Source organism: Paenibacillus sp. FSL F4-0097, from assembly GCF_038593125.1.
Taxonomy (GTDB): Bacteria; Bacillota; Bacilli; order Paenibacillales; family Paenibacillaceae; genus Paenibacillus_AQ; species Paenibacillus_AQ odorifer.
On sequence record NZ_CP151965.1, the window covers coordinates 4,094,674 to 4,152,344 of the forward strand.

A 57,671-nucleotide genomic window follows, 5' to 3' on the forward strand; every position below is an offset into this window, starting at 1 on the left:
CGGCCAAATTTGGCATACGGTGAATTCTCCTGCCTCCAATCGGCAAGACGAGATGTGGATGCAGGAGTTGTCTATCACGCTCTATAGACTGCTCTTAATGCTGCGCCCTGCCAAGAGTTCACAAAGCTCCGCTAATCGTCTAGCCTTCGAGTCTGTCCGAAATGAAGCCCTAACTACAGCCGTCGGGCTGATCAACGAGCATTACACAGAACCGCTTCTGATCTCCAATCTTGCAGCAGCAGTCGGCTACTCCGTGCAGCATTTCCAGCGTTTATTCGTGCAGGAATACGGGGTCACTCCGCATAAGTATTTGCAGAATCTGCGGCTGGAGCGGGCGCTGCAATTAATGACGGAGGATGTGGAGATCCCCGTTCAAGATATTGCGCTTCAGCTGGGCATGGAGACTAATTATTTTATACGTGTCTTCCGAAAAAACTACGGCTGTACACCAGGAGTAATGAAAATACGTTTGCTACTAGGCGAGCAAATGAAGTAACGCTTCCAAGCCTAATGAAGATATTGTAAAATTAAGCAGATGATAGCTTGTGAATTGGGGGCACCACAGATGGCCTAACAGCTTGGAGTGGCACACCTCACGGCTTCGATGTATATATCAGCTCAGATCTTCAGGAATGGTCCGAACCCATTGCTGCCTTTCGTCCAGATCCTAATTTTTGGGCTGATCATCATTTCTGGGCACCAGAGGTTCACCGCTACAACGGAAAATATTATATGTTCGCTTCTTTTAAAAGACATGGGGTTCCACGGGGGACACAAATATTAAGCGCGGAAACACCTGAGGGTCCTTATCTCCCTATCAGCAATCATCCGATTACCCCTGCTTCTTGGGAGTGCCTTGACGGAACGTTATATGTAGATAAAGAAGACAAACCTTGGATGATCTTTTGCCGTGAATGGATTGAAGTGACGGATGGAGAAATGTATGCCGTTCGGCTGAAGGAGGATTTAAGCGCTAGTATTGGTGAACCCGTGCTGCTTTTCCAGGCTTCACAAGCTCCTTGGACGGTAGGTGGCAAAGAAGGGCAGTACGTAACTGACGGTCCTTTTATGCATCAGACTAGCAGTGGTGAGCTGCTTATGTTGTGGTCTAGCAGTGGAGCCGGTGGTTATGCCATGGGTTTAGCCCGATCCATCAGCGGTGACATTAGTGGACCTTGGCAACATGATCCTGAGCCTCTTTATGCCAAAGATGGCGGACCTGGGATGTTGTTTCGTGATTTGACGGGCAGACTTATGCTGGCTATTCATGCCCCAAATCTCAACCCACAAGAACGGCCGCTGCTTATTGAGATCCAGGAAAGCTCCAGAACGATTTCGATAAAATCATTGTAATGTAGAATGGAGTAGAACCCTTGGAACAAAAGATTAAGTCCTTATTTAATGACCAGATTGTAAGTGCCGCCTGTACGAAATATGGTATCCCCATAGATGAGCTAACGTTCATTGGCGGATTTCAAAATTTTGTTTATGAATACCAACTTAGCAACCATCAATATATTCTAAGATTTACTCATAGCTCGCTACGCAGTAAGGATTTGTTGGCGGCTGAACTTGAATGGATTCTATACATAGCAGATCATGGCGTTTCAGTATCAAGACCCGTAGGTTCTCTTCAGGGTAATTTAGTTGAGCAAATAGAGATCGGTGATTCGTGCTTTAGGGTATCTTCCTTTGAAAAAGCACAAGGGAAACGAATAGGTTACCCAGACTGCCTGAAAGATGTAGAGCTCTATGAGCAGTGTGGCATGATCACTGGACAAATGCACAGATTAGCAAAATCTTATAAACCACACACCAAAAGACATGCGTGGCATCAGAACTACTACCTGCAGAATGTAACCAGGTTTATTCCTTCATCCCAAAGTGGCGTTTTAGAAAGCTGTAAGGCGCTTATGGATCGGCTAAAGCATCTCGACGCTGATATAAATACCTATGGTCTCATCCATGGGGATATCAATGTAGGCAACTTTTTGGTCGACAATGGTAAGCTGACCTTGTTTGATTTTGATGAAGCTCAGTACAGCTGGTTTGTAGAAGATATCGCCATTCAACTGTATTATCTAGTCTACGTTTACGGGGATGATAGTATGGAGGACAGGCAGCTTCAATGTCAGCGTTTTATGGAGCACTTTCTAAAAGGCTACGTTAAAGAGAACAGTATTTCAGAAAATGAGCTGAAGCTAATTCCTCTTTTTCTTCGATTAAGAGAGATTATTGTTTATACAGGGATGTACCGGAGTTTTGATATGTCTAACCTAGATGATTGGACCAAAGATTATTTAACGCAGAGTAAGGCGAGAATTGAGAATGGTATTTCCATCATTGAGTCTTATTTCTGAACAAACATCCAAAGCGTTTCATATGATGTGTCTCTCTTACAAAACCCACAGCTATCACTGTGGGTTTTGTGTTCTCTAAACAAGTCCATTTTGCTTTTAAGAGGTTGATATGCCGTGACTCTATCCTAACTTGGACATATCGTATAAATGAGACTTTTCCCAAAAATGCATATGAGGGGTTGGTTATATGAGTGCTGTACCTCACTACAAGGCGAACCAACAAGGTATTTCCATTATTACCTGTACCAATCGCCATAATTATTTAAACAACCTATTTCAAAATTACAGCAGACAAAAATATGCAAATAAAGAACTTATCATTATTATCAATAATAATAAAATTCCACTATCCCCCTACCTAACCTTAGCTAAAAAACACAAAAATATTAAGATATTTCGTAAACCTGAACATCAATCTCTCGGTTCATGCTTAAACTATGCCGTAACAAAATGCAAATATCATACCATCGCCAAATTTGATGACGACGATTATTATGCCCCTCATTATTTGACGGAAAGTAATCTGACCTTACAAAGAACTAAAGCTGATATCCTTGGAAAACGGGCTCACTATATGTATTTACTAGGTTCAAAGACTTTGATTCTTCGTTTTGCAAATGATGAACACCGGACGGTTACCCATCTCCCTGGCGCTACGCTCGTCTTCAAACGAAAAGTATTCGATCATGTGAAATTTCCTAATAAAAACGTAGGTGAGGATGATCTCTTTTGCAGCAGAAGCAGAAAGAAAGGTTATAAGGTTTATTCTGCGAGTAAAAATAACTTCGTTGCCATACGTAGAAAAAACTCTTCAAAACATACATGGATTATCAGTGATAGTACGTTAATAGCTAACCATAAGATCATCCGGAATATTAAAAACTACAGGAATTTTGTTGGACGCAGTCCAAAGATTCCGTTATGAAGTTAACTGCTGAATCTACTTCATCTGCTGTGTCTATTCTAACTTGTACGAAACGACTTGATTGTATTAAAACCATGTTTGATAACTATCAACGACAGAATTTCAAATCTAAAGAACTTATCGTGATCATAAATAATGATAGCTTGAGAATTGAAGATTATATACATGCTGCAAAAAAACATAAAAACGTACGGATCTATAAACTACCAGAATATCGTTCACTCGGGTTTTGTCTGAATTTTGGTGTGCACTTAGCGAATTATAGTTGTATCGCTAAATTTGATGACGACGATTATTACTCTGCCAACTATTTAACGGATAGTATGAAAATCCTCCATAAAACTAAAGCTGATATCTTTGGAAAACGAGCTCACTATATGTATTTAAATGATAAGAAGCTACTCTTGCTTCGTTATCTTAATATGGAAAATAAACAGGTAACCAATGTTCAGGGTGCCACCCTACTCGTAAAACGAAATGTCTTCCAGCAGATTTCTTTTCCAGATTGGAATAAAGGTGAATGTGTTAAGTTTTGTGCGGATTGCGCTGCACAGGGCTTTAAGATTTATGCAGGAAATAAGTATAACTTCGCTGCGGTTCGTAGAAAAAACTCCAAAGATCACACATGGATCGTTAGTGACAAGAAACTTCTAGCTCAAAATGTTAAAGTTCTAAAGGTAAAAAACTTCAAAAAATACGTAACTCGAGGCTGATTTAATCAAACTCATTCTAGCAGTTGCGACTTAGTAACCCAATAAAAAGACTGGACAGCAATTAGCTAAGCGGCTATTCGCATCCAGTCTTTCATATTTTTAAAAAGTGTAATCGAAAAATTTCTCTGCATTCCTTAAACTAGCCCATATATCAGAGCTTTCTCCGCCTATATACCAATAAGCTACTCCAGCTAGTTTTTTAGTAACCGCTAAGTTGTATTTAGTTATTAATGAACGCCCATCCTCAATCCAAATCGTATGTTTTATAGCTTGTTTCGAGTAGCTCGCGACATATTGTCCCAGAGTAGAATTCCACACAGGTTTCGATGCATAGCTGCTGATGATCTGATTTTGCTCCGGAAGCGTAATATATTCAGAGGATAAAACCGTTCCCTTCTGGTTCAGTGTCCAATCCCGATTATATAAGGGCAATGCCAATATAACTTTTTGACTAGGTACAACTTTTAGGATTGTATTCACAGCCTTTTGATCATAAGAAAGCGAAGCATTGGACCCCGGAACTTGACTCCCGTCATAATGCTCATCATACCCCATCATCACCATGTAATTCACTTGCTTGCCTAGGGCAGCATAGTCAAAAGCTTCTGTCCAATCCGTTCCAAGATCAGGGGATACATCCATCGACAGAATAACATTGAGCGAATGCATTTTCTCGGCCAATAAAGTAATAAACGAAGTCAAATACACACGATCTTCGGCCGCTACATTTTCAAAATCTATATTTAGTCCATCTAATCCATATTTACTCACTAAAGCAGCTAATTGTTTGACTGCCGTATTCCTTGCGGTTGTACTCAACAGCATTTGATGCGTCGCTTCTTGATCCGATCGATTGCCAACCATCGCCCAGACTTGCCTTTTATTCTTTTTTGCCCAAGTTACCAGCGAGACATCTGTCGAATCCGTTACTGTCCCTGTTTTTCCAACATAATACCAACGTGGTGAGAGTGTGTTGACGTTCGATTGCAAAACATGATTCTCAAATTGTGACGTCGTGAGACCATACTGCCAGCCTATAACAATACGTTTGTCCGGATCACTTTCCAGCTCTGCCGCCCAGCTTGTATGTTGCAGCACCCGATCCATCAGCACTGCCGTCTCTTGCCTGGTTATCGGGTCCGTGGGTCGAAAATTTCCGCTATTATCGCCCTTCATTAATCCGCGATCATTAACCTTGGCTACAGCAGCACTTGCCCAGCTAGCAATTTGTTGCCGATCTTTAAAATTGGTTTGTGCGGTAGTTGCAGTGTTTGTTTGCTTTAGCGCTTTGGCTATCCACACAGCCGCTTCCTGCCGAGTAACTGCTTTTGCGGGTGCAAAAGTAGTTGCCGAAGTGCCGTTCGCCAGTTCAAGCTGAATTGCTGCCTGTATCCAGCCGTAATACCAAGCGCTTTTGGCTACGTCGGTATAAGGAGATACCGGACTCAACGCTGGATCAAGCTTCAACAGACGATCAAGAACTGTAATAAATTCAGCTCTAGTAATCGATTGAGTAGGTGAAAATTTAGTATTCGAGGTGCCAGTTAATATATTCCGGTTATATAAATCTATGATTTCTTTTTTTGCATAACTAGTGTTTATATCCTCAAAAGGAACCCCGTTATCGGCCGATATATGCTGAATAAATACTCCGGCGTATAGCACGACAGCGAGGGTCATTATAGTAAATCTAGCAAATATATTCTTCACGGGTTAAGAGATTCCCCCTTGGTTATCAATCTTTGAATTATACCAAGGATACAATCCATAAACATCGCTAAAATATTGGTAGAGTACGATAGGATCAGCTCTTCGGATTATGCAAAAAGAGACTAAGAACCACACCACACAGCACCAAGCCCAATGAAACTAGGAACGTGTCGTGGAATCCTGCAACCATAGCCTCTAAAGGTAGCTTCTGATTTCCTTGACTCATTTGAGTAGCTATATTCGAAGTCAATAAGCCCGACATTATAGCGACAGCAAAGGAACCCACAATTTGTTGTGCAGAGGCAGTAAGTGGGGTCACACGGCTGATCAAATCCTTCGGAGCGGCCTTAAGCACATGTGTACCGAGCTGCATAGTAGTTAATCCTTGGCCAAGTCCCATAATGGCAAAATAACTGATCATAACGTATACACTTGTATCATTTTGTAAACGTGACAAAAGAAAGAGTCCGGTGGACAGCAGCACAAGTCCAGAGAACACAACGGGCCGAGCTCCATACTTATCAAATAATTTTCCTCCAATAATCATGCCAGCAAAGGATATTAAAGCTTGAGGAATAACTAAAAGTCCCGATTCAAAGGAAGAAAAACCTCTGACCTGCTGCAAAAAAATTGGAATTAACAGAATCGAACCAAATAAGGCGAACTGATTAATCCAGGTCAAAATCATACCTTTACTAAATTCTAGAGATCGAAAAGAGCGAAGTTCCAATAACGGTTCTTTTTGGCGCAATTCCACGAAAATAAACAAGGCTAAAGCAATGAAGCTGAACGCAAGAGATATAATCGTTATACGATCCCCCCAGCCGTCCACTCCCCCTCTATGCACCCCAAATACCAAGCTGGAGAAAGCGAGTGGTGATAAAATCACACCCCAAATATCCAATTTAGCTTTATTCCCCTTCTCTATTACCGGAAGAAATTTCACTCCAACAATCATTGCAATAATACCAATGGGGACATTAATCAGAAAAATCCAGTGCCAGCTTGCATATTCCAACAGCCATCCTGACAGTACAGGACCAAGAACAGGCGCAATTAACATCGGTAGGCCAAGCAATCCCATGATTGAACCTCTTTTATCGGGAGGTGCGATTTTGAATGACATAGCCATACCAATTGGAGCAATCATCCCTCCGCCTAATCCCTGCAAAATACGAAAGATTATCAGCTCTGTTGTGGATTGTGCCATTGAGCATAATAAAGAACCTATGGTAAACAATACGATCGAAGCTAAAAAAACACGTTTGGCAGTAAACTTATCCGAGAACCATCCGGCCAATGGGATAATTACGGATAAAGCCAGCGTATAACCCGTGATGGCCCACTGTATTGTTTTTAGGCTGGCATCAAAGGTTTTTTCAAGCTGCGGGATCGCTACATTCATAATTGTACTGTCGAGCATAACCAGCAACATTCCTGTTATAAGTGCCAGTATTACGGGAAGTATTGCTTTTATAGAAAATTCTTTGGTGACTGGTTGGGATTGTTCCACTTGTAGATTACTCATGGGTCTATACACATCCTTTTTAATTTTTACTAATAAAATAGCTAACCGCTGCCTCCTTTTTAAAAAATCGCACCGTTAAACTAACAGTGTAAGATTAATATAGCACCCGTTTATTTGCTTGTAAATAAAAATATCTAACAGTGTAAGATAAACCGGTAATCTAACGATGGTAGACCAGCCATCCATCTTCGCTTATGATAAAAGAAGACAGTAACAGGAGGTCGTTTCGATGAGAATCAAAAATCTGCAAATCACTGAACAAGATATAATAAAAGCTTCTTGGGAGCTGCTAGATGATATCGGCATAGAGGCATTTAGTATGCGTAAATTAGCAGAACTATTAAATATACAAGCCGCCTCTCTCTATTGGCATTTTAAGAGTAAACAGAGTATTTTCCAGACACTGGCTAATGAGATCGCCAAAGAAGCCCTCGAAACTGCGAATCTCGAAGGTGATTGGCAAGAACAGCTTTTTCATTTTGCAGATCGAATCCGCGGGGTTTTACATAAGTATCCTTGCTCGGCTCAGCTGATGATGAGAACCTTGCCTTCTGAACCTAATTATCTATCTTTACTGAATACTTTGCTTCAGATCGTGGATCATCTTCCTTTAAGCGATAGTGACAAATTCTCCTTAATTGCTTGCGTGTTAAACTATGTAATCTCTTTCGAATTGGACAAATATGAGCAGGATCGAATTGACTTAGCCATGAAAAATGAACCTAATGGAGATGCTAGAGAGGTATTTAAACAATCGCTTGAGCACTTATCAGGGGATGGACCTAATGTTATAAAACGAATGTACGAAAACAATATCTTTAATGAAATTGGCTCCGATAAGATGTTCTATACAGGTCTAAAAATAATGGTGAGCGGAATTGAACAGTTAGCTAATGAGCGACAAGAGCGAGAAGAGCAAGAAGAATAACAAGAGCGACAGTAGAGCTTAGGGGATTTTTCACGACAATAAATCTTGGCACAAATAAAGGGCATCCCAGCAGCCGATTTCGGCTTTTGGAATGCCCTTTTTTAAAGAGCCCGAAATAAAAGTTCTCCTTTGGACTGAATGTATCTATACATCACTCCACATGCCACAAATATCACCACACCAATACCTAACATAACGAGATTACCATTTAGATCGGATAAAAGAAAACTCAAACCAAATGGAATCAGCAAGCTGATAAATCCTATAATCATCGCTACAAGGACCGAAGCACTTTGTTTAATTACAGAGACTTCATTGGTCCACTCCAGTTTAGGAAGCTTCAAGTTAACGATCACACCTACCATTGCGGTAAGACAAGCGTATAGGACGGGGATTATTAGCAATAACAAGCTCTCCATCCAGCCTGTGCCCAGAGAAATCATAAGAAGCACACTACTAACAATCACAATCGGTACTGTAATGGTGAGATTCACTGCGATTTTACTTAATAATATGGTTTTTGTCGGAACGGGGGCGCTTTTTAAAATCCAAATATGGTTACCTTCAAGCGAAATCGAACTCGATGTCGTGCAGCTTAATGCTACAAAGAGGGAAACAAATAGTGGCGCCAATCTGCTTAGATAGTTAGAGAGTTCAGGTATCTCAATAATTTGTCCTAATTGCTCTGAGCTAACAAACAGTAAGGTAATCGCCATGACAAGTAACATAACCATACCGATACTCGTATTTAGCACATATATAGAAGAACTGAAATAGCGGCGCAGCTCTTTTTTATACAATGTGTAAAGCGGTGAAGAGACTGCAAGTGACCTCATTTGATACTTATTCTTTGAGTAAGAAGTCGTAAGGCCTGTGTGTATTGCTTTATATTTGCTGCCAAGAATAAGGGTAAACGACATAAAAGAAAGTAACGAAATCCCTATAAATAATAGCAAAGGAGCTACCTGATACGAGCAGACAGCATCTACATACATAACCGTCAAAGGATATAAGTTGAAGATTTGATCGGCAATTTGTGTGCTCATATCCGCAAGTAACTGCGGGTCATTCCCATTCATTTGGCCTGAACCCAAAATAATAACAATGATTACGGCAAAAGTCAGAATGAGACTTATTAAACGACTTCCTTTAAAACGTGAGGAAATCCAACTAATCAATGCCCCTATAATTGTTGCAGCAATGATTGGCACTAATGGGATAAATAGCAGCGTTATCATGAAAAATAAATAATATACTACTGCCGGATTTACCTTTATAGCATAAACTACACCTGCTGGCACCATCACCATCAATGAGAACAGTATATTCAGCACATAGAGCTGAACTACACGGCTTGCTACGATATGGCTCGTTTTGATAGGCAACGACATTACGAGATCGTAATCTTTGGAGCCAAATAATACCCCACTCGCCTTATAGATCGTTGTAAAAAATCCAATCAAGCAAGTAACAGCCATCATAATCGCAAGCAGCAGCTCTGGCCGGCCTATCTGTTCAAGGGTCTCTGCTATCATGAAGCTATATCCAAATGAAACTACTGCCATCATGACAATCCCTATTAAGATACCGATGCTCAGCAAAAGCATTTTTCGTCTTTCTTTCATATCCCTTGTATGCAAAGCTTTATTTAACCCAAACGATGAGATCAGCTGAATTTTCGTCAATCGCCAGATATTAATCATGTTTAATCAACTCCAAAAACACATCTTCAAGGCTACTGTCACCTTTCACCTCTTCTGTTTTCCCATGAGTGATCAATTCACCCGCTTTGATAATGGCAATCTTATTACAGAGCTTCTCGGCCACATCCAGTACATGCGTCGAAAAAAAGATCGCACTGCCCTGGCTGCAAATCTCCGCCATGATTTTCTTGAGCGTGTGTGCCGCTTTTGGATCAAGTCCCACAAAGGGTTCATCCAGAACGAGTAGCTTCGGTTTATGAATAAGCGCGGAGATAATCGCGAGTTTCTGTTTCATACCATGAGAATATGCGGAGATTAAATCCCCCAGATTAGAGGTAATCTCAAATTCATCGCTATACTTCTTTATCAATAACTCCCGATCCGCTTTCGATACACTAAAAAGATCACCAATAAAATTCAAGTACTGAATGCCCGTCAGATGATCGTATAGATCCGGATTATCTGGAATATACGCAGTAATCGCTTTGCAGGCTAAGGGATCTTTTTTAATGGAGTACCCACCAATCTCGATATCTCCCTCCTCAAAATCTAAAACTCCGACCACTGCTCGGATAGTTGTTGTTTTCCCCGCACCGTTATGACCGATAAAGCCATAGATGTCACCTTTTTCGACCACCAAATTCAGATCATTTACCGCCTTCTTGCCACCCTTGTAGCTCTTGGTAAAATGTTTGATTGTCAACATCTTGCCACTCCCCTTCCAATCTCATAACACTCTCGAGAAGTCATATTTACTATAGCTTCGTCGTCTTCAATATACGTTTCTTATAATACGTTTAGCCCGTCCAGATAGTTCATTCGTTCACAAATATTTTTATCGGAAATTCCCACCCTATAGCGCGCGAGGTGAATAGTAACCGGGTCCGTAAGGGTAAGCAATTTACTTTTGAACGCTAAACAATCGACTTCGTTGGTGCCACGGTGTATAGGACCGAGGCGCCCTTATTTCACAAAATCATGCCTTTTTCCACTCCGTTCGGACTCAGATGCAGCTATTGTGCCATTTCTGCTCCTTTTTGCTGCAAAATCAGCCGAATAAGTGCTATGCAGTCCGTTACTTTGAAATAAGGCGCCAAAAACACTATTTAGCTGCAATACGGTCCGCAAGGGTAAACAAACTACTTTGCTGACGATGTGATAGCTACTTTGGAACGCTAAGCAAATTACTTTGGGGACGGTGAGATAACTAACTTTGGAACGCTATCCAAACTACTTTGGGGACGATGAGTTAGCTCCTTTGGAACGTTAAGCAAATTACTTTGGAGACGCTAAGCTAACTACTTTGGAACGCTAGGCAATCGAATTTCTAAGCATTCTACTCCGGAACAGAAGCAATCTACCTTTGGCGATGGCTGCCATTGCAACGTATTGGACCGAGGCGCCCTTATTTCGCAAAATCCCACCCTTTTCCACTCCGTTCGGACTCAGATGCAGCTATTGTGCCATATCCGCTCCTTTTTGCTGCAAAATCAGCCGAATAAGTGCTATGCAGTCCGTTACTTTGGGGAACGGCGCCAAAAACACTATTTAGCTGCAATACGGTCCGCAACAGTAAGGTAAGGTAAGGTAAGGTAAGCTAAGCTAAGCTTAGCCAAACTAACTATCCACCCGACAAAAAGAGCATTCACCCCCAAATTCGGGATTGAATGCTCTTTTTTCTAAATGCAAAGTCTACGCTGATGCGAACTGACTGTTATATAATCTGGCGTAATATCCACCGCTGGCTAGGAGTTGGTCATGCGTACCACTCTCCACAATGTCTCCGTCCTTCATGAAAAGAATGAGATCCGATTCTCGAATCGTTGACAAACGGTGGGCAATTACAAAGCTGGTCCGGCCTGCGATCATTTTTAGAAAAGCCTTCTGAATCCGTACCTCAGTCAGCGTATCAATACTGCTGGTGGCTTCATCCAAAATGAGCATAGGTGGATCTACGAGCATCACTCGTGCTATGGTTAGCAGCTGCTTTTGTCCTTGCGACAAATTATCTCCTGAGCCACTGATCTTCGTATCATATCCCTCAGGCAGGCGTTTAATGAAGCTATGAGCATTAGCAGCCTTTGCAGCAGCGATGACCTCTTCTTCGGTAGCCTCAGGTTTGCCGTAGGCAATATTTTCTCTAATTGTGCCGCCAAACAGCCAAGTGTCCTGCAACACCATCCCGAAATTACGCCGCAGACTGTCCCGGGTAATCGTCTTGATATCCACGCCGTCAATCTTGATGGAACCCCTATCCACATCATAAAAACGCATAAGCAGATTAACCAGTGTCGTCTTCCCCGCTCCCGTCTGCCCTACAATTGCAACCCGGGTACCTGGTTTCACTTCCAGACTGAAATCATTAATCAGAGGACGTTCAGGATTATAAGCAAAGGATACTTTTTCAAAAGTAATCGTTCCTTGACTTGTATTCATAATTTTGGCGTCTGTTGCATCAGCTGGTTCTGGCGATAGGTCTAGAATGGCGAAAATTCGCTGCGCTGATGCTGTTGCCGATTGAAGCTGCGTAATCACACCTGTAATTTCATTAAACGGCTTAGCAAACAAGTTGGAGAAGATCAAAAAGCTGGACAAATCCCCTACCGTCACAAACCCGCGAATCACCATAACACTTCCGATCATCGCGATAACAGAGAAGGTAATATTATTTACTAACCGTGTTGTCGGATTGGACAAGGAACCGTAAAATTGTGATTTCACACCAGTCTGGTACAAAGTCTCGTTTCGTTCTTCAAACTGGGTCAGTGCACGGTCTTCATAATGATAAGCTGTGACCACTTTTTGTCCGCCAATCATTTCCTCCACATATCCGTTGAGACCGCCCAGAATTTTAGCCTGCTCCTTAAACATCTTCTGGGAGCGCATCGTAATGAATCTTGCCACAAAAAATGTAACGGGTGCTGACAGAAGAACAACTAAGGTCATTAAAGGACTAATGTACAACATGAGTACAATCGCCCCCACGATGGTGATGATCCCCGTGAGCAGTGTTGAGAAGCCTTGCAGCAGTCCATCAGAGACCGCATCCATGTCATTAACAAACCGGCTGATGCTGTCCCCTTGCGGGTGGTTATCATGAAATTTCAGCGGCAAAACATTTAATTTATCAAAAAGCTCCCGCCGTAAGTCATATACAGTCCGGTAGGCAATTCGATTAGTCAGGTAGGTAAGAAGCCATCCGAAAAAGCTGCCGACGATATACACCCCTGCCAGAATCAAAAGCAGTCTAAGTACGGCGTCAAAATCAACCTCTCCCGGCCCGATCATAAAATCGATGGCGCTGCCGATAAGCAACGGGCCAATTAGACTGGCAATCACACTGAGTATTGCGCAGATTACTGCGCCTATAGCTATTTTTTTATAATGCCCTGTGTATACAATAAGTCTTTTCCAAATGTTGTTTTTGTTCATTGGCCCGACTCCTCACTTGATAGCTGGGACAGGCAGATTTCTTTATACTCTTCACAACCCCGCATCAGCTCCTCATGGGTTCCGACACCGGCGATCCGCCCTTCCTCAAATACCATTATTTTATCCGCTTGTCTTACAGTGCTTACCCTCTGCGAGACAAGGAGCACGGTCATTTCCTGGCTGCTCTCTTTAAGAGCCTTTCGAAGTGCCGCATCTGTGGAGAAATCCAGCGCACTGGAGGAGTCATCCAAAATAAGAATCGATGGCTTACCTACTACTGCACGAGCTATGGTTAAGCGCTGCTTTTGTCCACCGGATAAATTTAATCCACCACGAGATACTTGCGTATTCAAGCCTTCGGGTAATTTACGTATAAACTCCTCCGCTTGAGCGATAGAGGCTGCCTGCATGATTTCTTCCTCAGTTGCATCTTCCTTACCCCAACGTATATTCTCAGCGATTGTTCCTGTAAACAGCACAGCTTTTTGCGGTACAATCCCTATTTTCTCACGAAGCTGGTGCAGCTTGTAATCTCTGACATCCACACCATCCACTTTCACTTCACCTTGCACCACATCATAAAAACGAGGGATCAAATTCACAAAAGTAGACTTACCTGAACCCGTACTGCCAATCAGGCCCACGGTCTCTCCGCGATTAATTACTAAAGATATATCCTCTAATGCCGATTCACCTGTCGTATTATACCCAAAGGATACGTGATCGAATTGTATAGCAGGGGCAGCAGGGGCAGGTTCTGCAATCAATGCATTTCCTTCCTCGGACACGGATACCTTAACACCAAGCACTTCATTCACACGATTCGCTGAGGATGAGGCTTTTGTAAAAATAATAACCAAGTTGGAGACCACTATCAGCGCCAGCAAGATCTGAGTGATGTAATTGATGAAGGCAATGATCTCCCCTTGAGACAATCGGCCCCCATCGATATGAATTCCGCCTACCCACAAAATAGCTATGATCGCCGCATTTACTACAAGTGTAGTCATCGGCCCAAGCAAAGCAGAAATCCGCGAAACCCGGATCGCCGTAGTAGTCAAATCATCAGATGAGGCATCAAAACGTTCTTTTTCTGTACGTCTTTTGGCAAAAGCACGAATCACTCGAATCCCCGATAAATTCTCACTCAGTACGAGCGCAAGGGCATCCAGCTTCTGCTGGTATTTTCGGTACAAAGGAGCACTGCGGGTGATAATAAAATATAAAATAATGCCAAAAACCGGTGTTGCCGCTATTAGAATCAGCGATAATCTAAAATCCAAAATCATGGACATTAGGATAGCCCCGATGCAGATAAACGGTGCACGAATAACTAGACGAATCAGCATGGCCACAGCAATTTGCAGCTGGTTTACGTCATTGGTAATCCGATTAATCAGTGTAGGCGTACCTAAGGTATCCAGTTCAGCATACGACAAGGATGTAATATGTCTAAACATCTTATTGCGTAGTGTCGTACCGAATCCCTGTGAAGCCCGGGCTGCATAGTATTGGCATACCATGGAGCAGCCGAAGCCAAGCAGTGACATCAGAACCATTAGGCCACCCATGCGGTAAACATAGGCGCTGTCATGATTGCCAACCCCGTTGTTGATGATCAATGCGACAATGGTAGGCAAAATCAGCTCCAGAATCGCTTCCATCAGTTTGAAGATCGGTCCAATGATCGCTTCTTTTTTGTACGGCTTTAAATATACTGCAATTTTGAACAAATTTATCCACACCCAACATAAGAAGTATTTAACCACTTGAAATATGTATAAGAACAGTTATGATTATGGCATATCTACTCACATATTAATAATATTGGATTCGTATCGCTCCCATACGATTAGCATATCTCAAGTTCGGAGGATTTTTATATGGATATTAGACAGCTTAAATATTTTATGGCGATAGCTGAGGAAGGACAGATCACATCTGCAGCCAAAAAACTGCAAATGGCCCAGCCTCCACTGAGCCAGCAGCTAAAGCTCCTGGAGGAAGAACTCGGTGTAAAGCTAGTGGAACGAGGTCCACGCAGCGTGCAGCTCACTGAAGCTGGAGCCATTTTGCGGGACCGTGCCCAACAAATTCTGGAGCTGGCAGATTCCACTGCCCGTGAGCTCACTGATTTTGTCAAAGGTTTAAAAGGAACCCTAGCCATTGGTACAGTTTCTTCCTCTGGAGCTACGTTGCTTCAAGATCGGCTATGTGAATTTCACAAAACCTATAAAGGTGTGAAGTTTGAGATTCATGAAGGAAATACCTTTAGAATCATTGACCTCTTGAATAAAGGCATTGTCGAAGTCGGGATTGTTAGGACACCCTTTAATGGTACAAATTTAGAATGTCTTTACACACAAGCTGAACCTATGATTGCCGTAATGACACCTGAGTATGACTGGAAAACGGATGAAAACTTTATTGAGATCGGTGAGCTAAAGGATAAGCCGCTTATTATCTACCGCCGTTTTGAGCAGCTTATCCGGGAAACATGTCTTGAGAACGGCTTTGATCCGCTGATTTTCTGTATGAATGATGATGCTAGAACAACACTGCTCTGGGCAAACGCTGGTCTTGGCATCGGAATCATCCCCAAATCCGCTTTCGAATTAACGAGTAATAGTAATTTGATCTATAAAGAAATTAGTAGTGAATCACTACGCACGCGGGTCGCCGCCGTCTGGATTAAGGATAAATACTTGTCATCATTGGCTTCAAAGTTTATTGAGAGTTTCAAGAATGGATAATACCAGCTCTATTTATTCACTTGCTGTTGAACGAGCCTATCCTCTTCTTCTTTAATACGGTTAATATCAATTCGTTCAAACAATAATTGTAAATCAGTAACCTGTTGGTAAGGGGGTACCGAGCAAGGCTGCCAATTCGGTAGTTCTAACGACAGGAACCCCCTGATCTTGTCACAAGAGAACGGCAGAAACGGATGTAACAAATTCGCTAGGTTCGCAATAATCTGCACACATGTGTATATTGCAGAATCACAAGAAACCTGATCCTCTTTTATCTGTATCCATGGTTTTTGCAGGTCGAAATACTGGTTTGCCTTGCGCACATAAGAAAAAATATACTCCAGCGCATCTTTTAGATTCCCAGCCTCAATAAGCCGCCCTGATTCGAGATACAAGAGGTCAATGTTGTCATTCCACCCCTTATCCAATTGCCCATTCGGCACTTTCCCTTCATAAAACTTATCTACAAAAGCCAATGAACGGTTCACAAAGTTACCAAATGCTCCAAGCAGCTCTCCATTATGGCTATAAATAAACTCTCTCCAGGAAAAATCCGTGTCCCGCTTCTCGGGTCCATTAGCAATTAAGAAATAACGAATAGAATCTGGCTGATACCGCTCTAAAATATCAGGTACCCAGACCGCCCAGTTTCGGCTAGTGGAGAACTTCTGCCCTTCAAGGGTTAAATATTCGCTAGATATAATCCTGTCCGGTAAATGCAGACCTCCAGCTCCTAATAACACAGCCGGCCATATTAAAGTGTGAAAAGGAATATTGTCTTTACCATGCACATAATAAGCAGTAATCTCCCCTTTTTCCTCTAACCAAAAATCCTCCCAGCTTCCTCCGGACTGTGCAGCCCACTGCTTACTGGCTGATAAATAACCACTTACCGCCTCAATCCAAACATAAATCTTTTTATCTTCAAATCCAGCCACAGGAACATCTACACCCCAAGACAAGTCTCTTGTTACCGCGCGGTCCTGCAGCTCTTCTTGTAAATAACGTTTGGTCAGTTTTATAGCGTTATCTCTCCAAAATTGTGCTTCCTCTACATATTCCGTTAATTCAGACTGAAAATTAGATAAGCTAAGATAATAATGTTCTGTCGGCCTTTCTGATGGTGTATTACCACATAATTTGCAGACTCTGTCTAACAAATCGGCAGGATCTAGAATCGTAGAACAATAATCACATTGATCCCCTCGCGCCCGCTGGCCACATACCGGACAAGTCCCTTCCACATATCTGTCTGGCAAAAAGCGCTGATCCACCTCGCAGTAACATTGCGCAATGGTTTTTTTATGTAAATGACCATTCTCTAGTAGCTTTGTAAACAACTCTTGCACGACCTTATGATGCTGCGGTTGATCCGTTCGAGTATATAGATCATAACTAAATCCCAGCTGTTTAAAACACTTCAGAAACTCCTCATGATATCTGCTTGCAAAAGCTCCGGGTGTAATCCCTTCATTCGCAGCCTGAACCGCTACGGGTGTGCCATGGCAATCACTGCCTGATACATATAATACGTTATCCCCTTTGGAGCGAAAATATCGTGCCAGCACATCCCCAGGCAACACACTTGATAATCTCCCAAGATGTAAAGATCCATTCGCATACGGCCAAGCACCACCTATAAACACATTACTCATTAACCTTCTCCTCCTTTTTTTGACAACAAAAAAACTCCCATCCACAAAGGACGAGAGTTCTACTCACGTGTTACCACCTAATTTTATAAATGCCTCATGACATTTACCTCTTCAGGTACGACGTTAATTAACGTTTATACCCTAGCACTGTAACGGATGCAGGTTCCGGCGCAGCCTACAACCCATAAGGTTTCGATGCGCAGCTCTGAGACCATATTCCCAAGGGTTTTCTTTACTCCTTTTCAGCGACCGGAGCTCTCTGTTGAAAGAATTGCCGTGGTACTCTTTCTCTTCTTTGCTTTTACATATTCAAGTTAGAGAAAATAATAATCAATTTGTTGTTTATTGTCAATGTGAAAAATCAAGCTCACTGTAACTTTTCCAGTTAATCTCCGTCTTTTATATAAATACGTTACAAGGAGGTCCCTCAGTGAAAAAGGTAAATTTGCTTACACTCTCTGTTCTTTTACTAGCAGGGGTATGGGGTTGCTCCGATAATCAAGTCAATTCTGTACCTAAAAGTGAGCCCTATACTTCCAAAGAAGCCATCAGTAGAGGGGATATTGTTTCTTGGGAAAAAGTGTACAACCTCGATAAATTCGAGCAATTTATAACGAATCTCTCCAGCAAAAAAGCAGACAATATACGCGTTACAAGTTACACAGATGAAGGCGATCCTATATTTAAGGATTTGAAATTTGACGGTAACGTGATTAATTATAGCTATGATACCTCTAATGATGCATTCGGTGGAAGCAACACAGGAGTCAGAACCGATACCTGCTCCGAAGTGACGAGTAAAAAAAGCACACAAGGTGAAATTATCTATTCGATCAGCGGTTGCACAAATAATGACTCTGAAATTGATTACTACCTTTTTCGCACAACAAAATGAAATGCTGAAATAAAAAAGACCACCCAATCATAATACAATTGGATGGTCTCTGTACTTCATATTATTTCATGATTTTGCAAATATCATTGGTGAATTGAACAGGATCACTAACCTGTAGACCTTCGATCAACAGCGCTTGGTTGTACAGCAGGTTCGTGTATAAACCGAGCTTTTCTTTGTCGTTCTCTGCTGCCGCCTTCAAGGACTGGAATACTTCGTGATGGATGTTGATTTCAAGTACCTTATCCGCTTGCACCTCTTGGCCATTCGGCATCGATTTCAGAATTTTCTCCATCTCGATCGTCAGCTCACCTTCTGCAGAGAGACATACCGGATGAGTCTTTAAACGTTTGGAAGCTTTAACATTTTTCACTTTGCCGGACAGGATGTCCTTCATCGCTTCAAAAAGCTCCTTGTTTTCGTTCTCTTCCGCTTCCGTTGGCTTGTCCGCTTCGTCGGCTTCGATCCCCAGATCTCCGCTGGATACGGATTTAAATTCTTTTTCCTTATAAGACTGAATCATCTTGATCGCAAATTCATCAATATCATCAGTGAAGTAGAGAATTTCATACCCTTTATCCGATACAAGCTCGGTTTGCGGGAGCTTCTCGATTCTGTCGATCGACTCTCCGGAAGCATAGTAGATATACTTCTGATCTTCTGGCATTCTTGAGACGTATTCGTCCAGCGTAACCAGCTTCTTCTCCTTGGAGGAGTAGAACATCAGTAAATCTTGGAGGGTGTCTTTGTGCATCCCATAATCGTTATAAACACCAAACTTAAGCTGTCTGCCAAAAGCATTATAGAACTGCTCATATTTCTCTCTTTCATCCTTCAGCAGGCTTTGCAGTTGGCTTTTCACTTTATTCTTAATATTCTTAGCGATCAAAGTCAGCTGACGGTCATGCTGGAGCATCTCTCTGGAAATGTTCAAGGAAAGATCCTCTGAGTCCACCATACCTTTTACAAAACTGAAGTAATCAGGCAGCAGATCCGCACATTTGTTCATGATCAACACACCGTTGGAATAGAGCTCAAGACCTTTTTCATATTCCTTTGTGTAATAGTCAAACGGTGTATTTTCTGGGATGAACAAAATCGCATTGTACACTACAGCACCATCAGCACTGATATGAATATGTTTAAGCGGCTTATCGAAGCCGTAACGTTTCTCTGCATAGAAGTTATCGTAATCTTCTGTAGTCAGCTCGCTTTTGTTCTTGCGCCAGATTGGCACCATGCTGTTTACGGTTTGTTCTTGAACAACTTCTTCGAACTCATTCTCCGTGCCTTCTTTTGGCTTTTGTTCCTTCAAGTCCATTTTGATTGGGAAACGGATGAAGTCGGAGTATTTTTTAATGATGGATTTCAGGCGATATTCTTCCAAATATTCATCATATTGATCTTCTTCAGTATTCTCTTTAATCTTCAAAATCACATCAGTGCCGACAGAATCCTTCTCAACAGTCTCGATGGTATAGCCGTCAGCGCCCTTAGACTCCCATTTAAAGGCCTCGTCGCTTCCTAATGCCTTACTGATCACTATAACGTCATCAGCCACCATAAACGCAGCGTAGAAGCCCACCCCGAACTGTCCGATGATGTTGTGGCCATCTTTAGCTTCGTTCTCTTTCTTAAAAGCAAGAGATCCACTCTTCGCGATAATTCCTAAGTTATTCTCCAGCTCTTCTTGTGTCATCCCGATACCTGTATCGGAAATCGTCAAGGTTCTGTTCGCCTTATCGGCGGTCACTTTAATATAATAATCCTCTTTATTGAAGACCAGGCCTTCATCAGCTAAGGCTTTGTAATAGATCTTATCAATCGCATCACTTGCATTGGAAATCAGTTCACGCAGGAAAATTTCCCGTTGAGTATAAATGGAGTTAATCATCATTTCCAGCAATCTTTTCGATTCGGCTTTAAACTCTTTTTTGGCCATGAATAAATAAATCTCCTTTCAAAATAACCTTATTATTCATCATTCCGTGATTAGCACTCTTCTTAGATGAGTGCTAATTCTTCTTTTTATATAACATAAACTGATTTTCAATGTCAAATTTTTTGGCTACTTTCATATGAAAATATAACCATTTACAATTCCCTTGCAATCCTATTGATTGTATGATTTAAATAGATTAGATACATAATTTCCAAATAAAGGTTTATACATTTCGGATTTGGGAGGTCTTTAAATGAATGAACAAGCAATGTCCGCTTTAAATTCCACAATAAAAAGCCCCGTAAAGAACTTAATTGGCAGTGTATTCATTCCCGTACATGATATTGAAAAATCCCGTCGCTGGTATTGCCAAGTCCTGGGGCTTCCAGAGACAGATTGTAAGATCATGAACGGTCATTTATGCCCGCTGCCTATGCAGGGAAACACTGGAATCATCCTGGATACCATGCCGTTGTGGGGCGGCTTAGAACCTGAAGGAACACCGCCCATTACAACACCAGCTTTTTTGTTACTGACCGATGATTTGCAAGCCTCTTTCAATTATGTGAAGGCTCTCGGTGTAGAGCTAGTAACTGAAATTCAAGATGAGCATTGGTTTGTTGTGAAAGATCCTGATGGGAATAAATTAATGATTTGCAAGCAACATTTGGATTAAAAATTGCAGCGGTTGTGATTTCCACTTCTTAGGGTGCATCAGAAGCTGCAGATCAAAGTGAATTTCGGGATGAATAAAGGACAGCTCCGCCAAGCTTCCTCGTTCAATTTCTTCCTCTGCCACGATTTTTGGTAACAAAGCAATTCCAAGACCATTCATTACACAACGTTTGATGGCCTCCAGATTCGAAAGCTCAAAACCTATGCGGAATATGATCCCGTGCTCTTTTAACAAATTCTCGAACAGACTGCGGTAAATACAGCTTTCCTCCGAGACTATTAGCTCACAGTTATTCAGATCGTTTAGGGTTACCGTATCCATCTGGGCAAGCGGATGATGAATGGGGGCTATCAATACAAGCGGCTCATCTCTGACGATCGTACGCTCAAGGATGGAATCCGCAGTGGTGCGATCCAACATTAAGCCTAGATCTACTTCGCCATCTTTTATTTTGGCAAGAAGATTAGCTTCCTGCATCGTTTGCAGATGAATATCCAGCTTCGGAAATTTAGTCCTTAGCTGCTGCAGGTAAGGAGGTAAATAAAAGGCCGCTAAAGAATCTATCGTCCCAATAGTTATCGTTCCTCCGATTTGCTGGGCGATGGTTTCTTTTGAACGATCATACAAATCCAAAATCTCCACGAACAGCTTCAATAACTCTTCTCCTGGCGGGGTAAGCCGCAGCTGACGGCCATGCCTCTCTATTAAAGGTACTCCATATTCCTTCTCTATCTTCTGTATCTGCATCGTCACACTTGATTGTGCATATCCCAATTCTTCAGCAGCTCGCGTAAAGCTCTGACGTTTAGCCACCTCGCGGAAGGTTCGTAAATAGGTTAAATCCATTACCTCACCCTAACATCAATATTTTTGATGATCCATATCATTTATTATAGCTAACGACGATGCTACTTTCCATGGTAAAGTGTATGTAGAGGAATTAAAATATTTTGGAGGCCGATAATTTATGCTTACAGAACAACAGATTTATGGAGTTTATGTCCCCGTGGTCACCCCGTTCAATGCTGCTGGTGAAGTTGATTTGGATTCGTATCAGCGTTATGTAAAGAACATTATTAACAACAGCATACAAGGTCTGGTCGTTAATGGAACCACCGGAGAATCGCCCACTGTAACCGTAAATGAAATGCAGCTTCTAGTAAACACTTCCCGTGAGCTTCTACAATCCACATCAATCCCCTTAGTAGTTGGTACAGGTACCAATGATACAGCCTCTACGGTTGCACGCACGGAAATTGCTGCAAACCTTGGTGCTGATTGTGCACTAGTAGTCGTACCTTATTATAGTCGTCCTTCACAAGAGGGTATCATTGCCCATTTCCGCAAAGCTGCAGAAGTAGGCATACCAATCATGGCTTATGATATTCCAAGTCGTACAGGTACCGCCATGACGGTAGATACTGCACGTACAATCCTAGAAATGAATAATGTTGTCGGTTTAAAAGACTGCTCAGGCAGTACAAAAATGGTTACAGAGTTAGTCCGTACAGGTGCCAAACCTGTGCTTGGCGGCGATGATTCCCTCTTTTATGAAATGCTTAGCTGCGGAGCAGCTGGGGGTATGCTCGCTACTGCCAACGTTTATCCGGCAGAATGCCTTCGTATCTTTGAAGCCTTTACATCTGGTCAAGTGGACTTCGCTAAAGAAAGCTTTGAACAACTACTGCCGATCATCCGCCTATTGTTCAAGGAATCGAATCCCGCTCCAATTAAATGGATGCTTAACCAAAACGGCCTACTATCCTCGGATACGCTTCGCCTCCCTATGACTTCCATCAGCACAGGACTTCAGCAAGAACTGAGCCCCTATGTTCAGGACAATACAATTGAAGCAACCGCATAAATGAAATAACAACAGCCGTTGTACAGTGAGGAACTGTTTAGCGGCTGTTTTTTGTTGTAAATCATCAGGACATAAAACATAAAAAACTGCACCTCCAAATGTTAGTTGTGCTAACAATTGGGGTGCAGTTCAATTTACTCTGACGTTTTTTTATTTTGCTATAGAAACGATACGCATTCAAACTTACTTATCTGCTGCTCGTTTTTTGTCTTCCTTTTGTGAACCACTCGGACTTTGGCTTCAATGGAGGGTTAGACTTAGGTTTTGCTTTAGCTGGTTTGGATGCCGCTGATTTTGTTGCTGCCGGTTTTGTTGCCGCAGGTTTAGCAGTTGCTGGTTTGGAATTCGACGGTCTGGAAGACGATGGTCTCGAAGCTGCTGCTTTCGAACCTGACGGTTTCGCCGAACGATCTGTCTTCATTTGCGTTTTACGAGACATCGGATAAGGATGATCCTTAACTTCCGGAATCGATTTTCCAATCAATTTTTCAATATCTTTAAGGAAAGGAAGCTCTTCAGCTTCGCAAAAAGAAATTGCCGTTCCGCTCAATCCCGCTCTGCCTGTACGACCGATCCGGTGCACATAGGTTTCCGGAATGTTCGGTAAGTTGAAGTTAATTACGTGAGACAGCTCATCAATATCAATTCCCCGGGCAGCTATATCCGTAGCTACGAGAACACGAGTCGCACCGCTTTTAAAATTCCGCAAGGCGTTCTGGCGATCATTTTGTGATTTATTGCCGTGTATGGCTTGAGCAGAAATGTTCACTTTAGCCAGATCGCGGGTAACACGGTCCGCACCACGTTTGGTACGAGTAAACACCAAAGCTGAGACGATGGATTTATCCTGTAACAGCAGGTTCAATTGGTTTTGCTTATTTCCGTTCTCTAATAAATAGATCGATTGATTGATTCTATCCGCAGTAGATGACACGGGTGTGATCTCTACCTTCACTGGATTCACAAGCAATGTTTTGATCAATTTGGAGATTTCAGTTGGCATCGTTGCCGAGAAAAACAGAGTTTGCTTCTTCGTAGGCATTTTGGCGATGATTCGTTTCACATCATGGATAAAGCCCATATCCAGCATCCGGTCAGCTTCATCTAGAACTAAAATTTGTACATATTGCAGATCTACACGTTTCTGATTGATCAGGTCGATAAGTCTACCAGGGGTAGCAATAAGAATATCGGCACCTTGATTCAGTGCGCGCTCTTGCACTTTCTGTGACACACCGCCAACAATGGCAGCAGAGCGGATATCTGTATATTGGCTATACGCTTTTATGTTATCAGCAATTTGAATCGCTAGTTCTCTTGTCGGTGTTAAAATCAACGAGCGAATGCGTCGCACATTATTGGATTTGTTTGGGTTGGATTGTTCGCTTAACAATTGAATAATAGGCACGGAAAATGCAGCTGTTTTTCCTGTTCCCGTTTGCGCGCATCCAAGTAAATCTCTACCCGCTAATACAGCTGGAATCGACTGCTCCTGTATTGGTGTAGGTGATGTATAGTTTTCTTTGCTTAAAGCCTTCAAAATTGCAGGCACAATATTCAGTTCATTAAATGTCATTGGGTCTCCTTAATTTCTAATACATATATTCTTAACAATAAATCCTTTTGTCACGTCATAAACCATAATCATAACACAATAAGTTACATAATAATAGATTTTCTTTATCATTACACCAATTTTCATTAAAAATCCATTTCAGGATACTATTCGTTCTGCTCGTACAGAAATATTTTGCTAACCGTAAAATACTCCTCCTCAATTTATCCTGGGGCGTATCTTTTGTTGATCCTGTTGATCCTGTTGAGCAATCGGACTCAGACGCCCTTATTTTGAAGATTCATGGTTTTTGGCGATGCTATCGGACTCAGATGCAGTTATTCACACCTTCGAAGCCCAGTTCAGGACAAATATAAGGCAATAAGAGCTATGCGGTCCGATACCTTGGCAAAATAGATCAAAATGCTGAAATAGCTGCGATACAGTCCGATATGTACAAGCGGTCGGGTAAACCACGCAAACTTTACAGCACGCGGATCAGACACACAATCCTTACAGCACGCGGATCAGACACACAATCCTTACAGCACGCAGATCAGACACGCAATCCTTACAGCACGCGGATCAGACACGCAATCCTTACAGCACGCGGATCAGACACGCACAAAAAAGCGGAGGATTTCTCCCCCGCTTCTTATCTTTGCTATAACTATGATGACTATTCTACGATTTCAGCAGTATCGCCGTTGTTGGCACCTGCAGCGTTAGCTTCGTCAGTGTCAATATGCATATCCAGTTTAAAGCTGTCTGATACGCGTGCAATTACGTTCTCCAATACGAGACCACGATCGCCTCCGAGACGAACTTTAAGCAATTGCTTATCAGCAATGCCCCAAGCTTCAGCTTCAGAAGTATGGAAGTGAATGTGACGAGCGGCGATGATAACGCCTTGTTCCAATTCTACTTCGCCAGCAGGTCCTTTAAGCGTAATGCCAGGTGTTCCATCAATATTTCCAGATTCGCGAACTGGAGCTTTCACGCCAAGTGCGAAGGAGTCAGTACGGGAAATTTCTAATTGGGAAGCCGGACGAGCAGGTCCCAAAATTCTTACTTTGTCAAATTTACCTTTGCTGCCGATAACTGCTACTTGCTCATTTGCTGCAAACTGTCCTGGTTGAGAGAGGGGTTTGAACTCCGTTAGTTGATATCCTGGGCCAAACAAAGCCTCCACATGCTCTTGCGTAAGGTGAATATGTCTAGCCGACACACCTACGGGTACAGTCTTACTCATAGTAAAGTCACTCCTTGTATTTTCTCTAGTATCTGTACAAGCCATTAACCATTATACATCTTCTTAACCAAAAATAAAAAGCCCCACATCATAACGAGGGCCTTTTTTTCGACAATTCATACTTTTAGAACAGGATTGTCATGATTTAGACACCTGTGAAGGTAAGTTTGTACGCAAGTAGGAGACCGCATTCTCATATAACCAACCTTTAACGGAAGCTTCTGGATAGTAACGAAGCAGGTGCTCGGCAAGCTCAGGGTATTTTCCCGGATGCTCCATGTTCTCTACCCAAGTGTCAATGCCGTCAAAGTCCGAACCAAACATCATATGTTTCTCGCCACCCAGACTACATACATGATCAATATGCTTTAATAAATCATCCATACGAGCTTTTCCATCATCACATACAAACCACGGATAAAAGGTCAGGCCCATTCTTCCGTCCATTGCAATCAAAGCTTTAATCTGTTCATCATTTAAATTTCTAACATGCCCACAGATTGCTGCGGCGTTCGAATGGGAAGCTATAAACGGACGTGTGCTTAAGTCGGCTAGCTCCCAAAAACCTGCCTGAGACAAATGCGACACATCAAGCAGCATTCCACTGTCGTTGCACCATTCGATCAGCTTTCGCCCTTTTTCCGTAAATCCGCCGTTGCGCTGCTCCAATACTCCGTCCGCTGCCCAATTGGCATAATTCCAAGTGATCCCCAAAAACCGCACGCCAAGCTCAAAGCAGAGCTGTGCATAAAATAGGTTCCCTTCTAGACCGTCTACACCCTCCAGAGAGAGCATTCCCCATGGAGGTGCTCCAACTGCTCGTTTACCTACCTCCTCCTTCCAACGCAGCCACTGAAGGCTCTCTGCGCCTAATATTTTTTGCCGGAACAAATCAATTTGTCCTAAAACATTCTCAAAGCTAGGTCTACCTCTACTTGCCGAAAGGTATATCGCAAAAATCTGCAATTCTACACCGCCCGCTACCAACCTCTCTCCGGTGACATCCAACCGGGGATCATTCTTAAAATCCATATCCGGTGATGCTTGCATTTTACTCAGCACATCACAATGAAAATCCGCAACCTGTAGCTTATCGGTTCTCATCCCAAGCCCTCGCTTTCATGCAGCCCTATTCCAGATTCTATGCTTAAAAACGCCAGACTATATACCAAAAGCAAAAAACCTGTTTACATAAGTAAACAGGTTCATCGTTCTATGCTTCTATTATCTGGGTTCTACAATCAATTTAATCGCGGTTCGATCCTCTCCATCAATCACAATGTCTGTAAATGCCGGAATGCAGATCAAATCTACTCCGCTTGGTGCAACAAATCCCCGGGCAATGGCAACTGCTTTGACTGCTTGATTCAGTGCTCCAGCTCCAATAGCTTGTAATTCGGCCGATCCACGTTCACGAAGAACACCTGCTAAAGCGCCGGCGACGGAATTTGGATTGGATTTAGCTGATACTTTTAATACATCCATAGTAAGTACCTCCCCTGGGAAAATAATGGTGTTCTTCCACTACTTTAGATGTTATTCGCGAGAGAAGAAATAATTCCTTCTTTTTGCGGACTACTCTGGAGAAAATGGTACAATAGATACTCTTTTTCGATATAATAAATATCACACTTTACCCTTATTCGGCGAAATTACCCAGAAAATCACTTATCTTATCCTACTACTAGCTCATTACCCATTCATCTTCACGTAGCCGTATTTTCTCCAGACGGGTAGCCGCGCCAGTATTCTCGTCTAATTCTGCAAATAAACCGTGAAGCTGCCATTTGCCTTCATCAACAACAAATCGTGCTGGAAGCTGTGTAGTGAACTTATAAAGTACTGCATCTCTTTCCATACCCAGAATCCCTTCGCTTGAACCAACCATACCCGCATCGGTCAAGTAAGCCGTTCCACCTGGCAAAATCACATCATCATTCGTCTGCACGTGAGTGTGGGTCCCAACTACAATTGATGCGCGACCATCCATGAAATAGCCCATGGCGATTTTTTCGGAGGTAACCTCTGCATGGAAATCAACGAGAATGCATTTATGATCTCTACGTAGCTCTTCCACAATTTCTTCACCCACACGGAAAGGGCAATCAATCGCAGGCAAAAATGTACGGCCTTGCAGGTTAACTATAGCCAGCTCTTTCCCGTTACCTTTAACAACCGTATATCCTCTTCCTGGTGTTCCTGGAGGAAAATTAGCAGGACGGATAATCCGGGCCTCATCGTCGATAAACTCGAAGATATCCTTGTTGTCCCATGTGTGATTACCCATGGTGATTCCGTGAATGCCCCAGTTAAAAAATTCATTTGCGATCGCTTTAGTAATCCCTCTACCGGCAGCAGAATTTTCACCGTTAACTATGATTATATGTGGTTGATATTTGCTTTTTAATGAGGGCAACATCTCCCGAAGTGCCTTCCTACCTACACTACCTACGATATCTCCAATGAATAGTACTTTAATGTTTCTCTCCTCCTAATCTTAACCTCTTCATCTAACGGATAAGTCTTCATATTTAAAAGAAAAAAGGCCCCGCTTAGGGGCCAATTTTCATCAAATATAAGAAAGTATAAGTTATATCTTATCCTTTAACCTTATATTCCTAGCAGAAACATGTACCAGGAAACGATCATAAATATCGTTATTTCCGAAGCGTATGTTATCTACTTATTGCCTATTTAGCGTATTCAACAGCCCGTGTCTCACGAATAACGGTAACCTTGATATGTCCTGGATAATCCAGTTCACTTTCAATCATCTTCGTAATATCGCGAGCAAGACGGAATGCCTCTGCATCGTCAATCTTCTCTGGCTGTACCATCACGCGCACCTCACGGCCCGCTTGAATAGCAAATGATTTCTCAACGCCTTCGAACGACTCTGAGATTTCTTCCAGCTTCTCTAGACGTTTAATATACGTTTCCAGTGTTTCACGGCGAGCACCAGGTCTAGCAGCCGACAATGCGTCAGCGGCACCAACCAACATAGCAATAACCGAGGTAGCTTCGCAGTCTCCATGATGAGATGCGATACTGTTGATAACAACCGGATGTTCCTTATATTTCTTCGCTAGTTCAACGCCGATCTCAACGTGCGAACCTTCCACTTCATGATCCAGCGCTTTGCCGATATCATGAAGTAATCCTGCACGTTTTGCAAGCACGATGTCTTCCCCAAGCTCACCGGCCATCAGTCCTGTTAAATAAGCAACCTCCATGGAGTGCTTCAATACATTTTGACCATAGCTTGTACGGAATTTCAGACGCCCCAGAATCTTGATCAAATCTGGATGCAAACCGTGAACGCCCACTTCGAAAGTAGCTTGCTCACCATATTCCCGAATCCGTTCGTCCACTTCTTTGCGGGATTTCTCCACCATCTCTTCAATACGAGCGGGGTGAATACGTCCATCAGCCACCAATTTCTCAAGTGCCGTACGGGCCACTTCACGGCGGATTGGATCAAATCCCGACAAAATAACTGCTTCCGGCGTATCATCAATAATGAGGTCGATACCTGTAAGAGTTTCCAACGCACGAATATTACGGCCTTCACGACCGATAATCCGACCCTTCATCTCTTCATTCGGCAACGTAACAACTGAAACCGTTGTTTCCGCCACGTGATCAGCTGCACAGCGTTGGATAGCGAGTGTAATGATTTCACGGGATTTCTTATCCGCTTCTTCTTTCGCCTGCTGTTCAATTTCTTTGATCATTTGTGCCGTTTCATGGCGAACTTCTTGCTCAACATTGCTAAGAATGATACTTCTTGCATCTTCGATGCTTAAATTGGAGATACGTTCCAATTCAGTGACTTGGTTTTTGTAAATAACATCAATTTGCTGTTGGGTTTCATCAATTCGTTTCTCTTTGTTAGCTACTTGTTCTTCTTTTCTTTCAAGCGATTCCATTTTTTTATCCAGAGATTCTTCCTTTTGCAGCAAACGTCTCTCTTGCCGTTGGATTTCATTCCGACGTTCACGAGTTTCTTTCTCAGCTTCAGTACGGATTCTATGGACTTCGTCCTTAGCTTCCAATACTGTTTCTTTCTTCAGCGCCTCAGCGTCCTTCTTCGCATTCTCAACGATGACAACGGCTTCTCTTTCTGCGCTTTGGATTTTAGCTTCTGCAAGGGATTTACGAATAAAATAACCGAACCCAAAGAATATTGCAGCTACAACGAGAACGATAATGACCCAGATCCATGATTCCAGCATCTGTTCACCTCCTCGTTGGTTCCTCTCCAAGGTATATCCCTGGGAATTGTGCAGTTGTTTAACTATCCGTTCATCACCATACAAAAAACCGGTAAACAACCGATTGCCATACTGCACATGCTGCACATGCACACTGCCCGCCTTATCCGGCGATTACATTTCATATGAGTTGTACGTGAACCGTTTAAAACAGTCTCCTTTTTGGGAAGGAAAAAGGATTCTAATTTTATGCCGATTCATGTTATATTTTATTATTTATAAAAAGACATTGTCAAGAGAGTCGATATACGCATTAATGTCAAGAGAATCAGTGATTCTAGTAAAACTCCTCATCTTCACCTTCATAATTGTCTTCCGCAAGTAAAGTATTGATCACTTGGCGAACCATATCGCCCGAGAATCCACGGCGCATAAGGAAGGCTCCAGTCTTTCTTCGCTTATCTGAAGCGTCTCCACGGATGAGATTCCATTTCTTGCGCCCTGTTTCGAGTGCACTCTCCAGCTCTTGTTCAGGAGTAATATTCTCCAAAGCTTCCGATATAAGGGTTTTGTCAATCCCCTTCTCACGTAGCTCTTGTCGAATCCACATCTTCCCTTTCCGCTGGTTCGCTATTCGTTGCTCCGCCCATTGCTTAGCATATAAAGGGTCATCAAGAAATCTTTCCTGCTGTAGCCGCTGCACCACTTCCGCAATAATAGTCTCTCCTATTTCCTTCTGGCGTAAACGGCGAGTCATTTCCATAGCGGTGCGTGGTTTACGTTCAAGATAACGGAGGCCTTCCACATAAGCTCGTTGACGCTCATCAGCTACAACAATTTCTTCCAAATCAGCCTTCATAAAAGAATTACCAGTAATCATTCGATATTTAATCATGACGTCCTCGTGCACAGTCATGTTATATGCTCCGAAATGTATGATATAACGGTGGTCAGATTTCTTTTGACGTTCTACTTTAGTGATCTCTAAGAGTTCTCCTTCAGGAAAATCAGATAACACCTGCTCATCTTGTTCTTCTGCTTCAAAATCCAGTTGTATTACCATAGTTGTTTGTCACCTCATAGCAATAGATCAGTTATCGTCTTACTTTCAATACTTGTTAAGAAAAGACACCCTGCAACAATCAATCACAGGGCGTCCTATTGTTTAATATACTATTCGATTTCGAGGAGCAATTTTTCTTCTTCCTCTTGCTCTGCAACAATCTCATCATTATTCGGCGCAGCAACAATAGTGGATAAATTACTTGCTTCACGGATCTTATTCTCAATAATAAGGGCAATATCCTGATGTTCCTTCAAAAACTGCTTAGCATTCTCACGACCTTGGCCGAGACGCTCGCCTTCGTAGGAATACCATGCACCACTCTTATTCACGATATCCATTTCAGTACCGATATCTACAAGACTTCCCTCTTTGGAAATCCCTTCACCATACATGATATCAACATCAGCCTGTTTAAATGGAGGGGCTACTTTATTCTTCACAATCTTGATCTTAGTACGGTTACCAACCACATCGTTCCCCATCTTGATGCTCTCTACGCGACGTACATCTAAACGTACAGAGGAGTAGAATTTCAATGCACGACCACCCGGAGTTGTCTCAGGGTTACCGAACATAACACCGATCTTCTCACGAAGCTGGTTGATAAAGATAGCAATCGTATTCGATTTGCTAATGGCACCAGAAAGCTTACGAAGTGCTTGAGACATCAAGCGAGCTTGCAGTCCGACGTGGGAATCACCCATATCGCCTTCAATTTCAGCCTTAGGTACCAAAGCAGCAACGGAGTCAACGACAATAATGTCAACGGCTCCACTACGAACAAGTGCTTCGGCGATTTCCAGCGCTTGTTCACCCGTATCTGGCTGAGAAAGCAGCAATTCATCGATATTTACGCCCAAGTTACGTGCATATTTCGGATCAAGCGCATGCTCGGCATCGATAAAAGCAGCTTGTCCGCCTTGTCTTTGCACTTCTGCAATAGCATGAAGAGCAACTGTTGTTTTACCTGAAGATTCCGGTCCATATACTTCAATAATACGTCCCTTTGGAAGTCCGCCTATACCTAACGCAATATCAAGTGCCAAAGATCCGCTAGGTACAACTTCCACTTGCATATGCGTGGATTCTCCCAGTTTCATTACCGAACCTTTACCAAATTGTTTTTCTATTTGACGAAGCGCCATATCAAGCGCTGCACGACGATCTGACAATCAGACCACTTCCTTCACTGTTTATAGTAATATAATAACGTGTTTTTAAGGTCTTGCCAAGCTTTTTTTCGAACATACATTCGTTTTTTTTGTCTTGGGCGTTATTTATCCCTTTTATTGTAAGCCTCCCTCCGGAGATAGAAGTTAATTAAATTCTCCACTCCACCGGACATCAACGACTTATGATCATGAGAAAGCATCGTGATCAAAATCTCTGCAAATATACAAAAAACCGCAGCAAAGAAATCTCAGTGCCACGGTTCTTCCGTATGTGTTTATTATAACTGGGCTAATCTCCCATTACAAGTCTGAACCCTCAAGAGGTGTCTCCACCTTGCGTTCCTCAAGTCTCCGCCAGAGACGATACAGCAAAGCCTTAACTGTTCGTAAGCGGATATTTTCCCGCGTACCTTTAAGATTAAGCTCATAAACCTCTGTCTTACGTCCCCGTTCAGCCAAGCCGATAAATACAAGTCCAACAGGCTTTCGTTCAGAATAACCCGGTCCAGCTACACCTGTAACAGATAAGCCGAAATCGCTGTCTGCAATCATTCTCACTTGGTCAGCCAACACCTCGGCAACTTCTCGGCTTACGGCTCCAGGGGCATTGGGTCCCTCCAAATAAGCACTTGGCACATTCAGCAGCTTTTTCTTTAAGTCATTTGAATAGCAGACGATTCCGCCGGCAAACATCGAAGCACTGCCTGGAATATTTGTTATACTCTCCATCAGCAAACCTCCGGTGCAGCTCTCTGCCGCACTTAAGGTCAGGCCGGCATCCGCCATCCAATCCACTATCAATTGCTCTAGCGGCACATCAATGTTCGCATACAAATGTTCCGGCAAAATCTCCTTGATTTGTTGTTCCAGTATCTCCAGCTTTTTTGTAGCTTCATGCTCAGAAGGGGCCTTTGTCGAAATACGAACAGTTACCTCTCCCTCTTTGGCATACGGAGCAATCGTTGGATCAGTCTGACTGCGAATCAGCTCAATGAGCTTGTCCTCCAGCAGTGATTCTCCGATGCCGGCAAATTTGAGCATTTTTGAATAAAGCGGTGTTTCGTTCGTCAAGGCGTGCTGCTGTAGCCACGGTACTGCTTTATCTACGAACATCGGTTTCATCTCACGAGGTGGACCTGGAAGCACAATATAATATTTCTTCTCATGCTCAAAAGCAATCCCAACCGCAAGACCGATTTCATTCGGCAACGGTGTAGTTCCTTCAATTATAAGTGCCTGTTTGCGGTTATTTTCGGTCATAACGATCTTACGATCATCAAAGAAACGTTGTACATGATCCATCGCCAAACGATCAATGTGGAGCGTTCTACCTAGCGATGCAGCCAGTGCGTCTTTAGTCAGATCATCCTCAGTGGGGCCAATTCCGCCTGTAAAGATAATAACGTCGGCCCGACTCTGAGCGATCTCGATGGCTTGCTGCAGGCGGCTGCTGTTATCACCGACAACAGTTTGAAAGTATACATCGATCCCGATGGCAGCTAGCTCTATAGACAAAAACTGGGCATTACTATTCACGATTTGACCGAGCAAAAGCTCTGTCCCTACTGCAATAATCTCCGCTTTCATACCTGGCTTTCGCCTCCTAGTTATAATGTAGGTACACTGCTTTTAGATTTCAAAAAAGGTAATAGGTGCTTCACCTATTACCCTTCCTTGTATGTCCAGCTTACATGCTTACGCATTATGCAGCTGTAGCAGATCCTTATTCTTCACAAAATAATCAATTCCAGAATAAATAGTGATCAGCGCTGCGGCCCAAATAGCAATATCGTCTACAGGAATACTGACAAATTGAAATGGGAAATTATTCAACAACAGCAGTGAAATCGCAACAATTTGTACAACCGTCTTTATCTTGCCCCATTTGCTGGCGGCAACCACTTTTCCCTCTAGCAATGCAATCTGGCGAAGTCCGGTGACTGCAAACTCACGACTAATGATTACAATAGCAATCCATGAATCGCATCTGCCCAGTTCCACAAGTGAAATCAGAACTGCAGATACCAGCAGTTTGTCCGCAAGTGGATCAAGGAGTTTACCGAGATTGGTGACCATATTATATTTCCTAGCAATGTAGCCGTCTATTCCATCCGTGCTGGCCGCAAGCAAAAAGATTACAGCTGCTACCAAATGATTAACAGATAGCTGAAACGAGCCCCAATGTATCGGTTCTGGATAAAAACTGAAATCCACCAGTAAAAAAAACATCATAATCGGGATCAGGCAAATACGAGCTAGCGTGATGCGGTTGGGCAAATTCACTGAAGTTTTCCTCCCCTAAATCGTTCATACAAATTGCCTAAAACAGGCTAATCCATTTCTACTTAAGCAAGTATATTATAGCAATAAATAGGTGTCAAAAAAACAGAAAGCACCCCGCGTTGTTAGCGCTAATAAGCACTGCGGGGCACAAAATTCTATTTCATGTTCATGAATTGTAGATCCAGTGGCAAATCAGCTTTACGCAAAATCTGAATAATCTGCTGCAAATCATCGCGGCTCTTGCCGGTTACACGAATTTGATCCCCTTGGATCTGGCTCTTCACCTTTAATTTTGAATCACGGATCAGAATATTAATCTTTTTCGCATTCTCCTGATCAATGCCTTGCTTAAGCCCTAAACGTTGACGTACAGATCCCAGGGAAGCCGGTTCTACTTTACCGAAGTCCAGATTCTTTAGGGTAATGCCTCTTTTCACCATCTTTGATTGTAAAATATCAATAACAGCGTTTAGCTTATATTCGTCTTCAGAGGCGATTATAAGTGCGTCTTTCTCCATCTTCAGACTGCTTTTGCTGTTCTTAAAATCAAAGCGGTTGTCGATCTCTTTCTCTGTTTGGTGAATAGCATTCGTTAACTCCTGCATATCCATTTTGGATACAATATCAAATGAACATTCTGAACTCATTAAACTCCACGTCCTTTATACAATTAGTCTGCTACTATTATAAGAGAATGGTACTATTAAGTCTAATTTTGGATAAATCATTATGTAGCTCACCCGACATAGAAAACAGCCCCACTAAGTGGAGCTTTTCCTTCGAGTGAGTTTGGTTCAAAGGGTAGAAACACGTCTCCACCGGAAGTACGCCGTTGGAGACGTTCATTTCTACAGCTTCTATCTGCTTCGGACCGGATTACGAAACATATCCAGAATTCCTAGCACAATATGTGCAATACCGAATCCGAGAATTCCGTATCCCCAAGCACCTGGTGTCAAATAGTATCCGATGAGACTGACAACAACCCCAAGGCCAGCTACAATCCAGCTAACTGTCATAAGATGTACACCTCACTTTGGCTAAAACTGAAAACAGTCTTATGTTCTCCCTAAAGCCAAAGTCTATACATCCTATTTGTTATTCGCCTGTCCCTTCACTTTGGGTACCTTCACTTCCAGAACCGTCGTCAAGATTAAGCAGGAGACGTGAAGAAGTCTTCTCATCCGTGATTACTTGACCATTTACGGTAATCTCAGTTGCTGGGGAATACCCAGACTTAATATACATGCCCTCACTACCAAGAACGAAGCTCATAGTTTCTCCTGCAGCTGTATTTCCGAAGGAGAGTTTTTCACCTTTAGAGTTCTCGCCTTTGTAAACTTCAAGCCAGCTTACTCCGGATGCAACAATCTCAACCTTAACTTCGCTTCCGGCAGGAGCTGTGACCTTAAATTTCGTTGTTTTGCCTGACTTCCCATCTGGTGTAACCGTGATAGATTGAGGAGTCGGCGTTGGTGTCGGTGTTGGCGTAGGCTCCGTAGTTGGCTCTGTAGTTGCTTCAGCACCTGCCGAGGAAGTAGGCGCTACAACACCGCCTCCTGATGCGGGTGGAGAAGTTTGTGCTGTATTAGGATCCTGCACATTATTGGTGATATTTGTTTGATCAACTTGATCAGGGTCTGCTTTGTTTAAACTAGAAGCATAAATGTAAATCACTACAATAATCAATATAGGGAATGTCCACATTAGCACCGTTGGCAGCCATTTTGCATTCCGTTCGGTTTCGGGTCTACGGCTGCGCTTTTGAATCACCGTCTCCATGGTCGTGTCTGCGGGTGGTGCAGGTACGTTCCCATGCTCCTCGAGCAGTTCGTCAGGACTCATGCCTACTGCTTCTGCATACGTTTTGATAAACGCCCTCACATAAAAACTTCCTGGAAGCACCTTGTAGTCTCCAGACTCGATGGCTTCCAAATACTTTTTGCGAATTTTTGTTACTTCCTGGACATCGTCAAGACTCATCCCTTTTTGCAGACGTGCCTCTTTCAATTGCCGGCCCAGTTCCGACATACCATCACCTCCTGTAAGTTCTATGAATGTAAACTTCCTTAACCAGCTTTATAAATAAACATGCTCGGAAGTGTATTCTTCATTGTTTGTGTTCTATAAATCATCACTGTAGCTCGTCGTAAACGACTCGTACAAGATTTCTTCAGTTGGATTATTCCGCAGCTCAATAATAATATCAAAGTCATCATAACTGTACTCAGATTCGCGTACGAAAATATCTGGATGCTCTATAACCTTTGTGCTTGGCATGCTCATAACATTTTGTAATAAATTATAATGTTTCTCATTAGAGCGGATCGTACTAACTATACCATCAATAATAAATACATTATGTGGGTTCATCTCATCTTCAGCCAATTGACTCCGCACCGTCTGCCGCAACAGTGTGGACGAGACAAATGTCCAGCGTTTCATAGCACAGACACTGCCAGCTATAATGGATTCCGTCTTTCCTACACGGGGCATACCACGCAGTCCTATAACCTGATTCCCATCTTTTTTAAACAGCTCACCGAGAAAATCAACCAATAGACCTAACTCATCGCGGGTGAAACGAAACGTCTTCCGATCATCTGAATCCCGTTCAATATATCGCCCATGGCGCACAGCCAGCTTGTCCACGAGCCTAGGAGACCGCAGAGCTGAAACTGTAATATTATCAACTTTTTTGAGCATTTCGCCCATCAGCATAATTTTCTCATCATCATTGGTCTCCAGCAACATTCCGCGAGTTTTTCCTTCAACTCCATTAATCGTCAGAATGTTAACTTCCAGCATCCCTAACATTGAAGCGATATCACCAAGCAGACCGGGTCTGTTCTTGTGAATCTTGTATTCCATATACCACTGTTTATATTCCACTTGTACACCTCATAGATTCCTTTTCCCTACCCTTTGCCAATACAGCAAAAAAAGCTGCCCCGGCAAAGCGGTCTTTTACACGGGTCATGTTAATGATATATAAAATAAAAATGAAAGGCAAGGTCAGTCCTGTAATAATTGCAGAAAAGCTCCCACAGGGGGAGCTTTTCCGCAAGCTTAGGCGTTGTCTTTCGCCAACTTGACCATGAGTTTAGCAATCGTTTGCTTTTCTTCATCGTTGCCGACATCCCATAGCTCTTTGATCGCACGGTTTTGAGTGTTTGCTGGATCCACTTTTTCATCAAGGAATTCCCCGATTTCAAAAGCCAGCTTTGAGATTGTGTCTTGACTCATCCCAAGTTTCTCTGCCTGTACAACCCGTTTACCTAAGAATTTCTTCCAGGTGTCAAAATTTTTGATTACGCTATCGTCTTGTGTCATCTTAAATCCTCCTTCATGTTTACGGTCGAACACCTGCATACAGGCTGTAAGCCGCCTTACGAGAGATTAAAAAACAACACTTATAATATGTCTCAGACGATAGCTTCTTATGCTGGAGCTTTTCTCCAAGTTAAGCATTACGTAATCCAGCCACCGTTAGGGCTAATGATCTGCCCAGTAATATACCCGGATTCTGGCAGTGCCAAAAAGTAAATCAATGAGGAGATTTCGTTCGGAGTAGCCAAACGTCCCGCCGGAATCTCATCCTCCAGCATCCGGACCTCATCCTCCTGTAGGTTAGACAACATATTCGTATTAACCGCTCCTGGAGCTACCGCGTTCACAGTTACGCCAGAAGGTGCTAATTCTTTGGCTAACGCCTTAGTAAAAGCATTTACTCCGCCTTTACTAGCTGAATAAGCGACCTCACAAGAGGCTCCCGATATTCCCCACACGGAAGAAACGTTGATGATTCGACCATAACGCTGGGATACCATGTACGGCATAAAAATCTGGCTGCACATAAAGGTACCTTTCAAGTTAATGGCCATAATATCGTCCCATTCCTCTTCGCTCACATCAGCGAGCATCCCGTAATGAGATTTACCGGCATTGTTAACAAGGATATCCGGCTGCATTCCATTGCTTTCAAGCTTCTCCGCCATTCGTACAATCTGACTGCGATCCTTCATATCCGCATTTACAGTCATTACCTTTGCTCCAAGGGCCATACAACGCCGAGCGACATCATTAGCAGCTTCATGTGAGTGCTTGTAGTGTATAACAATATTCATGCCCACAGAGGCAAACCGTTCTGCAATGGCGCCACCGATTCCCCCGCTGCCCCCTGTCACCAGAACTGTCATTTCTCCTAATGGTTTGTTGCTCTCTCCCAAAAGCGCCATTTAAGGACTCACCACTAGTGAAACAGCGAGCTGCTCCCAATTTACATGGGCATGTAAACGCTCATTCACTTCAGCTAAAGTAATCGATTCGTAAATAGGCAGAACTTCAAACAGGTCACCACCGCGGAATTGGTAACGTGTAAATTCATGTGCGATACTTTCAGGGGAGTTCAGCATGCGCAAATATCCGCCTATTTTCTTTTTCCGTGCCCGCTCGAAATCCTTCTCAGCAAAGCCAGACTTTAAGATCTGATCCACTTCTTCTTTTATTCGTTTTAGAAGCAAATCAGGGTCCTTGGTATCTCCACCCATAGCTGAAAAAGCATATTGTTCTGAACTATTAAATTCATGACCAAAGCTGTCAGAGATCAGTTCTTCATCATAGAGCTTTTGGTACAACGCTGTGCTGCTGCCAACCAGCAAATCAAGCATAAGCTTAGTGGCCAGATCACGCTTAAGCGCAGCTTCACCTGTAAGACCATCAACTTTTTCCTTAAATCCAAACATAATCTTAGGCATCGAAACGGCGAGTTTACTTTCCAAGCGCTTCGTAGCGACTTGTTCCGGCTCCTCTTCAAAAATACGCTTAATCTCACCTTGTTTACCATAAGATTTCCCCTGCTGATTGCTGCGAATCAAGGAGAATACCTTCTCCGGATCCACACCACCTACTACGAACAACAGCATATTGCTGGGATGATAAAAAGAGTTGTAACAAGTGTACAGTGTTTCTTTCGTAATCGTACTAATTGATTCTATAGTTCCAGCAATATCAATCCGAACCGGATGTTTCGAATACATCGCCTCAATAAGGCCAAAGTACACACGCCAGTCTGGATTATCTGCATACATATTGATTTCTTGACCAATGATCCCTTTTTCCTTTTCTACATTCTCATCCGTAAAATAAGGTCGTTGCACAAAATCAACGAGTGTACTAAGGTTGGTCTCTATGTTTTCTGTTGCCGAGAAAAGATAAACCGTCTGATCGAAACTTGTAAAAGCGTTAGCTGAAGCTCCATTTGAGGCAAAAGTGGCAAAAATATCGCCTTCTGGCTCTTCAAACATTTTGTGCTCCAAAAAGTGAGCTATACCATCAGGAACAGTGGTCTCTTCTCCACCTGCGACATGAAAATGGTTATCTACAGAACCGTATTTAGTTGCAAATGTGGCGTAAGTTTTTTTGAATGTTGGTTTTGGCAATACATAAACCTGAAGCCCATTATCCATCACCTCATGATAAAGGGTCTCTTGAAGTCTGTCGTATTGAATCTGTTCCATCTCTATTCCTCCTTCCCTGTCAAGAAATAAATCGTATCCAGCTGAAAGGTCTCCGCTGCGGCTTTTACTTCCCCTGCACCGATTTGTTCCACCTCTTCTAGCAGCTGATCCGCTGTCCGTTCTTTTCCTGACAACTGGCGGTTGAAGTCGTAAGAGATCATCTCAAAAGCAGAATCCGGAATCTCGGAAAGCTGATTGCGGATCATGGCTTTGGTCTGGCTTAACTCCAGATCACTGATGTTGCCAGCTTTCATCTCTTCCAATTGTTTCTCTATAATTTCAACAGCTTTGTTGTAATTTTGCGTTTCGATGCCTGATTGTATCGTTCCAATCCCCTTGTGACCGTCATAGCGTGAAGATGCATAATATGCAAGACTGGCCTTCTCCCGTACATTGACGAAGAGTTTGGAGTGTGGATACCCTCCTAATATTCCGTTGTACATAAGTGCGGACGCATATGTATCGTCCTTATACGTAATTGATGTGCGCAGACCCATGTTCAACTTGCCCTGACTGACATCCAGCTTCTCCTCTACCGTCCTTACCTCGCTAACGGATACTGGGACAAACTTGGAGCTATATAAGCCCACCTCCGACTGAATGCGTCCGAAGTGATGCTGCACAAGCTTTTCAACTTCCTCAGTAGTCGTATCTCCCACTACATAGAGATCCAAAATAGCTCCATCCAGCCATGAATTATAGGATTCGTACAAACTTTTTGGGGTAATCCGGTCCAAATCCGCTCTTTGACCCAGTGGATGAAGACGATAGGGCTCGTTACGGCACATTTCTTCGATACAGCGCTCCGCTGCATAACGAATCTTATCATTTACGATAGATTCCAGCTTCTTGCGCACTGTTTCACGCTCTGTTGCAACATAGGAAGGACGGAAGCTTCCATCCTCGACCAATGGACGGGTCAGGACTTCTCCTAGAAAAGCAAAGGATTGTTCAAGCAAGCTCTCCTGACTCTGCACGAAGGAGTCATTAATGGTGTCCATGCGAAACTGAACAATCTGATAATCGCCTCTTTTATAAATATCAAAACCAAATCCAGCGCCATACAGCTCCTCCAAACGCTCGCGGAATTGAGTAGTCTCTGGATAAGAAGCGGTACCTCTGCGGAGCACAAATGGAGCAAGTGCTGTAGGGGTGACCATATCCTCATTAAGTGGGACGCCGGCATAAAGTGAGATGGCGTAGGTCTTGAACGCCTTGGTAGGCATCACGTGAATACGCATACCTGCAACGTTGCCATGCTGAAATACATTATTAGTCAAGTCCAAAACTCCTTTACCGCGTGGATAGTTGCTCATTAACATGTTTATGAATTAATAACCATTCTAAACCATTCCAAAGTAAGGAAGCAACCGGATGCCTCTTCCCGGTTGCTCTCTGGATTTACTTCTTTACTTATCTACATACAGAAAATATGCTGGCCGATAGTCTTGACCTGTGGACGAGTCCAAATCCATTTGGAGGTCGCCGTTTTAGGGTTGAAATAATACAAACATCCACCCGAAGGGTCCCAGCCATTCAGCGCTTGCTGCACTGCTTTTCGTGCCTGCTCATTTGGCTCTAAATAAATCTGCCCGTCAGCTACAGCTGTAAAAGCTCCCGGCTGAAAAATAACGCCAGACGGTGTATTAGGAAAGCTCGGAGATTTTACCCGGTTCAAGATTACTGCAGCAACAGCAACTTGACCTTCGAAAGGTTCACCTCTTGATTCACCATAGACGGCATTAGCCATAATTTTGAGATCATTTTCTGATAATCCCATCGTATTCCCTGAAGACAGAGACGCTGAATCCGAATTATTGGTTGTATTTGTTTTGTTACCGGTGTTGTTGTTTGCTGTATTATTTCCGGTTGCTGAAGCCGACTCTGTCGGCTTCCAGTTCTTAGTTGCGTTATACAATTTCAACTTAGTCTTAGCGCCTACGATGCCATCAGACTTCATTCCAAACTTCCATTGAAACCACGTTACTGAATTTTTCGTTTTCGGACCAAACTGACTGTCTATTTTCCCTTCATAAAAGCCCAGATGTTTTAAACGTCCTTGCAACTCATAAACATCCTGACCAGAAGAACCGAGTTTAATCGGAGTCGTGCTGAAGGCAGGCAAGGCCTCTTCTTCAGGATGATTTAGTTCATGGACAAATGACGCAGCAGCACTTTGCTTGGTCTGTACTATGCCATTACCCTGGAGCAACATTCCTGCAAACGGTGCGGCAGCAAGTGCAAGGGTTAAAGAAGCAAAGATCCACAACTTATGTTTCTTCATAGGGGTTCGCTCTACCTTTCTTTTGTGAGTTCTGCATGAATGGCTAAAGTTATTATGACGACTGTCAGGACATCCTATGCATTACTAAAAAAGAAGTAATAGCATTTCATTGTAATTGAGAATGATTATCAACTATAATCGAAATAAGAAAACGTTGGAGTTGATATTAATCATGAATTTAAAGGACCACATGTTATTGTGGAACCACGCATTAATAGAAATTATTGATATACGCCATACTTTTCAACGATCAGGTGATCTGAATTCACATTATCAGCTGCCCTCAAGTGCATTCTTGTTGATCATAAACGGCAAGGCCGAAATACTAATTGACGAGGTCCCGCACGAGATCAGCAACTTTCATATCCTTCATGGTGGAAAAGGAATGAACATTCAATTTTTACGCACGGAGGAACTACTGGAGTATTACTTAATTTTATATAAAGCAAACCTTTCACTCGCCTCACGCAACAATCTAAAAGCAATCATGGAACATAATAATCCCTTTAATCTCCAATATGGATTCACGCCTACTAGTCCACTGCCCTTATTTGATAAGATGGAGAACATGTTTACTGATTGGGGCAAAACAGGGCTTTTGGATCGGCTGCATGTCAAAACACTTTTTTATCAATGGATTTATGAGATGCTTAGGTAGCTGCATACGCTGGAAACACAGTTAATTCAACCTGATCCGCTAGATCAAGCAATTCGCTATATGCAGACTTATTATAAGGAAACCTTCTCTCTTGAAAAATTAGCTAAAGCGGTAAACAGCAGCCCTAGAACATTATCCAGATTATTCAGAACACAGCTGCAGACTAGCCCTGCTCAGTACTTAATCAACATCCGCATGGAAAAATCGAAAATATTGCTCCTGAACACAGAGGCTAGCTTGCATGACATCGCAATTGCAGTAGGTTATCCTGATGGCTATTATCTAGGAAAAATGTTTAAAAAATATTACGGAATCTCCCCTGTCCGATACAAAAATAAAGTTATCACCCACTCCAGTTGGCGTGATATGCCATCTCAAGGTGCACAAATTGACATTGCCCGAACACAACCTCTCCGTTATATTGATTATGATAATCATTATCAATATAACGGAGAAGGGGAATTACCAATGTTTAGAAATGCCAAACCATCATTACTGCTCACCCTGTTATTATGCTTTACCATAGTGTTAAGCGCTTGTTCCACGGGAACCACAAATTCAAATGCATCAAGCAATGGGAAACCCACCCCCTCAGCAGAAACAAGTACAGGGGCAAATACAGACAAAGCTGCTGTCGAAGCACAAACCCGGATAATTTCCACAGTTAAAGGAGACATTGCCGTTCCCGCTAGTCCACAAAGAGTTGTAGTTCTTTATTTGCTCGGTGATGTACTGGCTCTCGGCATTAAACCTATAGGTGTATCCGATGTATCCGAGGGTGCAGCATTTGAAGATGAGCTAAAAGATGTGCAAAAGCTTGGCACCTGGTTTGAGGCTAGCCCTGAAGCAATCCTTGCTCTTAATCCCGATCTTATCATTGTGCCGTCAGAGGAAACTTATGAAGCCCTTCACCAAATTGCGCCAACAGTCTTAGTTCCGTATGAAAAAATGTCAACAGAAGAACGGGTGTCCTTTATTGGACAAGTCGTAGGCAAAGAAGATCAAGCAAAAGAATTATTTACTGATTTCCATAAAAAAGTTGAGGACAGCAAACAAAAGCTGCAAGAAGCTGGTATTCTTGATCACACAATATCCATCATGGAAGGTGGAAAAGACAACAGCATGGCTGTTGTAGCGAGCAAACAATTCGGACGTGGTTCACAAATCATTTATGAATATTTAGGCATGAAGGCGCCGGACATCATTCAACAGGAAATAGATACGGCGACTGGTGCGGATGGGGAATCCGTATCCTTTGAAGTCCTTGGCAAATACAGTGGTGACTATATCTTCCGCTCCTCTTATGATGGTATGGCTGATCTGACCCAAAACCCAATTTGGAACAATATCCCTGCCGTGAAAGAAGGCCGTTTGATGGAGATCGATTTTGGCTTAGGTTATTACAGTGATATCTATTCTCTAAATGTGCAACTGGATTATATTGTTGAAGCTTTGCTTGCTGCGCCAAGAGTCAAATAAGTACTCAGGATACAAAAAAAGAGATGGTCCACTTCATAAAGTGGCCATCTCTTTTACTGTCTATTGAAGGTTTCAACGGGCTTCTACAGCTTAGGAGCTGATCTTGTTATGCTGATATTGCTCAAGTGACATCAGCACCTCACGCGGCTTGCTGCCCTCGTAAGGACCGATGACCCCACGAGCCTCCATAGAGTCAATCAACCGGGCTGCACGGGTATAACCGACCCGCATACGACGCTGCAGCAGCGACACTGAAGCCTGCTTAGCCTCTAGTACAATTTGTACGGCTTGCTCGTATAATTCATCCTGTGGCTCCTGATCCTCAGTGATTGTATCATCCACTTCAGGAACGATGGACTCATCGTATTCGGCTTCACCTTGACTGCTGACATATTGAACAATAGTCTCTACTTCTTGGTCACTCATAAAAGCTCCCTGTACACGAATAGGCTTAGATGCGCCCATTGGTAAGAACAACATATCACCTCGGCCTAACAACTTCTCTGCACCGGGCATATCCAGAATGGTACGTGAATCCACATTGGACGATACGCCAAAAGCGATCCGGGATGGAATATTAGCTTTAATTAAACCTGTGATGACATCTACTGAAGGACGTTGTGTAGCGATAATTAGATGAATCCCTGCCGCCCGCGCCATTTGTGCAAGTCGGCAAATCGCATCCTCAACATCATTGGCTGCAACCATCATCAAATCCGCAAGCTCGTCCACAATAACAACGATATACGGTAGAATAGCCGCTGGATTCTCAGCCATTAGCTTATTATAACCTTCCATATTCCGTGTTCCCGATTTGGAGAATAGCTCATAACGCTTCTCCATTTCGACTACGATCTTCTTCAAGGCTAGGCTTGCCCGCTTTGGATCTGTGACAACCGGAGCCAAAAGATGGGGAATTCCGTTATACACATTCAGCTCGACCATCTTAGGATCGACCATGAGGAATTTGACCTCATCAGGTTTAGCTTTGTATAAGATGCTTGTTATAATCCCGTTGATACAGACTGATTTACCGGAGCCAGTTGCACCGGCCACCAATAAATGGGGCATCTTAGCCAGATTGCCGATAATGGTCTGGCCGGAAATATCACGGCCAAAAGCAATCGATAATCTGGATTCAGCCTCCTGAAAAATCTGTGTTTCCATAACTTCGCGCATGGTAACAATAGACACTTCAGAGTTCGGAACTTCTATCCCGATCGCAGATTTACCCGGAATCGGTGCTTCCATCCGAATGTCTTTGGCTGCAAGTGCAAGGGCAATGTCATCCGTCAGATTTACAATACGGCTAACCTTAACCCCAATATCCGGTTGTATCTCATATCTTGTAACAGCTGGGCCTCTTACTACCTCCAGCACTTTAGCTCGTACCCCAAAGCTTTCAAGTGTTGCTTCTAATTTACGGGCTGTCTGCATATAATCATTCTGATCTCCAGCTTTGCCACCATTGTTAGGTTTGGCTAAAAGACGGAACGATGGCAGCTTATATGGCTTCGGTGGCGGTGGTGCTGGAGGAGCGGGAATAATCTCTCCATCTGGAGAAGCACCTAGCAGGCCTTCCAAGTCAATACTTACATTCTCCTCAGACTCATCCGTAGCCTGCTGCTTAACGGCATTAGCTCCGGCTACAGCAGGTTTAGCTGCTTCACCACGAGCTGCGGGTGAGAATTCACTCCACTCTTCCCGATCTTCTTCGTTTAAACCTTCTGAACGGATATGTTCAAAGAAATCTCGAATAATAGGCGTCACAGGTTCAATATCCAGATCCGCATCGTCAAAATCATGATCGATATCCTCTAATGGAATTACACGGCTATCTGGTGTTAATCCCGAAATAATCGGACCGCTCGAAGCACTTGTCACAATTGGACCCTGATCGTCATCCTCAGGATCTGCTTCCACCTGTGAACGCGTGGAGCCTGAGAACCAGCCAGATATTTTTTTCAAAAGGACGGGTTGTTTGCGATTAGGCAGATACCGATCGTCTTCGTCTTCTTCATCCTCGTCATCATAGACAGGCTGCTTCACCTGCCGAGCTTTAGCTGGAGCAGCGGCTCTAGATGGTCTCGCCGCTACTGGGACCGCCTTCGGGCGATTTGCAGCATGGAGACGAATCCCCTCCACAAACTTAACCGAGCGCACTCGCAAAAGCGTAAAAATCTCCACATATGACAAGTTGGTAATTAGCATAAAGCTGATCGCCAGCATGACGATCATAAGCAGCTTAGCGCCCAGACTGCCAAAAAGCCATAACAGCGCTGCATACTCCAACCCGCCGATGTAACCTCCGCTTATATCCTTACCCAGCATATAGACATTGCTGTCGTTCGAGCCAGGTGAAAGTGATCCCGAAAGATCATTATGTATTTGTGTCATTACATTGCCAGGATGTAACAAAGACAACGGGCCAAGCTTCTGCTCCATTGCAGATATTGTGCTCATAAGGCACATTGACAACAGAAGCAGAAGCACGCCAGTATGCCTGCTGTTCCACGAGGAAGGCCATCTTCGATGGATCATAACCATGAGTCCATAAAAAATGCCGACAAGCGGCAACACAAAATAAAATCTCCCTAATAAGTAACCCGCCATACTTGAAAGTGAGCGCCCTACGGCTGCTTCACCAGACAGTGCAATGACGGAAATAGTTATTAATAAAATTCCATATATTTCATATTTTAAAACGCTGCCGAGCAGCGCTTTTTTCTTCTTCTTTTTTCGTTTAGCCACGCCAGCCACCCCCGGAACAACATTATACCATATAATGGCGTGGCGTACCTATGTTCTCTTTTGTCAGAAATTGAATCTTTATGTTATTGTAATTATCGAACCTGGAGAGAACGCCGGATCTAGATAACGGTTCAGTGGACAATCCAATAATCTCACGATCCGCGCACGCCCTTCCTCCATCGGTTCAACCTGCATCAGCATGCCCTGCACACTCACTTCTCGGGTTGTTGCATAATTGTTAAATGCCCCCTCCCACACCTGTTCCATTGCAACTACTGTGTACAGTGTCATTGCGTAATCCCTCCTGGAGTCGATGCAGAGAAATCCCCGCCGATCATTCGGTTGAGATGCGCTAGAGCCGCTCCGATCCCGCCGACCTCATCCATAAGGCCATATTTAACGGCATCCAAGCCCCCCACAGCCGTCCCGATATCACGATTGAGCTCACCTGTCTTAAACATGAGATCACGGAACTGTTCTTCAGAAATACGCGAATGGGAAGTCACAAATTTAACGACACGTTCCTGCATTTTCTCCATATACTCGAACGTTTGCGGCACTCCGATCACTAAACCATTCATACGAATCGGATGAATCGTCATCGTTGCACTTTCGGCAATAATCGAATAAGTGGAGGAAACTGCAATCGGCACCCCGATACTATGCCCGCCTCCAATGACCACGGTTACCGTTGGCTTGGAGAGGGATGCAATCATTTCCGCGATTGCTAATCCCGCTTCTACATCTCCACCTACCGTATTTAAAATGATAAGCAGACCTTTGATGTTTTTATTCTGCTCAGCAGCCACCAGCTGTGGAATGATATGCTCATACTTTGTTGTTTTGTTCTGTGGAGGCATTACAATATGTCCTTCAATCTGACCAATAATCGTTAAGCAAAAAATATCAGGCTCTCCACTTGGGACTACCGTTTGTCCAAGCTCCTTAATCGCTCCCATTGCAGTGGGCGGCATATTTTCATTAGGATTCGGATTAGTTTCTCCTGGGACAACTTCCTCATTTTTTGCTCCATGTGATCCTTCGATGTAGTTCATCTTCGCAGCTCTCCCTTGTCATATGCAGCTCTAGTCTGCTGTTGCCTTACTAACAATCCTTAGTATGACATTTCAGGGTGCTGCCTTATGCAATTTTCAGCTTATGAAGTAATTATGACATGCAAAAACCCCTTCTCCCGAGGAAACCGTCCAATATTTCCGGGGAAAAGGGGCTCAGCCCTAGCTATATATTCTTTGAAGGAGAAACTCTCCTTACACTTCCATGATAATTGGCAAAATCATCGGTCTGCGGCGCGTTTGTTCATATAAGAAACGGCCCAGCGAATCTTTTACGCTTGTTTTAAGGGACGCCCACTCATTTACTTTTTCACTCATCAGGCGTTGCAATGTACTGGATACAATTCGGTTAGCTTCGTCGAGCAGTCCTTCGGACTCCCGAACATAAACGAAACCACGTGAAATGATGTCAGGTCCAGAAACAATGGCACCATTCTGTTTGCTAAGTGTAACCACGACAACCAAGATACCGTCTTGAGACAGCAGCTTACGGTCACGCAATACAATGTTACCCACATCGCCTACACCTAGTCCGTCAATCAATACGTTACCAGCCGTTACTTTACCAGCTTTACGAGCGGCACCGCCTTGGATCTCAACAATTTCACCGATTTCAGTGATGAAAATGTTCTGTGGATCTACGCCAACGGATTCTGCCAGCAAAGCATGTTTGCGTTGCATGCGGAATTCACCGTGGATCGGAATGAAGAATTTCGGCTTCATGAGGTTGAGCATAAGCTTAAGTTCTTCTTGGCTACCGTGACCGGATACGTGAACGCCGGAGTTGGAACCGCTGTAAATCACATCAGCGCCAAGACGGAACAATTCATCGATGGTACGGCCTACATATTTCTCATTACCTGGTACAGGTGTTGCCGCAATAATAACGGTATCGCCTGGCAGGATATCTACTTTACGATGACTGGAACGCGCCATACGTGTCAATGCAGACATTGGCTCGCCTTGGCTGCCTGTGCAAAGAACAACGACACGATTAGCTGCCATTCTATTCATTTCTTCTGGTTCGATCAGCATACCGTCAGGTACGTTCAGATACCCAAGCTCAGAAGCGATGGATACAACGTTAACCATACTACGGCCAATTACTGTAATCTTACGACCCGTGGATTCTGCTGCATTAACCACTTGCTGAATACGGTGCACATTGGAAGCAAAAGTTGCTACAACGACACGTTGCTCAGCTTTGCGGAAAATATCTTCCAGCACAATACCGACATTCTTCTCAGAAGGGGTAAAGCCTGGTTTCTCAGCATTCGTACTATCCGACAAAAGAGCAAGCACGCCCTTTTGGCCAATCTCTGCCATCCGATGCAGATTTGCAAATTGACCGTTGACTGGGGTGTGGTCAAATTTGAAATCGCCCGTATGAACAACATTTCCTTCCGGAGTCTCAATGCATACACCCACGGAATCAGGAATGCTGTGATTGGTTCTAAAGAAAGTTACCTTAAGTGAGTTCCCCAATTGAATTTCTGAATCTTCGTTGATCAGAATCCGTTTGGTGTCACCCAGCAGGTTCGCTTCCTTCAATTTGTTCTCTACAAGGCCTAAAGTTAATCTTGTTCCATAGACTGGAACATTCAAATTCTTCAGGACATAAGGCAGACCACCGATGTGATCCTCGTGTCCGTGAGTAAGCACAATACCTCTTACCTTGTCACGGTTCTCTGTCAAATACGAGATATCAGGAATTACGATGTCAATACCGAGCATATCCTCTTCCGGAAACTTGAGTCCCGAATCCACGACTACAATGTCAGCTCCGTATTGAATAACATACATGTTTTTCCCGATTTCTCCGACTCCGCCCAATGCGAAAATCGTCAATTTATCGTTGTTGTTTTTTTTGGACAAATGAATCTAACCCTCCTATGATGTTGGACGTCATACTTTTATTGGTAAATATCGAACTTCGATTATTTCAGCGGCGCTGAACACATTCTTCAAACAGCTAATAACTTCCAATCAACAAGGAAATTCCTGAAATCTGTAAAATGCGCAATGCGAAAGCTCCCGATTCCGGGCAGTAAAGTTCATATTGAAGCGGACAAACGCCGTCAAAATTCACCGTCGCGCCCCTCGCGCGAAGACATGTCATTTATTTAAACAGACTCATCTTGGGACCTATCCTGTCTCACAATGTATTACATTGACGGAAGATTACCGCATATTTAATTTTAACCGCACCCAGTCACTTAAGATCATTATACATGATTTTTTTGGCAAAAGACAAGTCATCCGCCTCGTATCCAAATTCTTTCCTTAAATTCGCCTCAATATTTCAGAAAAAAAATATAAATGCAAAAACCGGCTCCCCCAATAGAGTAGCCGGTTTAGAACGTTCATCATCAATGATTAATTCTTAGTGAAATAGACCTTCAATAAAAGCCGCTTCCGCTTCCGTTGGCGAAATAAGTGGCAATCTGACTCCGCCCACAGGGATCCCCTTGAGTCCTAAAGCATATTTTACTGCTGATGGATTGGGCAGCGGTTGTGGGCATTCAAACATTCCTTTAAAAATCGGGAACAGCTGGCGATGAATCTCTCCAGCAAGCTGAACATTGCCGGAGGAATAAGCGTAAATCATTTCTGACATCTGCGCACCAACCACATGGCTAGATACACTTATAATTCCGTATCCACCAACAGCCAGACTGGCAAGACCCGAGGCATCATCACCTGTATATACACGGAAATCATCTGAACAAGCAGAGGCAATAAGTGTTACCTGATCCACAGACGCGCATTCTTTCGTAGCAATGATGTTCGGAATCTCAGCAAGTCGCAGGGTAGTGGCCACGCTCATACTTACACCTGTTCGACCTGGAACATTATATAGAATCACTGGTAATGAAGTCTCTGAAGCAATCGTGGAAAAATGCTGATAAAGACCTTCCTGATTCGGTTTATTATAATAAGGAACGACCAAAAGCACTCCATCTACACCTATTTTCTCTGCTTCCTTCGTCAGATGAATGGAATGTTTCGTGTTATTGCTGCCAGTTCCAGCAATAACTTTACAACGTCCATTCGCCTTTTCCAGCACAAAAGAAAACAGCTGCAGCTTTTCCTCATCGCTTAACGTAGGCGATTCCCCTGTCGTTCCGCAGACAACCAAAGCCTCTGATTTCTGTACCTCAATTAAATAATCGACAAGCTGTGAAGTTACATCCCAGTTGATTTCTCCATCCCCATCAAAAGGGGTTACCATGGCTGTTATTAATCTTCCGAAATCCACTTTGAATTCCTCCCTGTCAGCGGTGCAATTCAAACATAGCATGCAGCGAACGCAAGGACTGCACCATATCTTCTTTTTTCACAAGCACCCATATCGTTGTATTCGAATCCGCGGATTGTAGAATTTGAATGTTTTGCGAGCTAAGCGCCTCAACGATGCGCGCCATAATACCAGGCACACCGTTAATTCCGCCCCCGATAACAGAAACTTTGGCACAACCCGATAAACTCTTAGGTCGCAAACCCAGCTGTTGCAGAGCAGAAATAGCCTTCTCTGATTTGTCATCAAAAACCGTATAAAGAGCTTCCGTAGGTGTTACATTAATAAAATCAACGCTTATCCCGTTATCTGCCATACTCTTAAAGATTTGCAATTGCACTCCGGTTCCGTTACCGTCCGGGCATTCTACAGAAATCTGTGTAACATTGCTGACATAAGCAATCCCTGTAACGAATCGATCCACAATACCCCCTGCTTGGATATCGTTAAATCCTTCTGGATTCGTAACCAGCGTACCTTCAGCTTCTGAAAAGGTTGAACGAACACGAACTGGAATCTGTGCCTGCATAGCAATCTCAACCGCACGTGGATGAATGACTTTTGCTCCCTGATGAGCCATATTGCAAATTTCAGTATAACTAACGTAAGTTAATGGCTTAGCATCTTCAACGATCCGTGGATCAGCTGTAAGTATCCCGTTAACATCCGTATAAATATCCACCATATCAGCATGAAGAGCAGCACCAAGTGCTGTAGCAGAGGTATCACTACCGCCACGGCCTAAAGTTGTTAAATCACCCGCTTCAGTCTGGCCCTGGAACCCGGTAACAATAACCACTTTATCCTCACGCAGCTCACGGAGAATGCGTTCCGGACGTACATCCAGAATTCTGGCATTGCCATAGTTGCTGTCTGTCAGAAATCCTGCCTGAGCTCCCGTTAATACTGTAGAAGCGATACCTTCATTCTCCAACAGCCCACATAGAGTAGTAGCTGAAATAATTTCACCGCAGCACATCAGGAGATCTTTTTCCCGGTCAGGAAGTGCATCTCCGTTCTGCACGGCCCAATCCAGCAAAGTGTCTGTTGCGTAAGGCTCTCCGCGACGGCCCATGGCCGATACAACAATAACAAGACTGTAGCCACTTGCCAGCTCTCTTTTGACATTGCGGATTACGTGTTCTCTAGCTTGCGGTGTGGATAGCGATGTTCCTCCGAATTTTTGTACCAGAATACCCATGTATAATTCCCCCATTATTATCAAAGCAAACACACTAATCATTCGTGAAAAGATTACGGTACGTGAGCTTATTCGTTAAGTAAGTTGTTAAATGGCTGTACCGCCCTCGAACCTGAGGACGGTAGCAATATTGCTTATATTTTTTTGATAGCAATGAACTTAGCTGTTTCCACTACGTTATCTTGGCACTTCTCATTGCTCATTTGGTGCATCTCCCCTTTTATTGTCCACAACAAAATCAGCCGAGCTCTGTTAATTTTCTATGCTGAATGAAACCGTTCGATGATCATCGGCTGTAGTTGTTTACCTTGCAAAGCGGCATAGCAAGCTTCCGGGATAAGATCCATGCGTGCCACGAGCGAGTTAGGTTTACCCTCAGGGTTATCTTGACCGAATGGTACAAAATAAATATGTTTAGCCACCAGAAGCTTAGCAATATTTGCGGCATTTAGGCCCAATCCATCATTTGTAGATATCGCTAGAACTAGTGGACGTCCGTTGCGCATCTGCGATTTAGCGGCCATTAGCACGGGACTATCCGTCATGGCATTAGCCAGTTTACTCGTTGTATTTCCTGTGCAAGGTGCTATTGTCAGCACATCCAGCAGCTTGGAAGGACCCAGCGGCTCCGCTTCAACAATTGTAGAAATGATATCATTCCCTGTTATATCTTTCAACTGTTTTAACCAATTTTGCGATGTCCCAAAGCGGGTGTCTGTTCCTAGTACAGATGCTGAAACTATAGGTACTACGTTTGCTCCCCCGTCTACGAAGCGCTGAATTTGTGGCATTACCTCAGCAAAAGTGCAATGAGATCCAGTGATCGCATACCCTACTGTTTTTCCGTGCCAATCCATTTTATTCGTCCCCCTTGATTAAAGCCTCGTCCGAAATCGACTGTACCAGCGCATTTGCCATAATAATCCCAGCGCTTTTTGGAGCTACAATGCCAGGGAGTCCTGGAGCCAGCATCGCCTTAATCCCACGTTTTTCAGCATAACGAAAGTCACAACCGCCTGGTGCAGATGCCAGATCAATAATTACGCAATGCGGCGCAAGCCGCGAGAGCACCTGAGCGGTGATGATCATACTTGGTATCGTATTAAATATAAGATCCACATCCGGTACGTGAAGCAGCAGCTCACTGGTCATAAAAGGCTTCCAGCCCATTTCCTCAGCACGTGCATAATGTTCTTGTTTTCTGACACCAACCTTTACACTAGCCCCCAGTCCCTGTAGACTTCGAGCCATTGTAAATCCAGTTCTACCTAAACCAAGCACCATTGATTTCGAGCTGTGAATCGTAAAATCCGTGTTCTGAATGGCCATTACCAGCGCTCCCTCCGCTGTCGGGATAGAGTTGTAAATAGCCACATCATCACGATTAAGCAGTTCGATTAACTTTAGTGAGTGCTTGGTACACATCCCGCGCAAGTAACTTTTAGCCATACCGGTATACACTAAACAATCGGATGGCAGCGCAGTGAAATGCTCCTCCAGAATCGTTAAACGCTCAGAAGAAAATAGAGCACTAATATTTCCTTCATCATCACAGCCTACCGTAGGCAACACTAATACATCTGCATTACTTAGCAGCTCTACCGTCAATTGTTCCAGGCTCACCCCTGGGCTAGGGGTCTCCCACTTATCGAACCCGGCAGCGCTTACCGTCGCATCCAATTCCACACATTTCCGAATCACTTCAAGCTGTCTCGCGTCCCCGCCCAGGAACACGATCCTGACGCCAGTAAGCATAGGGATGACGCTCCTTTCAACATACACTATCGACTATAAAGCATCTTATGCTGGGCATAGTTAATGGGTGAAGAGCGGAAATGAAATCCCCGGCACGCATGGCTGATGGCTGATGAGCAGATGGCTTACGGCTGATGAGTTACGGACCGAGATGCAACTATTTGTGTATTTTTTGTCTTTTAGGAGGAGTTTCGGACTGGAGAGCTCTTATTCGACATAAACAGGTTCGATATCAGGTGTTTTTGATCCAATAGTGACACTGGGGTCCGAAAACAGCCAAATTAAGAAGATTTGTTGTTAATAAGAGCGCTGAGGTCCGATAGGGGCTTCGTTTTTAATTTGACGGTAGGGTTAGAGTTGTGGCAGAGCGCCAATGAAAATGCTGAGTTTATTCGATGGGGAAATCGGATGTAGTTGGAGTAGCAGATAGCACTTTATAAAATGCTATCTGCATAACAATCGAAGAAAATAATGTTTTTGATAATTAACTCTGCATAACAAAAAAAGCTCACGAATCATGCCTTGGGCATGAATTCGTAAGCTTTTTAAATGAATTATATCAACAATCTTATTTGCCAGTATGACCAAAGCCTCCGGCTCCGCGTTGTGTTTCGGACAACTCTTCCACTTCCACCAAATTAACCACTGGAACAGCTTGAAATACCATTTGGGCAATCCGCTCATTGCGAGCGATAGCAAACGGCTCCTGCCCCAGATTGATCAAGAGTACTTTGATCTCTCCGCGGTAATCAGCGTCTATAGTTCCAGGTGTATTCAAGCAGGTAATCCCGTGCTTCAAGGCCAGTCCACTACGCGGACGGATCTGCGCTTCAAGCCCCTCTGGCATAGCCAGTGAAATCCCTGTTGGAATTAAAGCACGCTCTCCTGGTGCAAGTACAATTTCACCCGCAACTGCAGCATAAAGATCATAACCGGAAGCTTGCTCCGACATTTTACAAGGAAGATTTACATCCTCGTTTCCAGTAAGTTTATTGATTTGTACGTAATAAGACAAGATCATCTCTCCTAACATTTGCAATAGCTTTATCTGATGAGCCTACCATCGCTAAAGAAAGCGGCTCCGCGAACATATGGTCCAGCACACTGTTGATATTGTCCATCGTCACTAGCTGAATTTTGGCGATCATATCGTCCAATGTATTATGTCTTCCGAGCATAAGTTCATTTTTTCCGATACGGTTCATTCGGCTGCTAGTGCTTTCGAGACTAAGAATGAGACTGCCTTTAAGCTGCTCCTTGCCTTTTCTCAGCTCATCTTCACTGAGGCCGTTGGTAGCAAGTTCGTACATCATTTCCTTGATTAACTCCATGACATCTTTTGTTTGCTTGGGCGCTGTACCGGCATAGACCGTAAACAGACCAGAATCTGCCTGGGAGCTGTGATAGGAATACACCGAATAAGCTAATCCGCGTTTTTCACGAATTTCCTGGAACATACGGGAGCTCATCCCTCCGCCTACGGCATTATTGATCAGCACCATAGCATATTGCAAGGGATCGCCAGAACGTACGCCAGGCAAGGAAAGACAGATGTGATTCTGCTCTGTTTTCTTGCGGTGAAATAAGAGTTCTCCATAGTAATCTGGTGGAGTCAGCGGCGCACTTGTACCATGATTATCAAAAGAACCAAAATGCTGTTCCAGCAGTTCGATCAATCCATCACTAATGTTGCCGGCTACACTTATAACCGTATTCTCAATCGTGTATTGTTCCTTCATATACGCCCGAAGATCATCCGGCTTCATCTCCATCAGCCGTTCCTTCAAGCCAAGGATGGAATACGCTAGCGGATGGTCCTTGTAGGCAGCAGCACACATCAAATCATGTACAAGATCATCCGGCGTGTCTTCGCACATGGAGATTTCCTCAAGGATGACATTCTTTTCTTTCTCCAGCTCTTCAGCGTCCATCCGTGAACGGAAGAACATATCCGCTAATACATCTACAGCGATGGGCAGATGCTCATCCAGTACTTTAGCATAATAACATGTATATTCCTTTGAGGTAAACGCATTTACATTGCCCCCGATGGCGTCAAACTGCTCAGCAATATCCTTGGCGCTGTACCGATCCGTACCTTTAAAAAGCATATGTTCTACAAAATGGGATATCCCGTTGTTTCCAGGGTGTTCATTCCGAGAGCCTGTCTTTACCCAGATTCCGAAAGAAACGGACCGGCCAGTCGGGATTTTCTCCATTACCACTCGTAAACCATTGGATAACACTATTTTTTCCACTTCAAGTCCTCCTGGCAAATAGCCATGTTCTATCTAATTTAATTACACGTGCCTATAATCCTACCAGAAATACAGCTCTCACTCAACATTAGAGGGGATCAGCCGCTCTGCTGAGAGCGTTTGACTAACTGTACCTAACTGCAACCCTTTTGCTTTGATTCCACGTATCATGGCCCTCAGAGCTTTGGAGGATGAGGCTGTGGGATGCATTAAGACTAGAGTGCCTGGTTCCGCTTTGCTTGTGATTTTGGCAACTACAGATTCAGGAGAAGGATTACGCCAATCCACGGTATCCACGGTCCATAGTACGGTCTTGAGCCCTAAACTGCTGGCAATTTCTACTGTCTCCTGATCGAAATCACCAGAAGGGGGTGCGAACCATTTATTAGTGACTCCAAGCGATTCCTTTAACAGCTTTTGTGTCTTCTCAATTTCTACAGTAGCTCGCGCACGACTTAAAGTACTCATATTAGGGTGGGTATAAGCATGATTCTCCATCTCATGACCACGTTTTAGCATTTCTTTAGCCAGCTCCGGATTTTTACTCAGCCAGCTCCCATCCAGAAAAAACGTAACTTTAACGTTCTCTTCATCCAAAACATCCAACATTGGCACAATGTACTCATTTCCCCACGCCACATTAATCATCAACGATACCATCGGTTTGGCCGGATTCCCACGATATATGGGTTCAGCTCCCAGTTGATTCAGTGATATCTGTGGTTCAATCTGCCGATACATAAATTTTATAGGTTCTTTTGGCGCCAAA

The 57,671-nt window shown here is 43.4% G+C and carries 51 protein-coding genes and 1 other annotated feature (2 of these 52 only partly in view); of the genes, 12 read left to right on the top strand and 39 right to left on the bottom strand.

What is annotated here, in order from left to right; translation table 11 throughout:
• From MHH86_RS18290 to MHH86_RS18310, 5 genes are all read left to right on the top strand, one after another.
• Positions 1-496, top strand: partial view of an AraC family transcriptional regulator gene (locus MHH86_RS18290; RefSeq protein ID WP_256719496.1) — the 3' portion only. 410 nt of this gene lie to the left of the window's left edge; only the last 496 of its 906 coding nucleotides appear in the window; the start codon falls outside the window, past its left edge; it ends in the stop codon at positions 494-496.
• A gap of 53 nt (positions 497-549) precedes the next feature.
• Positions 550-1,353, top strand: a complete 804-nt coding sequence (locus MHH86_RS18295; protein ID WP_155288144.1) for a glycoside hydrolase family 43 protein — start codon at positions 550-552, stop codon at positions 1,351-1,353.
• Positions 1,354-1,373: 20 nt separating this feature from the next.
• Positions 1,374-2,360, top strand: a complete 987-nt coding sequence (locus tag MHH86_RS18300) for a phosphotransferase (protein WP_036688348.1) — start codon at positions 1,374-1,376, stop codon at positions 2,358-2,360.
• Positions 2,361-2,547: 187 nt separating this feature from the next.
• Positions 2,548-3,285 (top strand): glycosyltransferase, encoded by a 738-nt coding sequence (locus MHH86_RS18305; protein ID WP_036688350.1) that lies wholly within the window; start codon positions 2,548-2,550, stop codon positions 3,283-3,285.
• The gene (locus MHH86_RS18310) at positions 3,282-3,998 is read left to right on the top strand and encodes a glycosyltransferase family A protein (protein WP_076146502.1); all 717 of its coding nucleotides are present in this window, start codon (positions 3,282-3,284) and stop codon (positions 3,996-3,998) included. The genes MHH86_RS18305 and MHH86_RS18310 overlap by 4 nt, the downstream gene beginning before the upstream one ends.
• A gap of 99 nt (positions 3,999-4,097) precedes the next feature.
• On the opposite strand, the gene MHH86_RS18315 is transcribed toward MHH86_RS18310, so the two are convergent.
• Positions 4,098-5,708, bottom strand: a complete 1,611-nt coding sequence (locus MHH86_RS18315; protein WP_036688356.1) for an S-layer homology domain-containing protein — start codon at positions 5,706-5,708, stop codon at positions 4,098-4,100.
• Positions 5,709-5,802: 94 nt separating this feature from the next.
• Positions 5,803-7,236 carry an MDR family MFS transporter gene (locus tag MHH86_RS18320; RefSeq protein ID WP_076098927.1) on the bottom strand — a complete coding sequence of 478 codons (1,434 nt, stop codon included), beginning with the start codon at positions 7,234-7,236 and terminating at the stop codon, positions 5,803-5,805.
• Positions 7,237-7,465: 229 nt separating this feature from the next.
• On the opposite strand from MHH86_RS18320, the gene MHH86_RS18325 reads away from it, so the two are divergent.
• On the top strand, positions 7,466-8,164 hold the full coding sequence (locus MHH86_RS18325; protein WP_076146504.1) for a TetR/AcrR family transcriptional regulator: 699 nt from the start codon (positions 7,466-7,468) through the stop codon (positions 8,162-8,164).
• 101 nt (positions 8,165-8,265) lie between these two features.
• Here the strand turns inward: MHH86_RS18325 and MHH86_RS18330 are convergent, their stop codons facing one another.
• The 4 genes from MHH86_RS18330 to MHH86_RS18345 form a co-directional block, all read right to left on the bottom strand.
• Positions 8,266-9,867, bottom strand: coding sequence for a hypothetical protein (locus tag MHH86_RS18330; protein WP_076146506.1), 1,602 nt, complete (start codon positions 9,865-9,867; stop codon positions 8,266-8,268).
• Positions 9,860-10,573 carry an ABC transporter ATP-binding protein gene (locus MHH86_RS18335; protein WP_076146508.1) on the bottom strand — a complete coding sequence of 238 codons (714 nt, stop codon included), beginning with the start codon at positions 10,571-10,573 and terminating at the stop codon, positions 9,860-9,862. The genes MHH86_RS18330 and MHH86_RS18335 overlap by 8 nt, the downstream gene beginning before the upstream one ends.
• Positions 10,574-11,559: 986 nt before the next feature.
• Positions 11,560-13,299 carry an ABC transporter ATP-binding protein gene (locus MHH86_RS18340; protein ID WP_076143864.1) on the bottom strand — a complete coding sequence of 580 codons (1,740 nt, stop codon included), beginning with the start codon at positions 13,297-13,299 and terminating at the stop codon, positions 11,560-11,562.
• Positions 13,296-15,032, bottom strand: a complete 1,737-nt coding sequence (locus MHH86_RS18345; protein ID WP_076106321.1) for an ABC transporter ATP-binding protein — start codon at positions 15,030-15,032, stop codon at positions 13,296-13,298. The genes MHH86_RS18340 and MHH86_RS18345 overlap by 4 nt, the downstream gene beginning before the upstream one ends.
• 150 nt (positions 15,033-15,182) lie before the next feature.
• Between MHH86_RS18345 and MHH86_RS18350 the strand changes: the two genes are divergently transcribed.
• Positions 15,183-16,052: a LysR family transcriptional regulator gene (locus tag MHH86_RS18350; protein ID WP_036688370.1), complete on the top strand. Its 870-nt coding sequence runs from the start codon at positions 15,183-15,185 to the stop codon at positions 16,050-16,052.
• Positions 16,053-16,060: 8 nt separating this feature from the next.
• On the opposite strand, the gene metG is transcribed toward MHH86_RS18350, so the two are convergent.
• Positions 16,061-17,707 (bottom strand): methionine--tRNA ligase, encoded by a 1,647-nt coding sequence (gene metG / locus MHH86_RS18355; protein WP_339825408.1) that lies wholly within the window; start codon positions 17,705-17,707, stop codon positions 16,061-16,063.
• A 43-nt stretch (positions 17,708-17,750) separates the two neighbouring features.
• Positions 17,751-18,012 (bottom strand) — a binding site (T-box leader).
• A gap of 125 nt (positions 18,013-18,137) precedes the next feature.
• Here metG and MHH86_RS18360 point away from each other — a divergent pair.
• Positions 18,138-18,602: a DUF4362 domain-containing protein gene (locus MHH86_RS18360; RefSeq protein WP_051491574.1), complete on the top strand. Its 465-nt coding sequence runs from the start codon at positions 18,138-18,140 to the stop codon at positions 18,600-18,602.
• Positions 18,603-18,663: 61 nt separating this feature from the next.
• Here the strand turns inward: MHH86_RS18360 and htpG are convergent, their stop codons facing one another.
• The gene (htpG, locus tag MHH86_RS18365) at positions 18,664-20,544 is read right to left on the bottom strand and encodes a molecular chaperone HtpG (RefSeq protein ID WP_036688374.1); all 1,881 of its coding nucleotides are present in this window, start codon (positions 20,542-20,544) and stop codon (positions 18,664-18,666) included.
• A gap of 253 nt (positions 20,545-20,797) precedes the next feature.
• Here htpG and MHH86_RS18370 point away from each other — a divergent pair, with 253 nt between their 5' ends.
• Positions 20,798-21,220, top strand: coding sequence for a VOC family protein (locus MHH86_RS18370; protein WP_051491575.1), 423 nt, complete (start codon positions 20,798-20,800; stop codon positions 21,218-21,220).
• Here the strand turns inward: MHH86_RS18370 and MHH86_RS18375 are convergent.
• On the bottom strand, positions 21,191-22,066 hold the full coding sequence (locus MHH86_RS18375) for a LysR family transcriptional regulator (protein WP_036688377.1): 876 nt from the start codon (positions 22,064-22,066) through the stop codon (positions 21,191-21,193). The two genes, MHH86_RS18370 and MHH86_RS18375, sit on opposite strands and share 30 nt — an antisense overlap.
• Before the next feature lie 121 nt (positions 22,067-22,187).
• Here MHH86_RS18375 and dapA (MHH86_RS18380) point away from each other — a divergent pair, with 121 nt between their 5' ends.
• Positions 22,188-23,084 carry a 4-hydroxy-tetrahydrodipicolinate synthase gene (gene dapA / locus MHH86_RS18380; protein ID WP_036688378.1) on the top strand — a complete coding sequence of 299 codons (897 nt, stop codon included), beginning with the start codon at positions 22,188-22,190 and terminating at the stop codon, positions 23,082-23,084.
• 187 nt (positions 23,085-23,271) lie between these two features.
• Here dapA (MHH86_RS18380) and MHH86_RS18385 read toward each other — a convergent pair whose 3' ends face one another.
• The 19 genes from MHH86_RS18385 to sleB form a co-directional block, all read right to left on the bottom strand.
• Positions 23,272-24,660 carry a DEAD/DEAH box helicase gene (locus MHH86_RS18385; protein WP_036688380.1) on the bottom strand — a complete coding sequence of 463 codons (1,389 nt, stop codon included), beginning with the start codon at positions 24,658-24,660 and terminating at the stop codon, positions 23,272-23,274.
• A 658-nt stretch (positions 24,661-25,318) separates the two neighbouring features.
• Positions 25,319-25,891, bottom strand: coding sequence for a phosphate propanoyltransferase (locus MHH86_RS18390; RefSeq protein ID WP_036688383.1), 573 nt, complete (start codon positions 25,889-25,891; stop codon positions 25,319-25,321).
• A gap of 138 nt (positions 25,892-26,029) precedes the next feature.
• Positions 26,030-26,995 (bottom strand): dipeptidase, encoded by a 966-nt coding sequence (locus tag MHH86_RS18395; RefSeq protein WP_036688385.1) that lies wholly within the window; start codon positions 26,993-26,995, stop codon positions 26,030-26,032.
• Positions 26,996-27,115: 120 nt separating this feature from the next.
• Positions 27,116-27,376, bottom strand: coding sequence for a stage V sporulation protein S (locus MHH86_RS18400; RefSeq protein WP_019910496.1), 261 nt, complete (start codon positions 27,374-27,376; stop codon positions 27,116-27,118).
• 199 nt (positions 27,377-27,575) lie between these two features.
• A complete protein-coding gene (locus tag MHH86_RS18405; RefSeq protein WP_036688388.1) occupies positions 27,576-28,370 on the bottom strand; it encodes a TIGR00282 family metallophosphoesterase in 795 nt (264 codons plus the stop codon).
• A 211-nt stretch (positions 28,371-28,581) separates the two neighbouring features.
• Complete coding sequence (gene rny / locus MHH86_RS18410) at positions 28,582-30,123, bottom strand: ribonuclease Y (RefSeq protein WP_036689085.1); 1,542 nt, start codon at positions 30,121-30,123, stop codon at positions 28,582-28,584.
• 319 nt (positions 30,124-30,442) lie between these two features.
• Positions 30,443-31,168 carry a RecX family transcriptional regulator gene (locus MHH86_RS18415; RefSeq protein WP_051491576.1) on the bottom strand — a complete coding sequence of 242 codons (726 nt, stop codon included), beginning with the start codon at positions 31,166-31,168 and terminating at the stop codon, positions 30,443-30,445.
• A 110-nt stretch (positions 31,169-31,278) separates the two neighbouring features.
• The gene (gene recA / locus MHH86_RS18420) at positions 31,279-32,343 is read right to left on the bottom strand and encodes a recombinase RecA (RefSeq protein WP_036688391.1); all 1,065 of its coding nucleotides are present in this window, start codon (positions 32,341-32,343) and stop codon (positions 31,279-31,281) included.
• 300 nt (positions 32,344-32,643) lie between these two features.
• Positions 32,644-33,930, bottom strand: a complete 1,287-nt coding sequence (locus tag MHH86_RS18425; RefSeq protein WP_036688393.1) for a competence/damage-inducible protein A — start codon at positions 33,928-33,930, stop codon at positions 32,644-32,646.
• Positions 33,931-34,038: 108 nt separating this feature from the next.
• A complete protein-coding gene (pgsA, locus tag MHH86_RS18430; protein WP_036688397.1) occupies positions 34,039-34,626 on the bottom strand; it encodes a CDP-diacylglycerol--glycerol-3-phosphate 3-phosphatidyltransferase in 588 nt (195 codons plus the stop codon).
• 155 nt (positions 34,627-34,781) lie between these two features.
• Positions 34,782-35,273 (bottom strand): YajQ family cyclic di-GMP-binding protein, encoded by a 492-nt coding sequence (locus tag MHH86_RS18435; RefSeq protein WP_036688400.1) that lies wholly within the window; start codon positions 35,271-35,273, stop codon positions 34,782-34,784.
• Between the two features lie 210 nt (positions 35,274-35,483).
• A complete protein-coding gene (locus MHH86_RS18440) occupies positions 35,484-35,645 on the bottom strand; it encodes a hypothetical protein (RefSeq protein WP_169744781.1) in 162 nt (53 codons plus the stop codon).
• A 79-nt stretch (positions 35,646-35,724) separates the two neighbouring features.
• Positions 35,725-36,657 (bottom strand): RodZ domain-containing protein, encoded by a 933-nt coding sequence (locus MHH86_RS18445; RefSeq protein ID WP_036688403.1) that lies wholly within the window; start codon positions 36,655-36,657, stop codon positions 35,725-35,727.
• A gap of 93 nt (positions 36,658-36,750) precedes the next feature.
• Complete coding sequence (locus MHH86_RS18450) at positions 36,751-37,518, bottom strand: DUF3388 domain-containing protein (RefSeq protein WP_036688406.1); 768 nt, start codon at positions 37,516-37,518, stop codon at positions 36,751-36,753.
• 177 nt (positions 37,519-37,695) lie between these two features.
• Entirely contained in the window at positions 37,696-37,959 is a 264-nt protein-coding gene (locus MHH86_RS18455; RefSeq protein ID WP_036688409.1) for a DUF3243 domain-containing protein, read from the bottom strand.
• Between the two features lie 137 nt (positions 37,960-38,096).
• The gene (gene fabG, locus MHH86_RS18460; RefSeq protein ID WP_036688412.1) at positions 38,097-38,864 is read right to left on the bottom strand and encodes a 3-oxoacyl-ACP reductase FabG; all 768 of its coding nucleotides are present in this window, start codon (positions 38,862-38,864) and stop codon (positions 38,097-38,099) included.
• Complete coding sequence (locus tag MHH86_RS18465) at positions 38,865-40,145, bottom strand: pitrilysin family protein (protein WP_038571902.1); 1,281 nt, start codon at positions 40,143-40,145, stop codon at positions 38,865-38,867. It lies immediately after the preceding gene.
• 2 nt (positions 40,146-40,147) lie between these two features.
• Positions 40,148-41,386: a pitrilysin family protein gene (locus MHH86_RS18470; RefSeq protein ID WP_235219574.1), complete on the bottom strand. Its 1,239-nt coding sequence runs from the start codon at positions 41,384-41,386 to the stop codon at positions 40,148-40,150.
• Between the two features lie 176 nt (positions 41,387-41,562).
• Positions 41,563-42,429 (bottom strand): spore cortex-lytic enzyme, encoded by an 867-nt coding sequence (gene sleB / locus MHH86_RS18475; protein WP_036688421.1) that lies wholly within the window; start codon positions 42,427-42,429, stop codon positions 41,563-41,565.
• Between the two features lie 190 nt (positions 42,430-42,619).
• Here sleB and MHH86_RS18480 point away from each other — a divergent pair, with 190 nt between their 5' ends.
• Both MHH86_RS18480 and MHH86_RS18485 read left to right on the top strand, forming a co-directional pair.
• Positions 42,620-43,087 carry a hypothetical protein gene (locus MHH86_RS18480; protein WP_342479380.1) on the top strand — a complete coding sequence of 156 codons (468 nt, stop codon included), beginning with the start codon at positions 42,620-42,622 and terminating at the stop codon, positions 43,085-43,087.
• A gap of 60 nt (positions 43,088-43,147) precedes the next feature.
• Positions 43,148-44,566 (top strand): ABC transporter substrate-binding protein, encoded by a 1,419-nt coding sequence (locus tag MHH86_RS18485; RefSeq protein ID WP_340940480.1) that lies wholly within the window; start codon positions 43,148-43,150, stop codon positions 44,564-44,566.
• 90 nt (positions 44,567-44,656) lie between these two features.
• Here MHH86_RS18485 and MHH86_RS18490 read toward each other — a convergent pair whose 3' ends face one another.
• From MHH86_RS18490 to MHH86_RS18540, 11 genes are all read right to left on the bottom strand, one after another.
• The gene (locus tag MHH86_RS18490) at positions 44,657-47,317 is read right to left on the bottom strand and encodes a DNA translocase FtsK (RefSeq protein ID WP_076100401.1); all 2,661 of its coding nucleotides are present in this window, start codon (positions 47,315-47,317) and stop codon (positions 44,657-44,659) included.
• A 78-nt stretch (positions 47,318-47,395) separates the two neighbouring features.
• Positions 47,396-47,608 carry a YlzJ-like family protein gene (locus tag MHH86_RS18495; RefSeq protein ID WP_038571911.1) on the bottom strand — a complete coding sequence of 71 codons (213 nt, stop codon included), beginning with the start codon at positions 47,606-47,608 and terminating at the stop codon, positions 47,396-47,398.
• Positions 47,605-48,372, bottom strand: coding sequence for an ATP-dependent Clp protease proteolytic subunit (locus tag MHH86_RS18500; RefSeq protein WP_076100398.1), 768 nt, complete (start codon positions 48,370-48,372; stop codon positions 47,605-47,607). The genes MHH86_RS18495 and MHH86_RS18500 overlap by 4 nt, the downstream gene beginning before the upstream one ends.
• Positions 48,373-48,585: 213 nt before the next feature.
• Entirely contained in the window at positions 48,586-50,265 is a 1,680-nt protein-coding gene (locus tag MHH86_RS18505) for a ribonuclease J (protein WP_036688436.1), read from the bottom strand.
• A 508-nt stretch (positions 50,266-50,773) separates the two neighbouring features.
• Positions 50,774-51,649, bottom strand: a complete 876-nt coding sequence (gene dapA, locus MHH86_RS18510) for a 4-hydroxy-tetrahydrodipicolinate synthase (protein WP_340940484.1) — start codon at positions 51,647-51,649, stop codon at positions 50,774-50,776.
• 16 nt (positions 51,650-51,665) lie between these two features.
• Positions 51,666-52,889 carry an aspartate kinase gene (gene dapG, locus MHH86_RS18515; RefSeq protein WP_036688442.1) on the bottom strand — a complete coding sequence of 408 codons (1,224 nt, stop codon included), beginning with the start codon at positions 52,887-52,889 and terminating at the stop codon, positions 51,666-51,668.
• Positions 52,890-53,149: 260 nt separating this feature from the next.
• Positions 53,150-53,746: a dipicolinate synthase subunit B gene (locus MHH86_RS18520; protein ID WP_036688443.1), complete on the bottom strand. Its 597-nt coding sequence runs from the start codon at positions 53,744-53,746 to the stop codon at positions 53,150-53,152.
• A 1-nt stretch (position 53,747) separates the two neighbouring features.
• On the bottom strand, positions 53,748-54,644 hold the full coding sequence (gene dpsA / locus MHH86_RS18525; protein ID WP_036688445.1) for a dipicolinate synthase subunit DpsA: 897 nt from the start codon (positions 54,642-54,644) through the stop codon (positions 53,748-53,750).
• 568 nt (positions 54,645-55,212) lie between these two features.
• Positions 55,213-55,659, bottom strand: a complete 447-nt coding sequence (dut, locus tag MHH86_RS18530; protein WP_170914171.1) for a dUTP diphosphatase — start codon at positions 55,657-55,659, stop codon at positions 55,213-55,215.
• Positions 55,634-56,902 (bottom strand): pitrilysin family protein, encoded by a 1,269-nt coding sequence (locus tag MHH86_RS18535; RefSeq protein ID WP_036688449.1) that lies wholly within the window; start codon positions 56,900-56,902, stop codon positions 55,634-55,636. The genes dut and MHH86_RS18535 overlap by 26 nt, the downstream gene beginning before the upstream one ends.
• Before the next feature lie 78 nt (positions 56,903-56,980).
• Positions 56,981-57,671, bottom strand: partial view of a polysaccharide deacetylase family protein gene (locus MHH86_RS18540; RefSeq protein ID WP_340940485.1) — the 3' portion only. Its footprint extends 293 nt past the window's final position; only the last 691 of its 984 coding nucleotides appear in the window; its start codon lies off the right edge, out of view; it ends in the stop codon at positions 56,981-56,983.

Coding starts and splice junctions, on each gene's coding strand:
- MHH86_RS18320 (WP_076098927.1), bottom strand. CDS start 7,236: ATGAGTAATCTACAAGTGGAACAATCCCAACCAGTCACCAAAGAATTT.
- MHH86_RS18385 (WP_036688380.1), bottom strand. CDS start 24,660: ATGACATTTAATGAACTGAATATTGTGCCTGCAATTTTGAAGGCTTTA.
- MHH86_RS18520 (WP_036688443.1), bottom strand. CDS start 53,746: ATGGATTGGCACGGAAAAACAGTAGGGTATGCGATCACTGGATCTCAT.
- MHH86_RS18305 (WP_036688350.1), top strand. CDS start 2,548: ATGAGTGCTGTACCTCACTACAAGGCGAACCAACAAGGTATTTCCATT.
- MHH86_RS18435 (WP_036688400.1), bottom strand. CDS start 35,273: ATGAGTTCAGAATGTTCATTTGATATTGTATCCAAAATGGATATGCAG.
- MHH86_RS18335 (WP_076146508.1), bottom strand. CDS start 10,573: ATGTTGACAATCAAACATTTTACCAAGAGCTACAAGGGTGGCAAGAAG.
- MHH86_RS18370 (WP_051491575.1), top strand. CDS start 20,798: ATGAATGAACAAGCAATGTCCGCTTTAAATTCCACAATAAAAAGCCCC.
- dapA (WP_036688378.1), top strand. CDS start 22,188: ATGCTTACAGAACAACAGATTTATGGAGTTTATGTCCCCGTGGTCACC.
- MHH86_RS18445 (WP_036688403.1), bottom strand. CDS start 36,657: ATGTCGGAACTGGGCCGGCAATTGAAAGAGGCACGTCTGCAAAAAGGG.
- fabG (WP_036688412.1), bottom strand. CDS start 38,864: ATGGCGCTTTTGGGAGAGAGCAACAAACCATTAGGAGAAATGACAGTT.
- MHH86_RS18470 (WP_235219574.1), bottom strand. CDS start 41,386: ATGCGTATTCACGTGATGCCTACCAAGGCGTTCAAGACCTACGCCATC.
- MHH86_RS18455 (WP_036688409.1), bottom strand. CDS start 37,959: ATGACACAAGACGATAGCGTAATCAAAAATTTTGACACCTGGAAGAAA.
- MHH86_RS18310 (WP_076146502.1), top strand. CDS start 3,282: ATGAAGTTAACTGCTGAATCTACTTCATCTGCTGTGTCTATTCTAACT.
- MHH86_RS18485 (WP_340940480.1), top strand. CDS start 43,148: ATGCAGACTTATTATAAGGAAACCTTCTCTCTTGAAAAATTAGCTAAA.
- MHH86_RS18350 (WP_036688370.1), top strand. CDS start 15,183: ATGGATATTAGACAGCTTAAATATTTTATGGCGATAGCTGAGGAAGGA.
- MHH86_RS18465 (WP_038571902.1), bottom strand. CDS start 40,145: ATGGAACAGATTCAATACGACAGACTTCAAGAGACCCTTTATCATGAG.
- MHH86_RS18495 (WP_038571911.1), bottom strand. CDS start 47,608: ATGACACTGTACACAGTAGTTGCAATGGAACAGGTGTGGGAGGGGGCA.
- MHH86_RS18415 (WP_051491576.1), bottom strand. CDS start 31,168: ATGGTAATACAACTGGATTTTGAAGCAGAAGAACAAGATGAGCAGGTG.
- metG (WP_339825408.1), bottom strand. CDS start 17,707: ATGAGTAATGTGTTTATAGGTGGTGCTTGGCCGTATGCGAATGGATCT.
- MHH86_RS18390 (WP_036688383.1), bottom strand. CDS start 25,891: ATGAGTAAGACTGTACCCGTAGGTGTGTCGGCTAGACATATTCACCTT.
- MHH86_RS18500 (WP_076100398.1), bottom strand. CDS start 48,372: ATGAACTACATCGAAGGATCACATGGAGCAAAAAATGAGGAAGTTGTC.
- sleB (WP_036688421.1), bottom strand. CDS start 42,429: ATGAAGAAACATAAGTTGTGGATCTTTGCTTCTTTAACCCTTGCACTT.
- dapG (WP_036688442.1), bottom strand. CDS start 52,889: ATGGGTATTCTGGTACAAAAATTCGGAGGAACATCGCTATCCACACCG.
- MHH86_RS18425 (WP_036688393.1), bottom strand. CDS start 33,930: ATGAAAGCGGAGATTATTGCAGTAGGGACAGAGCTTTTGCTCGGTCAA.
- MHH86_RS18480 (WP_342479380.1), top strand. CDS start 42,620: ATGTTATTGTGGAACCACGCATTAATAGAAATTATTGATATACGCCAT.
- dpsA (WP_036688445.1), bottom strand. CDS start 54,644: ATGCTTACTGGCGTCAGGATCGTGTTCCTGGGCGGGGACGCGAGACAG.
- MHH86_RS18400 (WP_019910496.1), bottom strand. CDS start 27,376: ATGGATGTATTAAAAGTATCAGCTAAATCCAATCCAAATTCCGTCGCC.
- MHH86_RS18395 (WP_036688385.1), bottom strand. CDS start 26,995: ATGAGAACCGATAAGCTACAGGTTGCGGATTTTCATTGTGATGTGCTG.
- htpG (WP_036688374.1), bottom strand. CDS start 20,544: ATGGCCAAAAAAGAGTTTAAAGCCGAATCGAAAAGATTGCTGGAAATG.
- MHH86_RS18375 (WP_036688377.1), bottom strand. CDS start 22,066: ATGGATTTAACCTATTTACGAACCTTCCGCGAGGTGGCTAAACGTCAG.
- MHH86_RS18330 (WP_076146506.1), bottom strand. CDS start 9,867: ATGATTAATATCTGGCGATTGACGAAAATTCAGCTGATCTCATCGTTT.
- MHH86_RS18440 (WP_169744781.1), bottom strand. CDS start 35,645: ATGACAGTTAGCTGGATTGTAGCTGGCCTTGGGGTTGTTGTCAGTCTC.
- MHH86_RS18340 (WP_076143864.1), bottom strand. CDS start 13,299: ATGAACAAAAACAACATTTGGAAAAGACTTATTGTATACACAGGGCAT.
- MHH86_RS18325 (WP_076146504.1), top strand. CDS start 7,466: ATGAGAATCAAAAATCTGCAAATCACTGAACAAGATATAATAAAAGCT.